We start from the raw sequence: 57,671 nt of genomic DNA, 5'->3' as shown, positions 1-57,671 counted from the left end.
AAAAAAAATGGGCAAAGACATACGTCTTTATATAGATAGCGGTTCATCATTATTAATTTCAGGAAAACCTGATTTTTATTTAGGAGGTAATTTAATTAACCTTGGGAAATTAGAGTCTGATGGTGATATTTATATTTATGGAGATGGAGAAGCCCAAAGTATAGATGGTTTTACCGCGGGAGGAATTGTTATGACTAAAGGTGCCGGTATAGCTACTTTTATGGAAGATATGAATTCTGGACACTTAACAATTAATGGCTTAGGAGGGACACTTAATCTGGGGAGTAATTTAACCCACACATTTGATGATTGGATTAGAACTAAGGGAATATTAGATGGTACTTCATGTCTTGTGAAATTTTCAGGAAATGTGGTTGGTACTGGAGGCACTTTTATATCAGGGACAAGTACTGTTGAATACAATGGTGGAATACAAGATTTAGGAACAGGATCAATTACCTACAATAATATTGTATTATCAGGAACAGGTATTAAAACCTTTGGTGCAAAAACTACAATTAATGAGACAATTTCAATAGTTGATGAAGTAGTCGCCAATCTTACTGCTGGCTTAGTACACTCTGCTAAAAGTATAAAATTAGGAGTCGCACTTGGAAATGGGGGATCTTGGGGAAGCTCACTTTCAAATGCTGTAAATAAAAATAACACTTTTTTTGTTTCCAATAACGGTATTATAAATGTGGGACCAACAATAGTAATAGATACTAATACTTTAGTAGCAATGACTAGCACTTATGGCACACCATCTGAATCAAAAAGTTTTACCATATCTGGTATTGCTATGGTTGAAGCAGTTGTAGTTACTGCACCTTTAGGATTTGAAGTAAGTAAAGATGGTATAACATTTACTGATACAGTTTCTGTTGGAGGAGTTGGTAGCTTTGGAGATACAACACTTTTTGTTCGATTAAAAGGAACGATTATGGCAGCTGTAGATTATTATTATGGAAATATAGTTTTAACTAGCAAAGGTACTACTGATGTAAATATTGCAATTGCAAAAAGTACTGTAAATAAAGCACCGTTAACTATTACCACAGTGAGTGATAAGAGAGAATACGGATCAGAAAATCCTGTTTTAACAGCAAGTTATGATGAGTTTAAAAATGGAGATAATGTAGAAAGTTTAGGTACATTGTTTAAAATTCAAACTACGGCAGTTAAAGAAAGTCCAGTAGTAGGTAGTTATTCAATCACAGCTAGTGGAGCGGCTTCATCAAACTACACGATTACTTATAGTCAAACCGGATTTTTAACAATTGATCCTGCAGAATTAATAATTAAAGCAATTAATACTAGTAAAACGCATGGTGATGAAAATCCAATCTTATTAGTAGAGTACATTGGATTTAAAAATGGAGATACTGCGGCGCAATTAAATCCACAAGTTGTAATTAATACTGATGCAAAGGAAGATAGTCCAATAGGAAAATATTCTATTAAAATTGAAGGAGCATTTTCGTCAAACTATAAAATTAATTTTGTTGATGGTATTTTAGATGTAGTCGCTTCAAATAATGCCGGTTTATCTGATATTATTAATAAAGGTGATTTAGATCCAACTTTCGATCCAGATAAAAAAGGATATACTGTAGTGGTTCCAAATGAAATTAATTCTTATGTAATTAATCCAGTACCAAGCAATCCAAATGCAACAGTTGTAATGACAATTGACGGAGTAATTATTGATCCTACAGTTCCATTCGATTTAAAAGTAGGAGATAATGAAATTAAAATATTTGTTACGGCTGAAGATGGGGTTACAAAAGAAGAATATACAGTAATTGTAACGAGAGAAGAAGCTCCGGTTTCTAATAACGCAGGTTTAATAGATTTAGCCATTAGTGAAGGCATTTTAAGTCCTGCTTTTACAGAAGGAACTACAAATTATACCGCTAGTGTACCAAATGACATTACAAGTATTACAATTACACCATTTAGTGAAGATGCTACGGCAACAATAACAGTAAATGGAGTAGTAGTACCTAGCGGAACAGCTTCAGCAGATTTACCGCTAAAAGTTGGTGAAAATGAAATCATCACTAAAGTAACAGCTCAGGACGGAACTGTTAATACATATACGGTAATTGTGACAAGAAAAGAAGCTAAGGCTCCTGATAATGCAGGTTTATCAGATATTGTTATTAGCGACGGTACTTTAAGTCCGGCTTTTAATACAGATACAAATGATTATAGAATTGATGTACCATATAGTACTGATTCTATTATAATAAATCCTAAACCAATCGATCCGGCTGCAACAGTCGAAATGATAATTAACGGAACAACAATTAGTGACAACACAGCTCCAATTGCATTAAATGTAGGCGATAACGTAATCACAGTAGTTGTTACGGCTCCGGATGGTACACAAGACACATATACTGTTATTGTAAATAGAGCAGACGCTACGCCTCAGGCAATTATACCTTCAAATATTATTACACCAAACGGAGATGGTAAAAATGATTTTTGGATAATTCCCGGTATCGAATTATACCAAAATAATTCCGTTAAAGTTTTTGACAGAGCAGCAAGATTAGTGTATTCTAAAAATAAATACAGCAATGATTGGGATGGTTCTTACAAAGGATCACCACTTAATGAGGATACTTATTACTATCTAATTGATCTTGGATCTGGTCAGCCTAAAGTAAAAGGATTCATTACAATCATTAGAAACTAACATTTAGCAAAAGAAACGAAAAATAGTAAAGTGGTTAGAGCATAACCACACAGAGATAAATAAAATGAAAATAAAATCAATAAAAACAATCTATTTGCCGATAATTATGTTCCTGCTAATATTAGGAACAAATTCCGCAAATGCGCAGTTAACAGAATATGAGTCTATGTATTTTCAAAACCAGTATATTAATAACCCTGCAATGGCGGGGTTAGAGGAAGGGGTAAAATTAAATATAGGTTATCAGCGACAATGGGACGAAGTTCCAGGCAATCCAATATTAATGAATGCTACAGTCGAATACAATTCTGGAAATAGAACTGGACTAGGATTAAATGTTACAAGTGACAGAGCCGGATTAATCAACAGAACAAGAATAATGGGAACCTTTGCTTACCATTTACCATTAGGAGTGGAAGACAAAATTCATTTCGGATTGTCTGCAGGTGCAAAATTTGCCTCAATTGATTACGGTAAAGTGCTAGGAGATAAAGATGATGCTGTTCTACAGAATTTTAATGAAGGAGCAAAATTAGATGCAGATTTAGGTATTGCTTATACAAGCAGATTATTGACTGTTCAGGCATCATTGCCGAAACTTTATAATCTTTTCTATGAAAATGATAATGATGTAAAAAATTACGCAGATCGCTCTACTTTTTATTCAGCTGTGAGTTACAAGATATTATTATCTAATTACGATGAAAACTTAAATGTTGAACCATTAGTTGCGTATAGAGGTATTAAAGGACACAAAGATATTTTAGATATGGGTGCAAGATTTAATTTTCCAGATTATAAAATGAATATATCTGCGTTTTATCATACCAATAGTATTGTTTCTACAGCATTTGGAATTTCGCTTGACGAGTTAGGTGTTTTCCTTGCTTACTCTAAATATTTTGGAAGTTTGGGTGCTTATGCAAACAATACTTTTGAAGTAGGATTGAATTACAAAATGTAAAAACAGTTAATAGAGTTTATTTATAAAGCTAAGGAATGCGTAATGTATTCCTTAGCTTTTTTTATTGGGGTTATTCAAAGTAAGAAGTAAAATAGGACTCAGATAACTTTATAATAAAAAGCATGAATCCTTATGATAGTGTAATAATCAAAATTTTTATAATTGTTTTTGAAGTTCTAACTCTGAAATAATTTGTTTTTTCATTGTAGTATTGATAAAATCTTTAGCTTCGGCATAAGATATATTGTATTTACGTGAAATTATCTGTAAATGAACAGGGAAGTCTGAGAGCAATTTATCATAATAAAGATTTAATTCACCTTCATTCGGCATTTCGAATTGTAAGCGCAATTGAAATCTTCTCAACAAAGCAGTATCAATGGAATGATAATGATTTGTGGCACAAATAAGTAAACTATCTGTTGGGAAATAATCAATCAATTGAATAATTGTATTGACAAGGCGTCTCATTTCACCCACATCTTTATCATCACTATCACGGCTTTTACCAATTTGGTCAAATTCATCTAAAAATAATACAGCCTTTTCCCGAATAGCTTTGTCGAATATGGCTTTTACATTTTTAGAAGTTTCACCAATTCGGGCATTAATTAAAGTACTCAGATTTATAATTACAATATTTTTATTCAACGCAGTAGCGATAGCTTTTGCTGTAGTTGTTTTACCACAGCCCGAATGTCCATGAAGTAATATTTTATTATCTACTTTAAGATTATACTTTTTTAATTCTTCCAGATATTGGTGTTCTTTAATCGTTTGCGTTAAAGCAAATTTATTTTCATCGCTAAAAAGTAAATCGGCTAAAGCAATTTTTTCGGTATCGTCTACGGTAAGTTCGTATAGATTCATTTGAATTTTATTTGATGCAAAATTATAGTTTATTCTGTAATGTTTTCATCCCAAATTTCTTTTCCTAAAAATCTGTTTCCAAAAACAGAAGTGCCTATTCTTACCATGTTTGACCCTTCGGCAATAGCAAGTTTTAAATCCTGGGACATACCCATAGAAAGTTTTAGGTCAGTTATTTGCTCTATTTTTTCAGTATAAATTTCATCTCTGATTTCTCTCAGCAAACGTAATGAAGGCAGCATTTTTTCTTTTTCAACATCTAATAAACCAATCGTCATTAAACCTTTTATTTTTAAGGTTTCATATTGTTTTAATTCGTGAATAAAGGAAATTACTTTATCAGGCGAAAGCCCAAATTTGCTTTCTTCAAATGAAGTATTCACCTGTATAAAAACATCCAGATTTCTACCTTCTTTTTGTAATTGCCTGTCAAGTTCCTGAGCGAGATTTAATCTGTCTAAAGACTGAATACAGGAAACATACTTTAAAACATCTTTTATTTTATTAGTTTGTAAATGACCGATAAAGTGGCGCTGTATGTCTAATCCTTTTAATTCAGGATCTTTATCCCGCAATTCCTGCATTTTATTTTCGCCTGTTAAAGTTTCACCTGCTTCAATCGCAATTCTAATTTTATCAGCAGAAACAGTTTTGGTAGCAAGTAGTAATTGTACATCTTCCGGATTTCTTCCTGAAAGTTTACAGGCATTTTCGATTTGGTTATGAACCTCTTTTAAGTTTGAAATTATTATTTCTTTCATGATGCAAAATTATAAGTTGTCCAGGTGAAAGTTATGATCCAGTTTTTGGTATTTAATATAGTCCAGATTTTGCTGCATTTTAAAATATGAGCAGACCAGTATTATATAAAAAACGATAAAAATTGGATTACGACTTTATAGAGTGATCTGAAATAACTTGATCATTGATAAATAGCAATGTTTTGATCTTAAATAGATTAGCAATTGAATAAAATTAAATACAATTTATGAAAATAAGAGTAAACTGTATTTGATTAGTTTTACAAATATTCTGAAAGTGCGATAATACCTTCTTCAAGTTGTTTTTCTGTCAATGATGCATATCCCAACCTAAATCCTGATACAGAATTGTTATAACTAAAATTTTCAGGGTTCATAATCTTAATTCCTTTATGAAGTAATTGTTGGCAAACAAACGGAATATTTATTTTAGAATTAGGTACAATCCAGAAAGCCAGACCTCCTTCAGGTTTATCAAAAGTAATTTTATCTTTTAAATATTGATTACAGAGACTTTCAAAATAATCTCTTTTCGATTTATAAATAAGATTGGTTTTTTTAAGATGTCTTTTTATAATCCCTTCATTGATAAGGTGTAAAACAGCTTCTTCCATAATATTATCACCTTGCACATCAATAATTTTTCGATGTTTACCCACTTTCAGAATGGTTTCCGGTGTACTTACCAAGTATCCAATACGCAATGCCGGAGCCACAATTTTACTTAATGTGCCTATATAAATAAAGTTTTTTGCATTTTCATAACTCGAAATAGGTAAAATAGGACGTTGACCAAAATGAAATTCATGGTCATAATCGTCTTCTATTATTGTAAATCCGTATTGATTGGATAATTCAATTAGCTTTAATCTTTTTTTAAGGCTCATTGTAACCGTAGTTGGAAATTGATGGTGCGGTGTAACATATATAGCTTTTATTGTATTGTGGTTTTTAAGATATTCTTCGACTTCATCTAAATTTAAACCATCGCCTGCAACATTCACAGGAAGTAAAGCTGCCCCTGCATTTTCAAACGCGCTCCATGCCGGTTTATAACCCGGATTTTCAATCATAACATAATCTCCTTTTGCAAATAAAGAATGTGCAGCAAGATACATTGCCATTTGACTGCCACGCGTTATGCAAATTTCATCAGGTGAAACATTCATGCCTCTTTTAAAATTAAGCATTTGAGCAATTGCTTTTCTGAATTCAGGCATACCTAATTCATTACTGTAACCCATGATTTGCCAACGCGATTTTCTGTTGAAGATTTCCCTGTAAGCACGCGCTAGATCTGTCATAGGAGCAAGCCGGCTATCAGGAAGACCGTCATCAAATACAAGATGAGGTATTAGTTGATCATCGCCAACTATTACTTTTTGTTTTACTGTTTTATTTAGCAGTATTTCAGGTAATAAATCAGCCACGAATGTACCCTTTCTGTCAATTGTAATCAACCAGCCTTCTGCCATTAAAAGATTTAAAGCTTCAATCACAGTATTACGATTTACATGCAGTAAACCTGCTAATTGTCTGCTTCCGGGTAAAGCAATTCCGCTGGCTAACTTTCCTGATTTTATAGCATTTATAATAGCATCAGCAATTTGTAGATAAAGTGCCAAATTTAATTTTTTGTCTAAGTGAATTTCTAGTGGCCAAGGTCGTAGCATCTGGACTGGTTGTTTATATTAAAACTGTGTCACAATTACAGACCAAAGTTAGAGTATTTTTGTGAAGCAATAATGCAGAAACTTAAATTAAATAAATATGGAAACGAAAGAAAAAAAATTCTCATCAAAAGATTTTCACCAAACTTTTGCACGACCAAGCTTTGTAATGCCTGAAAAATTAATTCATAAAAATGTTGAAAATGCAGGTGTACACAATCAGTTTTCTACAGAAAGAAAACATCCGGTTTTTTTTATCGATTTACCCAGTAAAAATGTCAGTATGACAATTGGTGGATTATTACCGTCACAGTTAACAAACAGACACAGGCATACTTATGAAACATTATTATATGTAATTGAAGGGACCGGATATACTGAAGTGGAGGATCAAAAAGTAGAGTGGAAGGCAGGTGACGCTGTTTATATTCCTGCTTGGACATGGCACAGACATCAAAACTTAAGTGATTCAGAAAGTGCTAAATATATCGCTGCTGAAAATGCCCCTCAATTACAAAATTTAGGAGTAGCATTAAGAGAAGAAGAAGGCAGAGATTTATAAAAATAAAGCTAAATAAGAAATGGAAAACACTTTATTTAAAGGCATAATTGCTTATCCGATTACACCTTTTGACGAAAAAGAAAAAGTAAACATTTTACTTTATAAACAATTGCTGGAAAGATTAATTGTTTCGGGATCTCATGGTGTTGCGCCTTTAGGCAGTACAGGTGTAATGCCGTATTTGAATGATGAAGAAAAACAAGCCATTACTGAAGCAACTGTAACACAAGTAAAAGGAAGAGTTCCAATTTTAGTTGGAGTTTCAAACCTGACTACAGAAAGGACAATTTATCATGCAAAGTTTGCTGAAAAGGCTGGTGCTGCGGCGGTAATGATTATACCAATGAGTTACTGGAAACTTAGTGATGATGAAATTGTACGGCATTATGATGCAGTTGCTAAACAAATTTCTATTCCAATAATGGCATATAATAACCCGGCCACGGCTGGCATTGATATGTCGCCTAAATTACTAAAAAGGATTTTAGAAATTCCTAATGTTACCATGATTAAGGAAAGTACAGGCGACATTCAAAGAATGCATTACCTCAAAAAAGAATTAGGAGATTCAGTCGCATTTTATAACGGATCAAATCCGCTGGCACTTTCTGCATTTGCAGCAGGAGCAACTGGCTGGTGTACTGCCGCTCCTAATTTAATTCCGGAACTCAACATTGCTTTGTATAATGCTGTACAAAAAAATGATCTTCAGGAAGCTCAAAAAATATTCTACAAGCAAATTGATTTACTCCGTTTTATTGTAGAAAAAGGACTTCCCAGAGCTGTTAAAGCGGGATTACAAATTCTGGGTGTCGAAGGTGGTTATTTACGCAAGCCATTGCAGCCACTTGAAGAGCACGAGATAAAAGAACTGGATCGTATTTTGCAATTAGTTAATAATTAAACTAAATAATTAAGAGGCATAGTTTAATCGCTATGCCTTTCTTTTGTAGTTTTGATAATCATCAATTGTTTATTCCTCAAAAACTTTTTCAGTATCTATCGGGTTATTTTCCTGATAAAGTTTTTGTCCAATTACGCCTTTATCTCCCAATGCACGACCTTTTATTAGCCATGCAATTCCGAAAGCAAAAAGCGAAAGTGCTTCAAAAACTAAGGTAGAATAATTAAATAAGTTGAAAGTTTCAGCTATTGGAACCATAACTACAAAAACTATAATTGAATAACCACAAACTCTATAAATGTTATTTTCGTTTAGAATACTTTTAGGAGTTCTGGTTTCGTTTTCCTGTCCAATTGTAAAAACGTTAATTGCCAGCAAAGCCAATATTAAAAACAATAGAGCGGCAAAACCATAATGAAGCCATCCCAGCCATTTTTCGCCCGAAGGAATAAGCGTATAAATTTTCGTTTTAATACCATCCGAGTTTGGATTCGTTGGAAAAAAAGCAACTCCTAACGCCATTATTCCCGCAATATTGGTCAATAAATTATCATTTTTCCAAATCGAAATATTTCCATTTCCTTTATACCGAATCAAAAATAAACCAACGGCACACAAAGTTCCTGTAAAAATTTCTCTTAAGTGTGTGTAATAATAATCACTGATAGAAGGCTGAACTGGAGTTTGAAAATAATTAATCAGGGAAAATCCAACTAAAAATAGAGGAAGACTAATTCCTAAATATCCTATTGCACGCCTGATTCGTCTGTAAGTGAAAATGTCATAACCTTCAATCTTAATTTCCTTATCATCAATTTTCATGTTGTTGCTGTATTTAACTAGAAATTATAAAGTTATGATTTTTGTAACGAATATTAGAAGCTCTAAAAGTTAAATAGTTTGCCACGAATTACACGAAATTAATGTTGTAAGCTTATTAAAAAACATAAAAAAATGTAAAATGGAAATTTTTATTTGGCGTTTTCCTATGTCCAAAAGATTGTTTTTCTACAAAATTTTGGTTTACCTCTTAGAAAAAATATTCTCCACAACCCAAGCCGGACCAATCATTAAAAATTGAAGATCTTTTAAGAAAGAAGGTTTTTTGCCCTCAATATTATGTCCGTAAAATTGCCCGATCCATGCAATAACAAAAACACCAATAGAGAAAATCCATAGAGGAAAAACCTGTGAAATATAATAATTAACCACTAAACAAATCGCTGATAATATCGCAATTTTGAATGCCATTGCAATAGATAATCGAATGTAGAAAATGAGTACAAAAATAAGCACAACAAAAGCCCAATTTTCAATAATAGGAGCGTTTAGTTTTAAGGTATTTGCAATAATACCGCTAGGAATACTCATTAATAAACCTACGATAGAAAAGTAAATCGCCGGAACACATATATAATGTATTGCCTTATTTTTTGGGTTTTGATGACTTACAGCATATTCTTCAAACCATTGTTCTAATGTTCTCATTGTTTTGGATTTAGGTATACGTAAATCTAATAAAATTTCTTTTTGCTTAGTCAAAGTTGCTCTCTTTTCTTCAAGATCAAAAAAGCGTTTAAAAAGAAATGCGCAAAGTCCGGAAACATTTGCGCATTTTTATAAAAGCATTTTATAAACAAATTCAGTATTAAAAGATATTATTAGTATCAGTTACCAGAATTAGTTTTTGAAATCGGCTTCTGTCAAAATCAATTCTGCTTGCTTTAACGGCAATTGGAAAATGAATTTCGGCATTTGAAACCATTCTTAATTTATTTTGATTGCCAATAGTAAAATCAAGTTTTCCGCTTGCAACTTCGTTTAAACTGGCAATTAGATTATTATCTAAAGTGAAATCAGTTTCAATATCAACAATAAGATTTTTTGCAAAAACAGTTCCTGTTACAATTAAAATATAATTGCGATTTGCATTTTTTAGCAAAGAGGGATTTGGATGCAGGAAATCAGCCGAGAATAAATAATCTTCGATATTGCCAATTGTATATTCTTTTGTTACCGAATTGTCATAACTGATTGTAACTGTTTTTCCGGATTTGATAGTATTCGCAATTTCGAATGTTCCAAGTCCAAGTGTTTTCAGGATTTCTTGTAATAATGTGATACCAATATTAAATCCGTAATCATCTTTTTGAGTAGAATTTATACTCAAAGCCGGATTCTCAATTTCGGTTAATACAATATTACTGATAAAGGCATGTTCAATACTGGCGTAATAAAGCTGCGCTTCGTCAAAAGGTTTTTTTAGCCATAATTGCAAAGGTTTATGGTTTCTAACAGGTCCTTCGATAATATCATAACCTTGTTCGCTTAAAAAATTTGTAAGTTTCATTTTGTTTGTCTTTTAGATTAACATATTGATTTGGGATACTTTGGTATTCTTTCTTTTACAGCTAATTAAGAAATTAAAATCGTAACTCGATCTAAATATTTGTGCTTATTTATTTACAAATCTAAAAAATATATAGCGAAGTAAGGTTATTATTACGTTAGATTTTATTACCATGAAAAAGAGCATTCAAATGCAGAAAATCCTGCGAGATAAATTTACTACGGCATTATTTCTTTCTATCAATATCTCTACGGGATATTCTAACAGTTAACTAATAACAAAAAAAACTTAGCAATACTCCTTTAGGAGTTACATGTTGGTAGAAAAAAAACGTAAACAAAATATTCCGTAGCAAATATTTGCACGTAAATTCGACGTAGATATTATTTGATTTAAAATTATATTATGGAAAACTAAAGTCATAGCCCTGATAGAAGCGGTATCATTTTATGGCGACACTGAAGCTTCGGGGAGCGATAAAAGATACAAGCGGATAGCAGGAAATAGCTCCTAAATATTCTACTTTTTAAATGTTTAAAAAATTCTGAAATTTTACTCTTTTTAAAACAGTACAAAAGCGCAAAAGTTATTTAGATTTAAAAAAGAAAACTTAGATTATATCCTATTTTGATATTTTAAAAACTTATAGTGGTCCTCTGTTATTTGTTCTAAATGTAATTTTGTTCTGATTTAAAATTACTATCAAATACTAAAATTATGTATCCAAAAAATTTAAAAGAATCAGCGCCAATTATGCTCTCTATTATTTTAGAAAATAAAGAGGATAACAGATCAGAAAAAAAATACGATTATTATAATAATTATAATCGTGAAAATAAAAAACAAAACCTGCAATTGATTTTTGGCTCATTAATTATCTTTACTTTAGTTTCTTCGTTTTTGGCATTATTGGTTATGGTAATTTTGCCTTAGTATTAAAATCTATTTTTGATTGTACTCAAAAACATTATCCCATAATTCATCAATTGTAACAAGTGCGTTTTCTAAAGCTATAACTTGCCATTTGCCATTGGTTTCTATGCCAAGTCCAATATTTTTTAATTTAGATAAAGCATCTTTTACGTTAAAATCAAGATCTGTGTTGAGCTTAATTTTGAACCAGTCTTCAATTTCATCATCCAGTTCCTGAGCTGTTAAAGGTTTGTCACTTCTATATAAAAAGGTGTATGCCAGAATGGTTTCCTTAAGAACTTCTTCTTCGGAGGAATTTAATAAGGAGTAAAAAGCACCGCTATTATTTCCTAAATTCTTAAAATAAAGACTATCCGAAAGTATTTTTGAGTATTTGATTTTCTTGTTTACAAAATTACTGTATTGGCGAAATAAGTACAAAGACAAGATTCCCAAAGCAATTAAACCTTGATTTAACGAAGCTTTACTGTTCAGTAAATCAATGGCTTCGCCGGTTTGATAAGCTGCATACATGCCAATTAATGCCGGAATTACGGTGGTACTTAACAATGAAATTCCGCCGCCAATACCGGGAACCCAAAAGAATAATTTATCTTTTGTGGACATTCTAGGAATCGCATTTGGAAAAATTGTTTCGATATCATTTTTAGGAACGCGCTTAAAAATTTTTAAGGCAATTGTTCCCGGATCAATGGGCATTTTTCCTAATTTGACTTTTTTCTCGTTGAGATAATCTTCCTCATTATAATTAAGATAAATCATGACGCGATCATAATATTCGATCTCAATCTCTTTTTTCCAAAAGATATATTTTTTTACTTTTTCTTTCGCTTGATGATGACCGCGAACATATAATTCGTAATCCTTGAAAGCATTAAAATCTATTGAAAGTCGTAATCCTATTAAATCAGAATCTTCAAAAGCTTTGTCTAAAGTTTCCTTATCGATTCTGCGGTAATTACCTTGTTCTAAAACCGTGCACAGAGTTTCTTTAAAAACCCTGAAATCACTTTTTCCTAAAAATCCCTGACGTTCTTTTAAACTCAAATCCGGATCAAATAAAGCATAATGCTGTTTTAAGTTTCGGTTGAGGTTAAAAGCTTCATAATGAAAGTAATGCTCAATGATATCAAATAGTTTTTTGAAATCTTCGACCTTCTTTTGATCCTCGGCGAAATAATTTATTTGTTGTTCGAGTAAAAATTCCTTGTTAAATGGAATGTAGTGTTCTCGTGTCATACAGATTTTGGGCTTTAATTTGCGGTATTTTTAGAAAACAAAAATAGCATCCGAAATTTGATTTTTGGACCCATTTTGTATTAAAGTTTAGTTATTTTATAAAGCATTAAAATGATGTGTAAAATCACATGGATATTACACAACATTTGTGAATAAACTTTACAAAAGCAGTAGTTCAGAATATTGTAAATTTGATGGATTGTTCTTAAGAATAATCTTAATTTTAAAATTGCAAATCAAAAACCTTAAGCAAATTAATTTCAATATGGAAAATGTACCAACATCTAAAACGCAAAATTTCTTCAGAATATTATTGGGAATTTTTATGATACTGGCGGCAATTGGTCATTTTACATATCAAAGAGATGATTTTCAGGCCCAAGTTCCTAATTGGATTCCGCTTGAAAAAGATCTTGTTGTACTACTTTCCGGAATTGTCGAGATTGCATTGGGTCTTAGTATGGTGTTTTTAACGAATTATAAAGTAATAGCAGGAGTTGCACTGGCGTTATTTTATGTTATGGTTTTTCCTGGAAATATTGCCCAATATTTAAACGGAACAAGTGCCTTTGGACTTGATACAGATCAGGCTCGTTTGATTAGATTGTTTTTTCAGCCAGTTTTAATTTTCATGGCTTTATGGTCAAGTGGTGCAATTGCTTATTTTAAAAGAAATTCGAAAATTTCTTAAAAGAGCTTCAAAGAGGCAAAGGCTCAAAGGTTTTAACCTGAAACTTAAAATCCTGAAACAAAAAAACTTTCACCAATGCTTTTCCCAAATCTCGTCACAATAAAGTCTATTTGTGGCTTAAGCTATTTCTATTAGTCTACCTTACCAAAAAAAGGATGACAATAGAAGATAAAGTTCAAAAGGTTGAAGTATTATTTGACCGACTTGAAATTGAAATTTCTGCTTTTAAATCTGCAACACATATCTCTTGCAATGCTGGTTGTGGCAAATGTTGTTCTACTCCTAATATTGAAGCGTCGCCATTAGAATTTTTGCCTTGGGCGTTTCATTTATTTTTGAATGGCAAAGCCGAGGAAACCTTAGTACTTTTAAACAATACAAGTACAAAGAATTGTTTATTATACCGTCCTATTTCTGTTTTAGAATATCATAAAGGAAATTGCAGCGATTATCGTTACCGCGGATTAATTTGTCGACTTTTTGGTTATGCCGCAAATACCGATAAATTCGGAAAGTTAAGATTAGCGACTTGTAAAATCATAAAAGAAGAACAGCAAGAAAACTTCGATGCAGCCGAAAAACTAATCCTGAAAGGGCAATATGTGCCTATTTTTACGGACTATTATATGCAACTTGCGCAAATTGATTTAAGAATGGGCGTTATTCTACTTCCAATAAATGAAGCTTTGAAAATAGCAATTGAGGAAGTTTTACATTATTATGCTTATAGACCATTTCCTGACGGATTAGGAAATATCGCCTAAAATTTCATCTCGATTACTTCATTTTTATATATCTAATTGTAAAATTAAACGTTAATTTAGTAAACGTTTTTTTGCTTACCAATATTTTTGTTTTAAATATAAAATAATCCTTCATTTTGAAGAATCACCGCAAGCCAGCTCAGGTTCGTAGGAGAACGCTGTGCGTGCTTATTGCGGTGCCTCAACTCCTTTTCAGGATTACGTAGGATAGAAATAAAAACGAGAAAAAATAATGGTAAAAATGAGGGAGTCAGTAGCTCCCTCATTAAATACAGCAATAAAATAAAACAATGAAATTTTTAAAACTGCTGTATTGAATTTTGCTTGTTAAGCCATATTAAAAAAATGAACTTTTGTTTAGTAAGTAAATTTTGTATTTGCGATTTTTTAAACGATTTATATTGAATTGTGATTATGGTTTTTGATCTTTTAATTGTTCTGCTTTAATTTCAATTGCTTTTTTTGACTCATTATTTAGCTTATTATATTCCACCTTTATCATATCTGCAATATGCCCTACACGATCGCCACGAATCGATTTGCGAATGTAGTCGTCAGAATATCCGTACTTATTTTTTATAATCTTTAGGATTTCTTGGTTATAACTCGGTTTAGTTTTTATATTTTTGCCCATCGCTTTGTTTGTATTATCAACGAGACAAATATAGTAGGATATTTCTTAAATAACTAATAAATGTAGGATTTTTTCTAAAAAAAAATGTTTTATGGCAGAAAATACAATACAAAGAATTAAACAATACCTTGATTATAAAGGTATTAGAGTCAGTGTTCTGGAGAGAGAAGTTGGAATGTCTAATGGTTCATTTGCCAGTCAATTGAAAAAAAATAAGACAATCGGGATCGATAAATTAGAAAATATCTTAAGCAGGTATAGAGACATCAATATTGAATGGCTAATGACCGGTGACGGAAACATGATAAAATGGGATGTTTTGCATGAAAAAAATGCCAGACTTTATCAAAAAACAGGAAAAGCAATCGATAATCCTGAAATTCCGCTTTATGATATTCAAACCACTGCGGGAATTATTGATTTGTTTGGCGACAACGAAAATCAAAAACCTGTTGACCTTATCAAAATCCCAAAAATCTCTAATTGTGATGGCGCATTATATGTCACCGGCGATAGTATGCATCCGCTTTTAAAAAGTGGTGATATTGTGGTTTATAAAAAGATATTTAATCTGGAGCAGAATATCATCTGGGGCGAAATGTATCTTATATATGTCAACAATGATGATAATGAATACTTTTTTACCCGTTTTCTAAAACAATCAGAGCGCGAATCACATGTGCTGTTTATTGCCCAAAACCCGGAACATCAAACATTAGAGTTTCCTATAAGCAGTATTAAATCACTTGCGCTGGTTAAAGGTTCTATTAGGATTAATTCGCAGTTTTAGTTTAAAGTTGCTAAAGTTCTTAGACTAAGTTGCTAAGGTTATGAGTTGCTGAGATTCTAAGGAAAAAGTAATTAAATAAAAAGTGAGATCTTTAATCGATGGCATCGATTAGAAATCTCACTTTAATTGTTCCAAAAAAAATGACAGCATTTATAAATTTCCTATTCGGGAAAACTACGTATCTTAAGTAAAAATTATTTACCGCAATTTTACTACTTAATATAATTCTGGCAATGCGTATTTATACCTGTTTTTGGCTATTTTTTGTCACAAAAGTAAAAAGTCACAAAGTTTTTATTTCTTAAGAATAAATACTTTACCATTCGCGCCATTCTTCGGTAATATCTTCAGAGATGTGATTGTAGCCTTTTAAGTGTCCGGCAAAAATGATAATATCAGCAATTTTTTCTCTTTGTTCCGTTTCAACGAGTTCGTATTCACAACTTTCATTGAGATGATTAATCGCCAGAACCGCTTTTTTTACACTTAGAATTCCGGATTCTCTTGAATCTGTTATTGCAATTTCTTCAAGGAAATTATCCAGTAACGACATGCATTTTTTAACGTCGGCTCTGGTGTAATCAGCTTCGCCAAGTTCTATAAAATCAATCATGTTTCGCTCTAAACTTTTGTAGGTTTTATTTATGTGCGTGTTCTCCTTTAAATTCATTTTTAGATTTGGGAATTGCGGTGTAAATGAGGCGATTTAAACTTGAAAATATGATTTTTGTAAATTTTTTCAATCAAATGTAAACTTTTCATCATCACGCTAAGTTAATTATTTAAGTCTAAAAAGTTAATTTATTTGTAAGATATTTTTTTAATAAAGAATTAAAAAGCAAAAACCAGATAGCATCATTTAATTGACTTTATCTGGCTTCTGGTTTATAATATGATTTAAATTCAAATTATCCGTTCGGATTGTCTGTATCTAATGGTTTAGATTTTTATTTTTGATTCGATTCAATTCTTTTTAACTCAATTATTTTTTCAATATATAACCTTAGATTTTCCCTTTCTAACGAAAATAACGCATTTTCATCTTCGGTGCTTAAATATAAATTGGCAATACTTTCAGCATCCATTTTGTTGTTTACATGATGATTTTCGACATATTTTATCAGTTCGTCTAAAAAAAGTTCGTGTATTCGTCCTTTCTCTAATGTTTCCTGATCACCTTCTTTTATCTTATCCATTTCTGATTCCGGCAAATCTATAGTGAGATACGTATAATCAACAGGAACTTTTGAAAGGATTTCTTTAGTGACTTTTCCGGTGCCTAAACAATATGCACAAGGAGCGGGCGTCCATTTTAAGATTTTATCTAATCGACGGATATCTTCCCAGTCAACAAATGCTTTCCCTTGACAACGCGGACATTCTAAATCTGAATTTCTAAATAGGAGATTAAAAAGAGTCATTTTTTCTACAATTATTTTAACGATTAGTGGCGGGGCTAATATAATTATTTATGTAAGAAAAATTGGTTTGGAGGCCATTTTTTTTGATGAAAAAATCTATGGTAAACGAAAATGAATGATTTTATAAAGCTAAAAAAGAGGTGACAAAGATTTTTAGTTTGTAATTTTTAATGAAACTTTATAGATTAATAACAGTTAAAATAAAATAGACTTGTTAGAAGCACCAATTGTTTGTTTTAACAAGTTCCTTGCGTTATAAATATGAAACGTATGAGTTTGGCGATATTTACAATTACGCATCGGCAAGTACATATACCAGAGAAAAAGAAGAATTTCATTATTTTGCAGCAGCTTTGAGCGCCACTTATATGTCGTCACTTTTTCATAAACCGGTTATTTATAATGCAACCGCGACCGTCGACGGAAATCAGGATAATATTCAGCGTGTAAAAGGTTTTGTAACGGCAAATATTGTCCTTAAACGAACCGCAAATACTACGATTACCATTGGAGCTTTGGCAATGCTGGATCCATCTGCCATTATACCAATTACACTACTTTTTACTTACAATCACAAATTTCAGGATTCAAAATGGGATATAGATTTTATACTTCCCCAGCGTTTATTGTTCAGAAGACAATTGCTTGAAAACGGAAGAATTTCGCTGGGAACAGAATTAAATTCTGAAAGTTTTTATTTAAATTTAAATACTTCAAATTTAAAAGGAATTTACGAGTTAAATCAGTTAGAATTAAAGTCCGGTATAACCTATGAATACCGCATAACGCCTCAAATAATTGGTTTTTTGAAAGCCGGTGTTAATAATATTTTGAGTACTCGTGTAACAGAAAGAGGTGAACGAACGTCTAACTATATTTATGATCATAAGGAAGATGCTCAGGGCTATTTTAGATTCGGAATCTCATACAATCCTTTTTAAATCAGAATTTGTGTTTTGCCACAGTTCTATAGTTCATTTATTATTTCATTAAGCATCAAAATAAACAATTATGGTTGTTGAAGTTTTTAAAACAAATGTTAAAAAAGAAGCAGAAACCAATTATATTATTGCCGTAATCCTCAATCAATTTCCTGATTATAAAATTAATTTTGATCTTGAAGATTGTGATAAAATATTGCGCGTTGAAGGTGTAGGTTTAGAGCCAGAAAATATTATAGACCATATAAATTGTCTTGGATATACTTGTGTAAAATTAGAATAATTAAAAATGATAAACTTAATAATTACTTGTGTTTTGTTATTATTAAAACAGCTTTAAATTTCCTTTTTTAGATAGAAAGCTTTCTTTACTTTGTGCACATTATTTTTTAAATTTGTGCTCTTATGAAAAAAGCGCTCCATCTCTTTGACTTTACCCAAAAAGTCAATTACAAAAATGAAATTTTAGCAGGTTTAACAGTCGCTATGACAATGATCCCTGAATCGTTGTCATTTGCTATTTTAGCAGGTTTTCCCCCTTTGGTAGGTTTGTATGCCGCTTTTATAGCCGGATTAGTCACCGCTATTTTTGGCGGAAGACCGGGAATGATTTCAGGCGGAGCAGGAGCGACCGTTATTGTTTTAATCGCTTTAATGAAATCCCATGGTATAGAATATGTTTTTGCTGCTGTTGCACTTGGAGGCGTCGTCCAGATTTGTATCGGACTTTTTAAACTCGGAAAATTTATTCGGTTAGTTCCTCAACCCGTTATGTTTGGTTTTGTAAACGGATTGGCGGTGGTTATTTTCATGTCACAACTCGAACAATTTAAAACCGTTATCAACGGACAAACTTCGTGGTTGCAAGGAACACCTTTGTATATTATGCTGGGTTTAGTCGCATTAACAATTGGGATAGTTTTACTTTTTCCGAAGATTACAAAAGCAGTTCCCGCATCATTAGTGGCAATAATGGTAGTATTTGCCATCGTATTAATTTTCAATATCGAAACCAAAACAGTCGAAGATATTGCTTCGGTTCAAGGCGGATTCCCTCCATTTCACATCCCGAATATTCCCATTTCTTTTGAAACTTTCAAAGTCATATTTCCCTATTCTGTAATTGTTGCAGCCGTAGGTTTGACCGAAGGTTTATTGACGTTAAATCTTGTCGACGAAATTACCGGAACCAGAGGAAACAGCAATCGTGAATGTATAGCACAAGGAAGTTCGAATATTTTAAATGGATTCTTTTTCGGGATGGGCGGTTGTCCCATGATTGCACAAACATTAGTTAATCTTTCGGCAGGATCAAGAGCACGACTTTCCGGAATAATTGCCGCATTGACGATATTATTAATCATACTTTTTGGCGCGCCAGTAATTGGAAAATTGCCAATGGCAGCTTTAGTTGGTGTAATGATGATGGTTGCAATTACAACCTTTGAATGGGCAAGTTTTAAAGTGATAAACAAAATGCCGAAGCATGATATTTTTGTTGGAATTTTGGTTGCCGTTATTACTATTTTATTGCATAATCTGGCATTGGCGGTTTTGATTGGTGTTATTATTTCAGCGCTTGTTTTTGCTTGGGAAAGCGCTAAAAGAATCGGTACCAAACATTATATTGATGAATTAGGCATAAAACATTACGAGATTCAAGGACCTTTATTCTTTGGTTCTATCGCCACATTTATGGAGAAGTTTGATATTGCAAACGATCCCAATCATATAGTTCTTGATTTTAAACAAAGTCGCGTTGCGGATATGTCGGCAATTGAAGCGCTGAATAATTTGACTAAAAAATACAATGAAGTCGATAAAATAATTGAACTGGAACATTTAAGTCCTGATTGCATCAAATTACTTAAAAATGCCGAAGCCGTTATTAAAGTAAATGTAATTGAAGATCCTAAATATAAAGTGGTTTCTTAATAATGATGAATTGTAAATTATTAATTAATTTATAAAGGCCAAATTTACGTATGTTTAGTTTGTCAGGCTGAGCGAAGTCGAAGCCCCACGTGCCAATTGGAACGCCCTTCGACTCCGCTCAGGGTGACACTCTATTCATTATCAAATTATCTAATTGTATTTGTTTGATTTTCGTAACTTTGCAAAATGAAACGCACAGAAACCCTCGAAGATTTTTACACGATAAAAATAAAAGGAATGCCCGAGAATCTCCAAAAAGAAATCGGACATTTTAATGTTTTTAAACTGGATGATTATGTTGGTTCTACTTGTAATCCATTGCCTTATACCCGAAAAGACTATTATAAAATAAGTTTAATCGTGGGCAGGAACAAAGTACATTATGCAGATAAAATTGTCGAAATAGAAGATCAGGCTTTATTTTTTGCCAATCCGCAAATTCCCTACAGTTGGGAACATATTGATGAAAACCAAACAGGGTTTTTCTGCATTTTTACTGATGCATTTTTTAGTCAGTTTGGGAATTTAAAAGAATATCCTTTGTTTCAACCTGGGGGAAATCCTATTGTTCCTGTTTCCAAAGAATTAGCGGAATCTTTAAAATCAGTTTATTTAAGAATGTTTGATGAAATAGATTCTGATTACGCTTTTAAATATGATATGCTTCGGAATCTTGTTTTTGAGATTATCCATTTGGCGCTAAAAACACAAACGTTAACTTCTTCATTATATAGTAAATCAAACGCTACGATTAGGGTTTCTTCCTTGTTTTTAGAATTACTGGAACGCCAATTTCCGATTGAATCGATATCTCAGCAAATTAATTTTCGTTCGCCTTCAGAATTTGCTAATCAGTTAAATGTACATGTCAATCATTTGAATAAAGCTTTAAAAGAAACGACAGGAAAGACAACTTCGCAGATTATATGCGAAAGAATTATTCAGGAAGCGATGATTTTACTCAAACAAACCAATTGGAATATTAATGAAATTGCGTGGTGCCTTGGATTTGAAGAATTATCTCATTTTATCAATTTCTTCAAGAAAAACACTCAGCTTTCCCCAAAAGCATATCGTGTAACCGAAATTGTTTGATTTTTGTAACTTCTTGTTTGATTCCTTTAATTTTGGATAACGATTCCGCCTATACCTTTGTACCATAATTAAATCTAAAAATAAAATCATGGAAAATAACAAAGTTTGGTTTATAACAGGAGCGTCAAAAGGTCTTGGATTAGTATTGGCTAAAAAATTATTGGCAGAAGGTAAAAAAGTAGCGGCAACATCACGAAGTGAAGAAGCTTTAATTAAAGCAATTGGAAGTCCATCTGAAAATTTTCTTCCTTTAGAAATGGATTTGACAAATGAAAAAAGCGTTAAAAATGCCATTGAAATAACCGTTAGTCATTTTAAAACAATTGATGTATTGGTAAACAATGCAGGTTACGGTTTATTAGGAACTTTAGAGGAATTAACTGATGCCGAATCAAGAAAAAATTATGAGATAAATGTTTTCGGATTATTAAATGTAGTCAGAAATACAATACCGTATATGCGTGCAAACAAATCAGGGCATATTTTTAATATATCTTCTATTGGCGGATATAACGGAGGTTTTCCGGGTTGGGGAATCTATTGTTCTACAAAATTTGCAGTTGCCGGTTTAACCGAGTCTTTGGCTGCCGAAGTAAAAGAATTTGGCGTAAATGTAACTTTAGTTTATCCGGGTTATTTCAGAACTGATTTCTTAGCAGATAGTTCTTTACTATTACCATCAAACCCAATTGCAGAATACAAATCGGTTAGAGCATCTGAAAGTGCTCATAAAGATGATATTGACGGAAATCAACCCGGAGATCCTGAAAAATTAGCAGTTGCATTAATCAAAATGAGTCAAGAGAAAAATCCTGCGTTGCATTTATTCTTAGGACAAGATGCTTATAATATGGCAAACCTGAAAATTGAAAACGTTCAAAAAGAATTAGAGAACTGGAAAGAAGTTTCTGTTTCAACAGGATTTTAATGAGGTAATTAGAAAATTAGAAAATGTGTCAATTAGATAATTAGATAATGAATGGCTTTATTTTATAATTGATTTTGAAACTAATTGAATTGCCTCCTGCTTTGGCTGGAGGAAAATAATAAATTGAAAAATGGCTTTAGCCGAATTTAAAATTCAGCTAAAGCCATTTTTGTATATAACTTTTTGCAGAGATTCATATTATGTCTTATGCATGCCGGAGACGCACTGCTGTGCGCCTCTACAATTACGGAATTCGAATATTATCGAATTACTGTACGCCTTTGCAATTAACAAGTAAACCCGACAGGTTTTAAAAACCTGTCGGGTTTGTTGCTTATGATTATTGAGTAATTATCTAATTTTCATATTATCTAATTTTTTAGCATCGATTGTACTTCGCTAAACTTGCCATCAACTTCATCAATTTGCAAACCTAATATATGGGCAATCAAAGGATAAACAGAAACATTTTGAAATGACTTTACCTCTTTGTCAACTTTAAATGCAGGACCTTTTGCATAAAAAATAGCTTGCATGTCTTTGGTTTTATTGTCGTAGCCGTGCGTTCCGCCTTTTATATTCTGGGTTTTTTCACTAACTAAACTATATCCTTTTTTAGCTTCAATTACAAAATCCTGCACACGCGGATTAGTTCCGTAATGCAACCTTTTAGGAACCTCGCTGGATTTCCAGAATTTAATATGTGGTACTTTTTTTAATGCGTTTGCAATTGAATCCTGATAACCCGGTTTTGCCTGTAAACTCATAATTGGGTTAATTACGGCTTTGTATCCTAACCATTCGGGTTTTAAATAATCTAAAATGGCTACTTTTTTATCATTACTAATATTCGTCATTCCGTGATCTGAAACAATAATTAAATTGATTTCTTTTCCAATAGATAATTGATTCAATTTAGAAGATAATTGCCCTATAAGTGAATCCATCCTTTTGATTACTTTCTCGTTCTCCGGAGAAAGCGGACCAAAATCATGTCCGGTATGATCCGGTTCATCAAAATATAAAGTGACTAAATGCGGACGTTGTTTTTCAGGAAGCTGCAACCATTTAATAACCGTATCAATTCTGTTTCCGTATGGGATTTTGTCATTATATTCTTTGTAATAACTTGGTCTTTTTTTATCAGTATCAGATCCCGGCCAGAAAAACGAAGCTGTTTTTATACCTTGTTGTTCCGCCACATTCCAGATTGGATTTCCACCATAAAATCTGGAATCATTTTTTGCATCGGTCGATAATGCAAAAGATTCATTTAAACTGGCATCATAAAATACATTGTTAATAATCCCGTGATGATCCGGATAAAGTCCCGTAACTATCGAATAATGGTTAGGGAAAGTTTTACTAGGGTAGGAAGGTCGCATTGATTTAGCATGAACGCCTTCTTTCGCAATTTGGTTTAAATTTTGAAGTTTAAAATGTTTCGCATAATCCCAACGGAATCCATCCATAGAAACTAAAACTACATAAGCGTCTTTGTTGGATTGAGAATATGTAAAAGTGGTAAGAAGTAAGAATGTAAAGGATAATAATTGAGTAGTAAATTTTCTCATTTTGCAATTTTTAATAAAGGTGTAAAGTTACTGATAAACGATTTTTTTATTAGAAAGAGAATGTTAAACTAAAGAAAAGTTTGCTATCAAATAATGAAAAAAGTTTGCCATGAATTCCCCTAATTTCCACTAATTTTTAAGCAAAACTATTAGAAAAATAACTCGTGCTAATTCGTGAAATTCGTGACGAAAAAAAATCTTTTTAATCTATATCGATAGCAAAAAAAAACGCCGGATCAAATCCGGCGTTTATAAATAAGAAGTATAAAATGATTACATCATTCCTGGCATACCGCCACCCATTGGCATTCCGCCTCCGTTTTCTTCTTTAATATCAATTAATGCACATTCTGTAGTAAGGATCATTCCGGCAACCGACGCAGCATTTTCTAACGCTACACGAGTTACTTTTTTAGGATCGATAATTCCAGCTTTAAGCATATCTACATATTCATCAGTTTTAGCATTGTAGCCAAAATCACCAGAACCTTCAGCAACTTTTGCTACAACTACAGAACCTTCAAGACCTGCATTTTCAACAATAGTTCTTAATGGAGATTCAACAGCACGAGAAACAATCTGAATTCCAGTTGCTTCGTCAGCATTATCAGCTTTAATGTCAGCTAATGCCGCTTTTGCTCTTAATAAAGCAACACCACCACCGGCAACAATTCCTTCTTCAACAGCAGCACGAGTTGCGTGTAAAGCATCATCAACTCTGTCTTTTTTCTCTTTCATTTCAACCTCAGATGCAGCACCAACGTAAAGAACAGCAACACCACCAGCTAATTTAGCTAAACGTTCTTGCAATTTTTCTTTGTCATAATCAGAAGTTGTAGCTTCCATTTGACCTTTAATTTGGTTTACACGATTTTTGATCATGTCAGCTTCACCGGCACCACTTACAATTGTAGTGTTATCTTTATCGATAGAAACTCTTTTTGCAGTTCCTAACATTTCAATAGTTGTATTTTCAAGAGTATAACCTCTTTCTTCAGAAATTACAGTTCCACCAGTTAAGATTGCGATATCTTCTAACATTGCCTTTCTTCTGTCTCCAAAACCTGGAGCTTTTACAGCAGCAATTTTAAGAGCACCTCTTAATTTGTTTACTACAAGAGTTGATAGAGCTTCTCCGTCAACATCTTCAGCAATAATTAATAATGGTTTTCCGGATTGAGCAACTGGCTCTAAAACAGGTAGTAATTCTTTTAAAGAAGAAACTTTTTTGTCATATAATAAAATGTATGGAGAGTCTAATTCAACTTCCATTTTCTCAGGATTTGTAACAAAATAAGGAGAAAGATATCCTCTGTCAAACTGCATACCTTCAACAACATCAACATAAGTTTCAGTTCCTTTAGCTTCTTCAACAGTAATAACACCTTCTTTTCCCACTTTTGCAAAAGCAGTAGCGATTAGTTCACCAATTACTTCGTCATTATTTGCAGAGATAGAAGCAATTTGTTTGATTTTATCAGAATCGCTTCCAACCACTTTAGCTTGTTTAGCAAGGTCAGCAACGATAGCTTCAACAGCTTTGTCGATACCACGTTTCAAGTCCATAGGATTTGCACCTGCAGCAACGTTTTTCAAACCTTCTTTTACGATTGCCTGAGCTAAAACTGTAGCAGTTGTAGTTCCGTCACCCGCTAAATCATTAGTTTTAGATGCTACTTCTTTAACCATTTGCGCGCCCATGTTTTCTAATGGGTCTTTTAATTCGATTTCTTTTGCAACCGAAACTCCATCTTTAGTAACTGTTGGTCCACCAAATGATTTACCAATAATTACATTACGACCTTTTGGTCCAAGAGTTACTTTTACAGCATTTGCTAATGCATCAACACCACGTTTTAATCCGTCACGTGCTTCAATATCAAATTTTATATCTTTTGCCATTTTTTTATGTTTTATTTTGTTTCAAGTTTGAAAGTTTCAAGTTTCAAGTTTTTATTACCCCTTCGGGGGTTAGGGGGATTTTAGATAATTGCAAGGATATCATCCTCACGCATAATCAAATAATCAGTTCCTTCAAGTTTTAATTCTGTTCCTGCATATTTACCATAAAGAACAGTGTCGCCAACTTTTACGGTCATAGTGTGATCTTTAGATCCATTTCCTACTGCAACTACAGTTCCTTTTTGTGGTTTTTCTTTGGCAGTATCTGGAATAAAAATCCCTGACGCAGTTTTAGTTTCAGCTGCAACAGGCTCAATAAGTACGCGGTCTGAAAGCGGTTTAATGTTTAAAGTCATGATTTTATATTATTAATAGTTTATATTTTTTTAATGCTAAAATAACTTTCAGAAATTGTGCCATGCTGTGAAAACTGACATTTTTTCTTAAAAAAAATGCCAGCTTTGACAGGCTGGCATTTTATATTTATTTCAAAAAGTATTATTTAGCTGCAGGAGTTGCCGGAGCAGGTGTTTGTTGAACCGGAGCTGCTGGTGTATTAGCAGGAGCTTCTGTTTTTTCAATAAGTTTAGAATCAGTATCGCTTAAAGATCCTGTAAAGCTTAAACTTGAAAGTAAGATTAAAGCAATCAAAATAGTAGCTAATGTCCAAGTACTTTTATCTAAAAAGTCAGTTGTTTTTTGTACTCCACCTAACATTTGAGTTCCGCTAATTGTAGACGACAATCCGCCTCCTTTAGGGTTTTGAACCATGATTACTACGATCAATAGAAAACAAACTATTGTCATTAAAACTAAAAAAATTGAAAATGTGCTCATTGCTTAATTATTATTGTTATTTTGTTGTAAAATCTTTATATCCGAAATACGGTCTGCAAAGAAACTAATTTTTTCTGGATATTTCAAAATTAATATTTCATATGCTTGTATTGCTTTTGTATATTTCTTTTGTTCTAAATATACTCTGGCCAAAGTCTCTGTCATTAAGTACGAATTATCTTCTTTATTAAGGTCAAATTGTACCGCTGGAACTATTGCAGTTTGTTTAATGGGAGAAATTTTTGGGTTTGTTTCAATGAATTTATTGATTATTTCTGCTTTTTTCTTTTTCTCATCAACAATTATTTCAGCTTCAACTTGTGGATCAGCTTTTTTTTTGGCTTCTTCAGGACCTTCAGTTCTGTCAATTGGTTCTGTTCGTGCTAATTGCAGCCATTCCTGAAAAGAGTGTTTTTCATTAACAGAAAAATCCAATGGTTTTCCAATTTCCAGATTTTCTTCGGCAATTTTTACCGCTTCAGGAACTTCAATTTCTTTAGGTGTTTCTGCTATTATTGATTTTTCAAAAGTTAAGGTAGTCGCTTCTTCTATTTTAAGATTTTCTTCAGCAGTTTTCACAACTTCAGGAAGTTCAATTTCTTTAGGTTCTTCTGGCGTTAGTGGTTCTTCAAAAGTTAGGTTTGTTGATTCTTCAATAGAATTTAATATCGATTTTTCGATAGGATCAATCCTGATTTCCGGAATTTCATCGTCTACTATTTCTTCAAAAAAGGTTGGCATAGTTTCTTTAGGAGTTATAATAGGTTCTTCAACAATTGGCTCTGTTTTTTGCTCTTCGATTTTTGTAGTTTCTACAAAAGTTATATTTGTCGCTTCTATAATAGAATTTAAAATAGATTGCTCAATATTTAGATCAATTGGTTTTTCTTCTGTTTTTGCAGGTTCTTCAACATTAGTTGACGTTACTTCCTTAAAAGTATCTAAAATTTCTTGCTCAGAAACAGGTTCAATTATAGTTTCTTCGATTTTTACAGATTCTTCAAAAGTGTTTGGTATTACTTCTTTAAATGAATCTAAAATTAAATCTTCAGTAATAGGTTCAATTTTAAGTTCTTCGATTTTTAAAGGCTCTTCAAAAGAGGCTGGTGGCGCTTGTTCAAAAGAGTTTAAAATAGATTGCTCGTTAAGTGGTACACCAGGTTTGTCTATTGTTTTTACAGGCTCTTCAAAAGTTACGTTTGTTGCTTCTCTTATAGAATTCAGAATAGATTGTTCAATAGGATCAATTCGGGTTTCAGTTGTTTTTTTAATTTCCGAAAATGAAATAACCTCACTGTCGACCACTTTTATTTCTAAAAGATCCCTCAATTTTTGATCATAATATTCACTCTGAATAGATGTAAAATCTTCTGATGTGATGAAATCAAATAAAACCGCACGATCAGATGTATGTGCAGCTGTAACCTTTAGAGCATAATTATACTTAAAGCTATTTTGACTGTAAAGACCTTTTAATCGTAATGCTCGTGCACTTTGAAAATACGGAAATTCATTCAAAACACTTCCTAATGCATCCGCTTGCTTTTCTGTAATAGCATCGGGTTTGTTCATTAAGTAGGTATAATCAGTTACATTCATTTCTTATTGTTTAATCGTTTTTTGTTTAACTGTTTAGTCGTTTAAATGAATCGATTAAGCAATTTAACCGATTTCAACAAATAAACAATTTTTTACCATTTTGCCAATGATTCATTAAAAATATCCTGCGTAATTCTTTCAAAAATAGTTTGAAGCGCCGTATTTAAAATAGCACCGGTTGGTAAACCAGTTCCTGGGAAATCGTAATAGAATTCGAATGATTTTTCGAAATCATCTGTTTCTTTCTTTTTATTCGTAAATCTAACATTTACCCGAATCGTCAAACGGTTTTGAGCTGCCCCGGCTTCACCCCCTGTTGTAACAGCAGTTGCTGTCATAGGAGTGGTTCTGTAATCTGTAATTTCTCCTTCATAAACTAAATCGCCACTTTCGCTAACTAAGTTTAAATTCGTTTGATTTTGAATTAAATCCTGTAATGCCAACGTAAATGTTCTGTCAATTCCAGGTTCAATCAAATCAGCATTGTTTTGAAAAAAGTTAACCTGAAAAGTTTTGGCGTCAATTTTACCAGTTTGTCCGGTAAAGTTGTAAACTCCGCAACCGCTTAACATAAAAAGGCTCATTAAGGCTAATAAAGAATATATTTTTTTCATAAAATCTATGGTAGTAAATTCCAATTTTTTAAATTCCAAATTCCAATGTTTAGTGGAAATTCCAATTTTTTTCAAATATACTAATTTGGAATTTGGAATTTATTTTTTGAAATTTAAATGGTGAGATTTCTTTTTTATTTATAAATCAAATTGTTTAATTTTTCGATACAAAGTACGTTCCGAAATACCTAATTCATCAGCAGCAGCTTTTCGTTTTCCTTTATTTTTTTCTAATGATTTTTTGATCATTTCGATTTCTTTTTGTTCTAAACGTAAAACTTCTTCTTCCTCAATTGTTTCGGCAAATAAATAATTATCGTCCTGTATCTGATAATTATCTTCGCGGGTTGCAGGCGCCATTACAGCAGTTCTTGGTTCTTCTTCAAAATCTATTTCACTTTCATTTTCCTGCGAACCATATATTTTCTGAATCAAATTTGGGTTGATATCCTGAACTTTTGATGATCCGTTTTTCATTAATTCCAAAGTCAGTTTCTTCAAATCATTCAGATCACTTTTCATATCAAAAAGAACTTTGTACAAAATGTCTCTTTCGGTACTAAAATCACTTTCCTTTTTCTTATCATTAATTACCGATGGTAAATTACTTCCCTCAGTTGGTAAATACGAGCGTAAAGTAGCCAAAGTAATATCGCGATTAGTTTCTAAAACTGAGATTTGTTCCGCTACATTTCGCAACTGACGAATATTTCCGTTCCATCTGAATTTTTGCAAAAGCAGAACCGCATCATCATCTAACTTTAACGGAGGCATTTTATATTTATGCGCAAAATCGGCAACAAATTTTCTAAATAACAAATGTATGTCTTCATTTCTTTCGCGCAATGGCGGCAAAGTAATTTCGACAGTAGTCAAACGATAATACAAATCCTCACGGAATTTTCCTTTTTCAATAGCATTGAATAAGTTCACGTTTGTTGCCGCAACAATTCTAACATTTGTTTTTTGAACCTGAGACGAACCTACTTTTATAAATTCACCATTTTCCAGAACACGAAGCAAACGCACCTGAGTTGTTAAAGGTAATTCTCCAACTTCATCCAGGAAAATTGTTCCACCATCGGCAACTTCAAAATAACCTTCACGTGTGCTTGTAGCACCTGTAAAAGCACCCTTTTCATGCCCAAAAAGCTCACTGTCAATTGTTCCTTCCGGAATTGCTCCACAGTTTACAGCAATATATTTTCCATGCTTTCTATGCGAAAGCGAATGAATTATTCTTGGAATATTCTCTTTACCAACACCACTTTCCCCAGTTACCATTACCGAGATATCAGTAGGGGCAACCTGAATGGCTTTCTCAATGGCGCGATTTAATTTCGGATCATTCCCGATAATTTCAAATCGTTGTTTTATTGCTTGAACTGTTTCCATTTATGTTTGTTTCAAGTTTTGTTTGTTTCAGGTTTCAAGTTACGGAATGTATGTGAGTCTTAAAAACCAGAAATAATATTTTTATTTTTTATGCCACTCCCGATAGCTATCGGGATAAAATGATTAGCACGAATTTTTTAAATCAACCACAAATTACACAAATTTGCGCAAATTCATTTTAAGAATTTATTAATCGTTTATGTACTAATGATTTGTTTTGAAAGTTTGCAATTATCCCTACTGGAGTATCCGCAAGTTTCATGTAATTTAACGTTTGGGCAAGATGATCATTGCTAATTTCTTTTACGGATTTTACTTCTAATATTATATCGTCATAAACGATAAAATCCGCATAAAATTTATGAGGCAAAATAATTCCTTTATATTCTATTGCAAACTCCTTTTCTCGACAATAAGGAATTCTATGATTTTTAAATTCAATTTCTAAAGCGTCTTTATATACAATTTCAAGTAGTCCAGATCCTAATAATCTATGTACTTCCATACATATTCCAACAATCTTGTAGTTTTCGTTTTTCTTATAATAATATTCGTTTGAGTCAGGCATGGAGATTAATTTGTGAAAATTTGTGAAATTTGCGGTTAAAAAACTTTAATTCATTTCACTCAATCCAACAGCTTCTCCTTTTAAAGTCCCACTAGTACAACTGATTATTTTTACATTTACAAAGTCCCCAATATTATAATTCTCTTTTGGGAAAACAACCGTAATACTTTGAGAATTTCTTCCAGAGAATTCTTCGGTTGATTTTTTAGACACTTTTTCGACAAGAACTTCAACAACTTGTCCTACGAATTCTTCGCTTCTAAACCAGGCGTGTTTTTGTTGCAAATCAACGATTTCCTGTAATCTTCTAGCTTTCGTTTCATCGGTAACATCATCTTCCATTTTTCTTCCTGCCAGAGTTCCCGGACGCTCAGAATACGAATACATATAACCGAAATTATATTTCACATATTCCATTAAGCTCATGGTGTCTTTGTGATCTTCTTCAGTTTCTGTTGGAAAACCGGCAATCATATCCTGCGAAATCGAAGCATTCGGAATAATCGATCTGATTTTATCAATCAAAGTCATGTATTCTTCGCGAGTATGCAAACGATTCATTTCTTTTAGAATTCTGTTACTTCCGGACTGAACCGGTAAGTGAATGTGTTTGCAAATATTTGGATGTTTCGCAATAACGTGCAACACACTTTCGTGCATATCCTGCGGATTTGAAGTCGAAAAACGAATACGCATTTTAGGGAATCCAACAGCAACCATTTCAAGCAATTGATCAAAATCAACCGCTGTAGCTTTTTGCATATCCGAAGCACTTACAAAATCTTTTTTCAAACCACCGCCGTACCAAAGATAACTGTCAACATTTTGACCTAAAAGCGTAATTTCCTTAAAGCCTTTGTTCCATAAATCCTGAATTTCGCCCATAATACTTTGAGGTTCACGACTACGTTCACGTCCGCGAGTAAAAGGTACAACGCAAAACGTACACATATTATCGCAACCACGAGTGATCGAAACCAACGCTGTAATTCCGTTACTCATCAAGCGAACCGGCGAAATATCTCCGTACGTTTCCTCTTTAGATAAAATTACGTTAATAGCGTCGCGGCCTTCTTCAACTTCTGCCAATAAGTTAGGCAAATCTTTGTAAGCATCGGGACCAACTACAAGGTCAACGATTTTTTCTTCTTCTAAAAACTGACTTTTCAAACGCTCTGCCATACAACCCAAAACGCCTACTTTCATTTTCGGATTAATACGTTTTACTGCATTATATTTTTCCAAACGTTTACGAATAGTTTGTTCGGCCTTATCTCTGATCGAGCAAGTATTTACTAAAACTAAATCTGCTTCTTCAAGAATTTGTGTAGTATTGTATCCGTTTATTGATAAAATGGAAGCTACGATTTCACTATCCGAAAAATTCATCGCACAACCGTAACTTTCTATAAAAAGTTTTTTAGTATTTTCAGGTTTATTTTCTAAAACAAGACTTTCGCCCTGTTTGCTTTCTTCAATAATCTTTTCCATTGTATAATTTCAAAGTGCAAAGATAACGTAAATGCGATCAAAGTGACAAGATGGCAGAAAAGAAATTTTAGATTTTAGTCCCGACGCTTCGGGATTGATTTTAGATTGTTGATTAACGATTGTTGATAGATTAAAATATTTTCGAAACTTTGTGAACTTACCCTGAAATATTTCACCTCAAACTAACTTTGCGTAAATCTTTGTGAACTCTGCGGTTAATTTTTTGCCATAGATTAAAAATTAAAAAGATTCTCAAAGCTTTGTGAACTTATCCTGAAATATTTCAGCTTAAACTAGCTTAGCGAACTTTGCGTAAAAACTTTGTGAATCTTTGCGGTTAAATTTTTGCCACAGATTAAAAAGATTAAAAATATTCTCAAAGCTTTGTGAACTTATCCTGAAATATTTTAGCTCAAACTAACTTCGCGAACTCTACGGTATTTTTTTTTGCCACAGTTAAAAAGTTTTTTGCCACAAATTTCAAGTTTCACAAATTAATTCGTGCTAATGAAATTCGTGGCGGATATTTTTTTGTTCTAAGAAGCAATTTCCAGCTTTCCGTTTCAAGTCCTCATAAAAAACGCAAAGTTTCTAATGTTTTAAAAAGAGCTTCCGTTGGTCGCTTTTTTAAAACAAGAAACTTTTGCATTTTTTACTCCGGGCTTTTCACTACAATCCGGGCTAGAAAATGAGCTTTAAAAAGTATATTTCATTGGCATAATCCCTTAAAAGTTATACCTATATATATAATACGTATGAATACAGATAAATCTGTAATTTTAAGATTCATAATATTAAAATACCTCAAAAATGAAATAGCAAGGTTGATATTTAAAAAAAATAGATACTTTTGTTGCAGAAAAATAGAGCAATGGCAAAGAATTTAGTAATAGTGGAATCACCTGCAAAGGCGAAAACGATAGAGAAATTTTTAGGAAGTGATTTTCAGGTAGAGTCAAGTTACGGACATATAGCAGATTTACCATCAAAGGAAATAGGAGTAGATGTAGAGAATGGTTTCAAACCTAAATACGAAGTTTCTCCAGATAAAAAAGCCTTGGTAAGCAAACTGAAAACATTATCTAAGAATGCCGAAATGGTTTGGCTAGCGAGCGATGAGGACCGTGAGGGTGAAGCTATTTCATGGCATCTTGCGGAAGAACTAAAACTAGATATTAAAAAAACAAAGCGAATTGTTTTTCACGAAATTACAAAGTCTGCGATTCTTAAAGCAATCGAAAACCCAAGAGAAATTGATTATAATTTAGTAAACGCACAACAAGCACGTCGTGTTTTAGACCGTTTAGTAGGTTACGAATTATCTCCGGTTTTGTGGAGAAAAATTAAAGGAGGACTTTCTGCCGGACGTGTACAATCAGTTTCAGTTCGTTTGATTGTAGAGAGAGAACGCGAAATCCAAAACTTTAATGCAGTTGCAAGCTATTCTATCGTAGCCGAATTTGTAAATGAAGCAGGAAAAGCTTTCAAAGCCAAATTGCCAAAAAATTTCAATACTAAAAAAGAAGCCGAAGATTTTTTAAATAAAAACATCGGATCACAATATAAGGTAGCCGATTTAGAAACTAAACCTACCAAAAAATCTCCAACATCACCTTTTACAACTTCTACACTGCAACAAGAAGCAGCAAGAAAATTGTATTTGCCAGTTGGAATCACCATGCAGCTTGCACAGCGTTTATACGAAGCGGGACTTATTACGTATATGAGAACCGATAGTGTGAACCTTTCTAAAGATGCAATGGATGCCGCTGAAGCTGAAATCATAAAATCATACGGAAAAGAGTTCTCAAGACCCAGAACTTTCACTAACAAAAGTAAAGGAGCACAAGAAGCGCACGAAGCAATTCGTCCTACAGATATGTCTCGCCATACAGTAAATATCGATCGTGATCAGGCTCGTTTGTATGATTTGATCTGGAAAAGAACATTGGCGTCTCAAATGAGCGATGCACAATTAGAAAGAACAAACGTAAAAATTGAAGCGAATAATCACAGTGAAATTTTTACAGCTTCAGGAGAAGTTTTACTTTTTGAAGGTTTCCTAAAAGTTTATTTAGAAGGACACGATGATGATGAGGAAGAACAAGAAGGAATGTTGCCTGCATTAAAAGTAAACGAAAAACTGGTTAACAATTATATTACAGCTACAGAAAGATACTCAAGACCTCCGGCAAGATATACAGAAGCTTCTTTGGTAAAAAAATTAGAAGAATTAGGAATTGGACGTCCGTCGACGTATGCGCCAACTATTTCGACTATTATCAACAGAAATTATGTTGAAAAAGGGACACTTGAAGGTCAGGAACGTAATTATACACAACTTACTTTGCAAGCCAGTAAAGTAGGTGAGAAGTTGCTGAAAGAAAATACAGGTTCGGATAAAGGTAAATTAGTTCCAACAGATATCGGAACTATTGTTACAGATTTCCTGGTTAAGAACTTCGGAAATATATTAGATTATAACTTTACTGCAAAAGTAGAACAGGATTTTGATGAAATTGCCGAAGGAAATATTGACTGGGCAGTTATGATGAAAGAATTCTATGATAAGTTTCACCCAAATGTAAAAGAGGTTGAAGCAAATGCAGAACGTGAAAGCGGAGAAAGAATTTTAGGAAAAGATGCTGACGGAAGACAAGTTTCTGTTCGTTTAGGAAAATTTGGACCAATGGCTCAAATTGGAGAAGCAGATGATGAAGATAAAAAATTCGCAAGCTTAATGTCTGATCAAAATATTGGAAACATTACCCTTGAAGAAGCTTTGAATTTGTTTTTATTACCTAAAAACTTAGGAGAATATAAAGGAGAAGAAGTAGAAGTAAGTAATGGTCGTTATGGTCCCTATGTTCGTCACGGAAGTGTATTTATTTCATTGCCAAAAGGAGAAGATCCGTTAAGCCTTTCAAAAGAAAGAGCGCAGGAATTAATTGACGAAAAAGCAATTGCCGATGCTCCAATCGCAGTTTACAAAGGCGAAGGCGTTCAGAAAGGTGTGGGACGTTTTGGTCCGTTCATCAAATGGAACGGTATTTTTATTAATGTAAGTAAAAAATACAATTTTGATAATTTGTCACAACAAGAAGTTGAAGAACTAATTGAAGATAAATTACAGAAAAACATAGATAAAGTGCTCCATAATTGGGAAGACGAAGGAATTTTGGTTGAAAAAGCACGTTGGGGGCGCTCTGTTATTACAAAAGGCAAAATCAAAATTGAATTAAGTAAAGATGTTGATGCAACAAAATTAACATTGGCTCAGGTTCAGGAAATGATTGCGGCTAAAACACCGGCAAAAAAGACTCCAGCAAAAAAAGCAACAACCGCTAAAAAAGCTCCAGCTAAAAAAACAGCTGCTAAAAAGAAATAATAAATGGAATTTGATTTTCTAGAACCAGTTAATGACGGAATTTTAAAATTCATTAGTTCATTGTCTTCACAAGAATTGGGTAGTAAAATAGTTTTGCATACCCAAGATCAGTTTCCTGATATAAATAAAATTACCTTTGCGATAATTGGTGTGCTAGAAGACCGCCGCAATAGCAACGGAATTAATGATGTTAATTTAAATGTCGTTCGCAAAAAATTATACGGCATGTTTCCGGGTAATTGGGATGCATCAATTGCTGATTTAGGAAATATTCTTGCGGGTGACTCTGTAGAGGATACCTACTTTGCTCTAAAAAAAGTAACATCTACTTTAATTAAGAATAAAGTGATTCCTATAGTTATAGGAGGTTCGCAGGATTTGACCTATGCATTGTATCGCGCATATGATGATTTAGAGCAAATGGTAAATATGGTTGCTGTAGATAATAAGTTTGATTTTGGTAAGGAAAATGAAACGGTTTCGGCTAATTCTTATCTAACTAAAATTATTATTGATGAGCCTAATAACCTTTTTAATTACTGTAATATAGGATATCAGACCTATTATAATTCGCAGGAAGAAATTGATTTGATCGAGAAATTATTCTTTGATGCTTATCGTTTGGGAGAAATTTCGAATAAAATTGCACTTGCTGAACCGGTTTTTAGAGATGCTGATTTGGTAAGTATAGATTTAAATTCGGTAAAATCATCAGTGTCAGGTAATATGATTACTTTTGAACCAAATGGTTTCAATGGAAAAGAAATATGTTCATTAGCAAGATATGCTGGAATTAGTGATAAAGTTTCCTGTTTTGGAATCTTTAATCATAATAGTACAGCGCCGGAAGCAGTTATTATTGCGCAGATAATTTGGTATTTTATTGAAGGATATCATTATCGATCAAAAGAATATCCGTTTGGTAGTCGGGCAACGTATTTAAAGTATATTGTTCCTCTTGAAGATGAAGAATTAATTTTCTATAAAAGTGACAAAACAGATCGTTGGTGGATCGAAATTCCATCTGAGTCAAATGGTCACAATAAATTGAAAAGAAATACGTTATTACCGTGTTCATATGACGAATATTTGAGCGCTTGTAACCAAGAACTGCCGGAAAGATGGTGGAAAGCACAACGAAAAAATGCTCTGTAGAGCAAAATTTTAGATAAAATTATAATTTCAAAAAAATAATTAAGAAAAATTAGTAAGAAAATAATTCTAAACAACGAAGTTTAACGTTTTACGTCGATTTTTTCTGTTAGTTTATCGATGAAATATTTTTTTTTTATTTTTTTTAACATTATTTTTGAGCGGTAAAATAAATTTCGCAACTAGTATTGTTTTTTAGATAAATAATAAATACGTTTACGGACTTATAATAATGAATAGATAATCCCAAATTTATATGAAGAAGTTTATTGCATTTGCAGCAATGTTAACACTGGTAATTGGCTGTGGTAAGTCAGGAGACAAAGGTGAGTTAGTTGGTGTTACAGGAGGCAAATGGCATCCTGAAAAGCCTTATGGAATGACATTAGTTCCAGGTGGATCTTTTATTATGGGTAAATCAGATGCTGATTTAGCTAATGTTGAAGATGCTCCAACTAAAACTGTAACGGTTCGTTCATTTTATATGGACGAAACAGAGATTACAAATAGTGAGTACCGTCAATTTGTAGAATGGGTAAAAGATTCTACAATGAGAGTACGTTTGGCTATTTTAGCTGACGAAACAGGGCAAAAACCTGCTGGTGATGCTAAAGGTAAAAAAGGTGGAAGCATCTCAGATTATGCATTTAATGATTCAGAGCCGGATAAAATGACGGCATATGATAAATACATGTATGATAACTACTATAGTGTAGGAACAAAAGATGATCCGTATGCTGGTAGAAAACTAAACAAAAAAGTTAAGTTAATTAAAGATACTAAAGCATACCCGGATGAGTATTATGCTGAAGTAATGGACTCTATGTATTTACCAATAGAAGAATCATATAATGGTTTGAGAACAATTGACGTAAATAAATTGAAATTCCGTTATTCTTGGATGGACATTCAGGCTGCTGCAAAAGCTAAAGTTGGAAAAAGAAAAGATTTCGTTAAAACTGAACAAGTTAGTGTGTATCCTGATACAACAGTTTGGATTAAAGATTTCGCTTACTCATATAATGAGCCAATGCATAATGATTATTTCTGGCACAAAGCTTACGGTGATTATCCTGTAGTTGGTGTGACTTGGAAACAAGCTAAAGCATTTTGTGCTTGGAGAACATTAAATAAAAACAGCTATATCAAATCTAAGAAAAAAGGACGTGATTTAGTAAATGCCTTCAGATTGCCAACAGAGGCAGAATGGGAGTATGCTGCAAGAGGTGGTCTGGAATCAGCTACATATCCTTGGGGTGGTCCTTATACTAAAAGTGACAGAGGTTGTTTCTTAGCAAACTTTAAACCAAGCAGAGGAGATTATGCTGCTGATGAAGCTTTGTATACTGTTGAAGCTAAATCATATGAAGTAAACGGTTACGGATTATACAACATGGCAGGAAACGTTTCAGAGTGGACAGATTCAGCTTATAATCCAAATGCTTACGAATATGTTTCAACAATGAATCCAAACGTAATCGACGGAAACAATCAAAGAAAAGTTGTTCGTGGAGGTTCTTGGAAAGATGTTGCTTACTTCCTACAAGTAAGTACTCGTGACCACGAATATGCAGATTCAGCAAGAAGTTATATTGGTTTCAGAACTGTACAAGATTACATGGGAACTCAAACAACAGGAAGCGGAAAAAAGAAAAGTAAATTATAATTAAATTCAAATAACCAAATCAAATCTATTTTAAATTAAAACCTAAACAAAAAGTATTATGGCATTATTAAGTAAAAAAGCAATGAATTTCGCTTATGGTATGGGAGCGGCAGTAGTAATCGTTGGAGCTCTATTCAAAATTACTCACTTTGAAATTGGACCATTAACAGGAACTGTGATGTTGTCAGTTGGTTTATTAACTGAGGCGTTAATCTTTGCTCTTTCTGCTTTCGAACCAGTTGAGGATGAATTAGACTGGACTCTTGTTTACCCGGAATTAGCTAACGGTCAGGCTAGAAAAAAAGCGGATAAAGTTGAAGCGCCATCTGATGCTCAAGGATTATTATCTCAAAAATTAGATGTAATGTTGAAAGAAGCTAAAATTGACGGAGAGTTAATGTCAAGCTTAGGAAACAGCATCAAAAATTTCGAAGGAGCTGCAAAAGCAATTTCTCCAACAGTAGATTCTATTGCAGGACAAAAGAAATATGCTGAAGAAATGTCATTAGCTGCTGCACAAATGGAATCATTAAACAGCTTATACAAAGTACAATTAGAAAGTGCTTCAAGAAACGCACAGGCAAATAGCGAAATCGCTGAAAATGCTTCTAAATTAAAAGAGCAAATGCAATCAATGACTGCAAACATTGCTTCTTTAAACAGTGTTTATGGTGGTATGCTTTCTGCAATGAGTAACAAAGGATAATTAGTTTTTGACTATTATATTAAATTTATTAATAAAGAACTAATTAGAAAAAATGGCAGGAGGAAAATTAACCCCTAGACAGAAGATGATTAACCTGATGTATCTGGTTTTCATCGCAATGTTAGCAATGAATGTATCAAAAGAAGTTATATCTGCTTTTGGTTTGATGAATGAAAAATTTGAAAGTGCAAATACTAGCTCATCAGAAACAAATACAAGTTTATTAACATCGTTAGATCAAAAAGCTGCTGAAGCAAAAGGAGAATTCGCAATTGCTGCAGTTACAGCTCATAAGATCGAAACAATTTCAAAAGAATTTTACGACTATATTGGGACTTTAAAAACTCAATCTATCAAAGGATTTGAAGTTGAAAAAGAAACTGGAAAACTTCCTTACGAGTCTATGGACAGAGGTGATAATATCGATGACTGGTTTACAGGAGACGGTTACACTAAAAAAGGAAAAGAAATTATTTCAAGAATTGAGAAATACAAATCAGATATTAAAGCTGCTTTAGGTACAGATAAAAAATATGCTGTTATTATTTCTGAGGTTGAGAAAAAATTTGATGTTTCTGACGTAAAAAACAAAGAAGGTATAAAAGAAAAATACTTAGAATATCACTTTAAAGGTTTTCCTGCAATTGCATCAGCTGCTAAACTTTCAGCTTGGCAAAATGACGTTAAGAAAACTGAAACAGATGTTTATAATAGTGCTTTAGGAAAAGCGGCTGTTGCTGCTGCTTCTTACAGTAATTATCAGGCAATTGTTGTTTTAGATAAAAATGCTTACTTCCAAGGAGAAAAAGTAACTGGTAAAGTAGTTTTAGGTCGTTATGACGAAAACACAAAACCAACTTCATTCCAAGGTCCTGGGCAAATCGTTAACGGACAAGCTGTTATCTCTTTAACTGCTGGAGGAGTAGGTGAACAAAATATTAATGGTCAATTTACATTCTTAGAAGACGGTAAAAACATTCCATTAAAATTTAAAGGAACTTACGTTGTAGTACCAAGACCAAACTCAGCTACTATTTCTGCTGATAAAATGAATGTTGTTTATAGAGGAGTTGTTAACCCAATCTCTGTATCATTCGCTGGTGTTGATGCAAACAAAATTAATGCAAGTGCTCCTGGATTATCTTCTGCTGGGAAACCAGGGAAATATAACATGAGCCCGGGTTCAGGTACAGAAGCTACAATTGCTGTTACAGGAACTTTACCAAACGGAGATAAAGTTACAGATAAGAAAACCTTCAGAATTAAAGGTATTCCTGGACCAACAGGTACAATTAGAGGAGAAATGGGTGTTGTTAAAGGACCTAAATCTAACTTAGAAATTGCTACTATTGGTGCTAAATTACTTGATTTTGATTTTGAAGTTGGTTTAGATGTTGTTGGATTTAATATGAAAATTGCCGGACAACCTACAGTTGTAGTTTCTGGTAACAGATTAAATGCACAATGTAAAACAGTTCTTGCAAGAGCTGGAAAAGGAGACCAGGTTACTATTTCTGAAATTAAAACTAAACTTGTTGGAGCTGGTAGTTATTTATTACCAAGAACTGCTCCGGTAATTTACGAAATACAATAATAAAGTAGGTAAAACTACAATTCAATATCTTATAATGATATCATGATGAAAGTAAGAAATTTTTTAATAGCTATTGTTTCTATCGCTGGAGGTCTTTCTTCTTATGCGCAATCTAATTTGCTAAATGCGAAAACACCTGCTCAGATAGGACTTAAAACTCCTGCGCAACTTATCTCAGATAATGATAAGCCTTTAGCTTATGGTTATGTGGATGATAGAGATATCTTGATGGGAAAAACTACTTGGGAGATCATTGATTTAAATGAAAAAATCAACTTTCCATTATACTTTCCTGTAGATACGGCTAATATTGGTTCTGACAGACGTTCATTATACGACGTTTTGACGAAAGCTGTTAAAAACGGCAAAATAACTGAAGTTTATAGCGACAGTTATTTCAATACTAAAAAATCTTTGAAAGATATTCAAGGTGCATTATCTCGTATTGATACTACTGACGCAGGTAGAGAATTGATCAACCAATACCCGGATGACTATAAAACACGTGTTGTGAAGAAAAAAGTTGTTACCGGTACTGGAAAAAAGAAAGTTGTTACTTATGTTGATGAAACAATTGGAGCAACAAGAACAGTTCCTGCAGAATATATCTTAAAACAAGATTTAACAGCTGCTGATGTTACACAATATAAAATAAAAGGATACTGGTATTTTGACAAACGTCAAAGTGAACTGAAATATCGTTTACTTGGAATTTGTCCTGTAACTCCGGATGTTTACACAATGAACAGTGACGAAAAAGATTATATTGAGTTATTCTGGGTTTTCTTCCCTAATTCTAGAGAGGCTTTGCATGACGCAAAAGCTTTTAACGATAGTAACTCAGCACTTCCTATCTCATTTGATCAGATATTAAATTCAAGACGTTTTAATGCGGTAGTCTATAAAGAAGAAAACTTGTACGGAGATCGTGAGATCAAAGATTACATGAAAGATAATGCACAAAACCAATTGTTAGAGTCTGAAAGAGTAAAAGAGAAGATTCGTAACTTCGAACAAGATATGTGGAACTACTAAGTATCTAAATTATATCAATATAGAAAACTCTTACTACATTTGTAGTAAGAGTTTTTTTATTTTTACACTATCTATTGTTAGAAATTCTGTATCTTAGATGATTCATTATGAGTATGATAGTGAATTATATTATAAGCCTAAAAAAATTTGTTAGCCACTATCTTTTAAAACAGGTTTGACAAATATTGTATCACTAGCTGTTTAATAAATGATAAATTAAACATTTAGAAATTCTTCACCACTATAGTAATTATTAATTAATTTAAATGAGAAGCTAGAAAATTAGTATAGACCTCATTTAGCATCTAGATTAAAATAACTTATTTTATGTAAGAAAAATAATAATAAACTAAATAAAGCTGCGTTATCTTTATTATAAAAACTATTTAAGATGAAAGGGAATTTTTTTTTAATGGTCATTGCACTTATTATTGTTGGAGGTTTTACTTCTAAAGCACAATCTAATTTGCTAAATGCAAAAACGGCAGATCAAATTGGTTTAAAGAGTGAAGCGCAGAAAATTTCTGATAATGATAAACCTCTAGCGTATGGTTATATTGATGATCGCGATGTTTTGATGGGGAAAACGGTATGGGAAATTATTGATTTAAATGAAAAAATTAATTTTCCATTATATTTTCCGGTAGATACGGCTAATATAGGTTCTGACAGACGTTCACTTTATGATGTTTTAACAAAGGGTATCAGAACAGGCAGAATAACTGAAGTATACAGTGATAGTTATTTTAATACAAAGAAATCATTGAAAGATATTCAGGGGGCATTATCTCGTGTTGATACAACAGATGCTGGTAGAGAATTGATCAACCAATATCCTGACGATTACAAAACCCGTGTAGTAAAGAAAAAAGTAATCACTGGTACCGGTAAAAAGAAAGTAGTTACTTATGTAGATGAAACCGTTGGGCCAACAAGAACGGTTCCAGCAGAATATATCCTGAAACAAGATTTAACTGCGGCAGATGTTACACAATACAAAATTAAAGGATACTGGTATTTTGACAAACGACAGAGCGATCTGAGATATCGTTTATTGGGAATTTGCCCTGTAACTCCGGATGTTTACACAATGAATAGCGACGAAAAAGATTATATTGAGTTGTTCTGGGTTTTTTTTCCAAATGCCCGAGAGGTATTACATGAAGGAAAAGCTTTTAACGATAAAAATTCGGCAACTCCAATTTCATTTGATCAAATCTTCAATTCAAGATATTTTAATTCAGTTATCTATAAAGAAGAAAATATGTATGGAGATCGTGAAATAAAAGATTACATAAAAGATAATGCGCAAAACCAGTTGTTAGAATCTGAAAGAGTAAAAGAGAAGATTCGGAATTTCGAGGAAGATATGTGGAACTACTAAGCGTCTAAATTACATTATAATAAAAAACTCTCACTACCTTTGTAGTAAGAGTTTTTTTTACTTTATTTTTTACACATGTTAGATTATTTAATTGTTGGATCTGGATTAGCCGGAATTTCTTTTGCAGAAGTTGCCCTTAAAAACAATAAAACTATTTTGGTTATTGATAATAAATCTCAAAATTCGTCCAGAGTTGCCGGAGGTTTATACAATCCTGTTATTTTAAAGCGTTTTAGCGAAGTTTGGAAAGCGCAGGAACAATTGCTTTTAATGAATGATTTCTACAATGAGATTGAAAATAAATTACAGACAAAGTTCAATTTTCAACTTCCTATTCTAAGAAAGTTCTTTTCAATTGAAGAACAGAATAATTGGTTCGCTGCTTCGGATAAAAAAAACTTGGCTCCATTTTTGTCGACTAAATTAATCACAAAAAAATATAATAGTATAGATTCTCCACACGATTATGGAGAAGTTTTGCATACAGGATATGTTGATACAGCTTTATTACTTGACAGTTATAAAGAATATCTACAGGATAATAACTTATTATTAGAAGAGTTTTTTGATAGCATTTATATTGAATTTTTCGATTTCGGAATTCAGTATAAAAATATCAAGGCGCGTCATATTATTTTTGCCGAAGGCTTTGGATTACATAAAAACCCTTTTTTCAATTATTTGCCATTAGATGGAACAAAAGGCGAATTGTTTATAATAAAGGCCCCTGATTTAAACTTAGATGTAATTGTCAATACAAGCGTTTTTATATTACCATTGGGCAATGATTTATTCAAAGTTGGCGCTACATATAACTGGCAGGACAAAACTGATTTACCTACTGAAGAAGGAAAACAGGAATTAATTGACAGAATTAAAGAAATTATTACGTGCGATTTTGAAATCGTGAAACATTTTGGCGGAGTTCGACCAACGGTTAAAGACAGAAGACCTTTGATTGGTACACATCATGAACGCAAATCAATTCATATCCTTAACGGATTAGGAACCCGTGGTGTTATGTTAGGTCCCGCAATGGCAAAAGCATTGTTTGATACTATTGAAAATGAGATTCCGCTCGATCGTGAAATTGACATTCAAAGATTTCATAAGAAATATCTAAAAACCCTTACTTTTGACCGGCCTTAGGATCATAAGAAACGAACATATTAATGTATAGATTTCTTGATAGTCGTAAAACAAATGGAAACAATAGGATTAATGAGATAACTATTGCCAAAAATGATTGTTCGATTGAAGCTTTAAAAAATACAAATGACACAATAAAAGCCGCAATTCCTACAGCTACATTTAATCCATAACTTACATACATTGCGCCATAAAAAAACGAAGGTTCGATTTGATATTTAAATCCGCAATGGCTGCAATGATCGTTCATTTTTAGAACTTTAGTCAAATGAAGAGGATTTTTGTCCGAATACATGCTTTCATTTTGACATTTTGGACAACTTCCTGTTAAAATACTATTTAGTTTCGATCCTTTTTTTAACATTTGCAAAAAATTAAATTACCCATTGATTTGGAAGTGTAAATTTACACAATCAATTAGTTATAAAATAACAATACATGCTTAATATACATAATTTATCGGTTTCTTTTGGAGGTTCATATTTATTCGAAGAAGTAACTTTTCGTTTAGGTGCAGGAGATCGGGTTGGACTTGTCGGGAAAAATGGTGCTGGAAAATCAACTATGCTTAAAATTCTGGCTGGAGATTTTAAACCGGACTCAGGACAAATTGCCACTGAGAAAGAAGTTCGAATGGGATTCTTGCGTCAGGATATCGATTTTGAGCAAGGAAGGACCGTTCTTGAAGAAGCTTATGAAGCGTTTACGGATATTAAGATTGTTGAGAAAAAATTAGCGCAAATTAATCATCAATTGGTTACCAGAACCGATTATGAGAGTGAAGAATACAGCCAAATCATCGAGGATTTATCTGATTATACACATCGTTTTGAACTTTTAGGAGGTTATAATTATGTAGGTGATACAGAGAAAATTCTTTTAGGATTAGGTTTTAAAAGAGAAGTTTTTGATAATCAGACTGAAACATTTTCAGGAGGTTGGAGAATGCGTATCGAATTAGCTAAATTATTATTGCAGGCAAATGATATTTTGCTTCTGGATGAGCCTACAAATCACCTTGATATCGAAAGTATTATTTGGTTAGAAAATTTCCTTCGTAATTATCCTGGCGTTGTGGTCATTGTATCGCACGATAAAATGTTTCTTGATAATGTTACCAATCGTACAATTGAAATTTCATTAGGAAAAGCCTACGATTTTAATAAGCCGTATTCTCAATATTTAGAATTGCGTCATGAAATTCGTGAGAAGCAATTGGCAACGCAAAAAAATCAGGCGAAGAAAATTGAAGAAACAGAAAAATTAATCGAAAAGTTCCGTGCAAAAGCTTCTAAAGCTTCAATGGCACAATCATTAATTAAAAAATTAGATAAAGTAGAACGAATTGAAGTTGATGAAGATGACAATTCGGTAATGAATATTTCTTTTCCAGTTTCAAAAGAACCGGGAAGAGTAGTTGTTGAAGCTGATCATGTTACTAAATCATACGGCGATAAAACGATTCTAAAAGACATTAACTTACTGGTAGAACGTGGAAGCAAGATTGCTTTTGTGGGGCAGAATGGGCAAGGAAAATCGACTTTTATAAAAGCGATTGTTGACGAATTTGAATATGAAGGAAGCATCAAACTTGGACACAATGTACAATTAGGATATTTTGCTCAAAATCAGGCCGAATATCTTGATGGTGAAATTACTTTGTTGCAAACGATGGAAGATGCCGCAATGGACACCAACCGCTCAAAAGTTCGTGACATGTTAGGTTCATTTTTATTTCGTGGCGATGATGTTGAGAAAAAAGTAAAAGTTCTTTCTGGAGGAGAGCGTAATCGTTTAGCGCTTTGTAAATTGCTTTTACAGCCCATAAATGTATTATTGATGGATGAGCCTACAAATCACTTAGATATTAAATCTAAGAACGTTTTAAAGGCCGCTCTTCAAAAATTTGGAGGAACTTTATTATTGGTATCTCACGATAGAGATTTTCTTCAGGGAATGTCGAATATTGTTTACGAATTTAAAGATCAAAAAATAAAAGAATATTTAGGAGATATCAACTATTTCCTAGAACAACGCAATCTTGAAAACATGCGTGAAGTCGAGAAAAAAGACGTTGCAAAAGCCGCTGCTCCTAAAGAAAGCAATAAAACTTCTTACGAAGATCAGAAAAAAGGAAAAGCATTACAAAATAAATTGAGCAAAGTTGAAAGTCAAATCAAACAATTAGAAAGAGACATTCAGCACGATGACAAATTGTTGGCTTCAAGTTATGACAAACATATTGAAGACGCTTCTTTTTTTACTGCATACAAAAAAAAGAAAAAAGATTTAGACCAATTGCTTCTGGACTGGGAAATTGTTCAGGAAGAGATTGATAATTTTACAGTTTAATATTTGAATTAGGAGCTATTCCAGCTTTCCGTTTCAAGTCCTCACAAAAAAAATGCATTTCTAATGTTGCAAAAAGTGCTTCTTTCAGTCGCTTTTTTTCAACAGGAAATGCATTTTTCGTTTCTCCGAAACTCTTAAAAATTCCGAAGGAATAATTTATTTTGTAGCGAGGGATTTTAATCCCTTGAACACAGAGTAACCCCAATATTTGTAATCCCCAATTAGAACTTTACGAAGTAACTCCGTAAAGTTCGACGGCAAACAAAAGACCACTTTGCCAATTTTGATTGCGTAAGATGGATTAAAATCCATCCCTACAATATCTTCGTTTCTCCGAAACTCTTAAAAATTCCGAAGGAATAATTTATTTTGTAGCGAGGGATTTTAATCCCTTGAACACAAAGTCATCCCCAATATTATTAATCCCGAACGAGTTTTTCCGCAAGTAAAGTTGGACGGCAAAGAAAAGACCGCTTTGCCAATTTTGATTGCGTAAGATGGATTAAAATCCATCCCTACAATATCTTTCGTTTCTCTGAAACTCTTAAAAATTCCGAAGGAATAATTTATTTTGTAGCGAGGGATTTTAATCCCTTGACACAGAGTCATCCCGAACGAGGATTTGGACGGCAAAGAAAAGACCGCTTTGCCAATTGTGATTGCGTAAGATGGATTAAAATCCATCCCTACAATATCTTCGTTTCTCCGAAACTTTAAAAAAATTCCGTAGGAATAATTTATTTTGTAGCGAGGGATTTTAATCCCTTGAACACAAAGTAACCCCAATATTTATCATCCCGGTTTCTCCCTTCGGTCGAAATGAACAAAAACAAGCACAAACAAATACAAACAGAAACAAAGCAAAAACAAAACCAGCGTAAATCCGTTAAACCCGTATAATCCGTGCGCCATTTAAACCCATTCCAAAAAAAACTACATAATAATCCCAATAGATTTTGAATGCATAATAGCTTCGCTGCTATTTTTATAATAGCAAACCGAAACATCTAGATTTTCCAGGTTTTTCATGATAGTTTTGGTAGCTTCTTTTTGGTGTTTTCCAGTTTGCCTGATATAAACCGCTATTACCGTCACTGGAAATATTTTGCAGATTCGTTCATATAAAATAGGATCGTGTTGTGAATCATCGCCTAATAAAACATACTTAAGATTTGGATAAAATTCTAAAACGTGCTTTATTTTATCAAATTTATGATCGTGATTTCCGCGTCCGCTCATGAAAAAATCAGTGATTCCTCTTTTGATATCCTTCAGTAAAATTACCGCTCTTGGGAGATTATGGATTTTAGTAAATTTTACAATAAATCGGTATAAATTCCATTCGCTGCTGGAAACATAAAAAAATGCATTTTCCTCTTCCTTATTGTTTCGTCCTGCTGAACTCAAAGCCTGATAATGAGGAACAACATCTGTAAATACCTTACGATCATTTACATTTTTAAACAAAAGAATATATATTTTTTTAAAGAAATTTTGAGTGTGGGAAATCAAAAAAGTATCATCGATATCAGATATAATTCCCAGTTTTCCTTTGTGAGGTCTAATAAAACTACCTTTTTCGGTAATGGTTTCTGTGCCATCTTTAAGACTGACTTCATACGGCATCCATCCAAAAGAAGTTTCTTCGTCAAGCGGAATACAAAATTTAAAATATCCATCATCCAGAGTTTTAGTTCGGATTTCCTGATTGCCGCATTTTAGGTAAATCTCATAATTTTTAATAGTTTTTATCCTGTACTGATTAATAATCGAAGTAGCATTTTTAAAGTTTTTCTTCTGAAAATCATAATCATACGTTCTTTTAAAAACATGTCCCATCACAATTAATTCTTCTTGATTGGCGTAACCTCGATATAATTGTAAAATTGGTTTCATTAATTGCGTATATTTATATATAGATGCTGTAAATTAATTATTTTAATTGACTTTAAAAATAAAATCGTGAAAAAGAATATCATATTTGTTGTAAACCCTATTTCCGGAGACCTTGATAAATCAGATTTGATTGAGGCAGTGGAAGAGTTTGCAACTACAAATCATTTTGATCTGAAAGTTTTTGAAACTACGGGAAAAAGTGATCAAAAAGAAATACAATCACTTTACAATCAATATTTACCGGAACGTATTGTTGTTGCGGGTGGTGACGGAACCATTAAAATGGTTGCCGAAGCCGTTGAACAATTTGATGTGATAATTGGCATTTTGCCCGCTGGATCAGCAAATGGTTTATCCGTCGATTTGAACTTGCCCAATACAATTGAAGAAAATTTAAAAATTGCTTTTTTACATCATTATATCGATATGGATATGATTTGTATCAACGGTAAAAAAAGTATTCATTTAAGCGATATTGGCATTAATGCAGACTTGGTTAAAAATTATGAAGAAAGTAATCTAAGAGGTTTTTGGGGTTATGCTTTACAGGCATATACAACTTTAGTTGATGCTACAGAACCATTTGTGGCGACAATTAAAACAAAAAAAGAAACCGTTGAACATACTGCAAGAATGATTGTTATTGCTAATTCTCAAAAATACGGAACCGGCGTTACCATCAATCCGCATGGAGCGATGAATGACGGAAGATTTGAGTTGGTGATTCTAAAAAGCCTCGATATATTATTGCTTGGAAAAATTATTACCGGAAATATGCCAATTGATTCTGATGATATCGTGATTATTTCGACAGATAAAGCCGAGATTACAACCAATTATCCAGTGAATTTTCAAATTGACGGAGAATATTGCGGCGCTCAAAGTTCGTTAGAAATTCATATTCTGCACAAACAAATGAAGATTGCGATTCCTTAAATAGGAAGTTTGACAAAAAATTACGTTCAAAGTTGGTTCGCATTTTTGTCATCCCGAGGAACGAGGGATCTGGGTAAGTAGCTCAACAATTTATAAAAATTACTTTGTGTTAGTTTCTTGCGGAGATCCCTCGTTCCTCGGGATGACAATATTGGGTTACGATTGCGAATGATGGATTAAAATCCATCCCTACAATATATCTTGTTCCTATGGAACTTCTTGAAAAAAATTTCAGAGGAAGATTTATATTTCAACGGATTTTAATCCGTTGAAACGAATAAAAATTAGTGTTTTTTATAGAAATCGGGATGACAATGATTGTGGTATTTGTGTGGTATAATTTTTAAATAATTATGGGGGTGCTATTTAATTATTTAAAAGGATTTCGTTCCTGCCAATCGGTTTTGGGTTCGAGATAATTGAATAGTTTGGCAATATTATGATTAATTAAAGCATTGCTGTGCGTAATTAATCCGTACATTTTTACTGGTTTTGCACCAACGGAACTTTTGATTTCGAGTGCAGTTCTGGCAAAAACAATTTCTGTAAAACCTTGATTGATAGAATACGCAATCATGTCGTACAACATATTTAAGTATAGCATTTTTTCACGCTGAATGGTTTCGTCATAACCTAAAAAGTACGTATCCATTACAGTTCCGTTTTTGATTAAAGTGTTGAAACCTATTAGTTTTTCTTCTAAAAAATAACCGTAGAATAAAAAATCATCTTTCATGATTTCCTTAAAAAAACTAAAATGATTTCGGGCTAAGAAAAAAGTATTGAAGGGCGCATTTTTAGCCACATGAAAATACAAATCATAAATAACATCTTCGTATTTTTTTATGTCAGATAAAGACATTTTTTTCTTCTCGATTCCGTCTGCTTTTTTACGGGCGCGTTTGTATTGATCCCGATATTTTTTTGATAAAGCATCAATATAATCCTGCTCGGTTTTCCAATTTGTATTGATTTCAAAAATCATATTGGGCTGCGTCGAAAACGTATAATTATTTTTGAATTCAGCTTTTAATGGTTCAATTTCGCTTTCGGTAAAATCTTTTATACTAGTTATATGAACTTTTCTACCGCTGTCTTTCAAATCCTTTTTAAGCTGTTTTATTGCTTTATGAAGTGTTTTGATTGCTTTGGATTCTTTTGCATCTTCATGAAAAATAAAAGCATTTTGTCCCGTAAGCATATTATTGCCAACGAATAATACATGCGAAGCAAAATTTTTGAAAGCAAAATTACGTACCGAAGTTTTTAAACACTGATCGCGATCTCCAAAAGATTCCAGTTTTTCGGCAAATAAAAATTGCGTTAAAACAATCCCGATAAGCTTTTCTTCATTGAAAATTGCAATAAAATTACAAATCATATTTACCGGACAAGAGTTTTCCAGCACTTCGAGATATTCTTTCGTCAAAAAAATATTATTTACAGCCAGCGAATTCCATTCCTGAGGTAATAATGACGCGCTATTGTAAATTTGAAAAGAGTAAGTTGTATTCAAAAGAGTCAGCTAATTTTTTCAAAATTAGGTAATATTTATAATAACTCAGTTTGTTTAAGTTATTATTAAGAAAAACCCATTTAAATTTTGAATTCAAATGGGTTTCTGTTTTTGTGTTTATACATATGCGCAGATGATTCCGCCCATTAAAGTAAGCGTCACAATCCAATATCCGGCATGAATAAAGATGTATCTCCATGATTTTCTTTCGAATAAACCATTCACTCCAATAATAGGAAAAGCAAAGAATAATCCGGACATAAAACCATGTAATGCGCCGTGTTTAAAGGTTCTGTAAGCTTGTCCATAATCTGTCATAAATGCTTTAAATGACGGTTTTGCGCTATCTATTAACGGCGGTCCGCCAACCATGCCAATTGCACCAGATTGATGTACGGTTAACGACATCAGCGTAAGCGTGATCATTAAGGAGAAAATATACGTAAGCCCAAATATTTTAAGCATACTTCCGGTTTTAAACTGTTCTTGTGTGAGATTGCTTTCCCGCATCCAGATTGTTCCAAACACTTTTGGGTTGTACCAAAACCAACAAATAGTGTAACAAATGCTGATAAAACTAAAGCAAGAGGGTTCATGTTCATAATATTAGGTTTTTATGATTAGTTGATCAAATTTAAGTAAAAAATTACAAGTTTGATAGTTTGAGAAATGGGAATGTAAAACATAAATTCTTTCGGTTTTTAAGCTTTGAAATTATTGATATTTTGTTAGATAAAAATTATATATAATTTTTGATAGTATTTTTTAGCAATTTGCTTTTTTTTCATAACTTTAATTCTTCAATTTGCATTCGAAATAAAATAAAATATATTCTAACCTTTTTAATTATAAAATTATGGTAGTACAATATCAAGGTGAACAACACGGAAAATCTAAAACATTTACAATTCGAGTAATAGGTAATAATTTGTCTAAAAGCAGTTCAAATTACCAAATTGATTTATTAGAAGATGATAAGCAATTGCCATTATTTACAACGGCAATTCATCAGAGTTTATCAAATTGCCTGAAAGAAATTTATTTGTTCAGAAAACATAACGGAATACAATTCAACGCATCTTCAGAGAAAATTGCGCCGCTTTTAGTACCTTATGATTTGGTTTTATTCAATTATAATAAAGGAGCTTTATTTTTGGCTTAAGCCAAAATTTACTATCACGATATATAAGACTGTTCCTTTTGGAGTGGTCTTTTTTGTTTTTATTAATGTGGATTTTCTGCATTTTAAATTTATGACAAAGGATTTTAAATACATTAGATATGAATATAGAGATAAAAAATATCACGACCAGAAGCGCCACAAATAATGATTTGCCACAACTTACTCAATTTTTAGAGGAATTAGTTGAAGCAGAACGACCTTTTGATCCCACATTAATTGATGGAAAAATAGTGTATTATGACATTCAGGAACTTATTTTAGATAAGAAAACAGAAGTTCTGGTTGCCGAATATGATAATAAAGTTATTGGTTGTGGATATGGGCAAATCCGGGCGGGAAAGGTTTACGAAAAGCATAAATTCTTTGGATATCTGGGTTTTATTTTTGTGAAACCGGAATTTAGAGGAAACGGAATTAGCCATTTGTTAATTAAAGATCTAAAAAACTGGGTTTTATCTAAAGGAATTACCGAAGTTAGGCTTGAAGTTTACCACGAACACGAAGCGGCAATAAAAGCATATGAAAAGGAGGGTTTCAAAAAATTGCTTACCACACTGCGTTGCGATATTGGTTAAATTCTTTCTTCTGATTAATCTATTTTTTCTATAATATCAGAATTATATTTTTCTAAATAATTCTGATATTTCTACATTCAAAGCCTTACTGATTCGGATAAGCTTGTCGATTCCCATAATTTGTTTGCCAGACATATATCGTCAACGCTTCAACATCTAAATCTGAATCGTGAGCTATATATCTTACTTTTAGATTTTTTTCTTTTATAATTTCCTTTTTATAATTTCCAATTATCTTAACAGATTCCGATATTTCAGTTTTTCTCATTCTTACTTATTACAGAGTTGAAAATTATAATTAAGTAATCAAGAAAACAGGAACGTATATGTCCAGTCATATATGTTCCTGTTTTGTGGTAAAAATTTTCTGAACTATGCAGAAAAAAATAAATCTTACATTATGGAAACGAATGAAACTAAAAAATTAGAGAATCTTAAAAAAATAATAGAAAAGTATTTCAACACTTTAAACTCGGATAATAATACATCAGAATTTTATACGGCTCAAATTAAAATCAATTATTATGAGCTTGGTTGTGTGATTACAAATATGCTAAAAATGTGCATTTTAACATTAGAGAATGAAGGTCATATAAAGTCAAGCACAAACAAAAATCCTGTAAATGTTTCGCTAATTTTAGAAATGGTCCTTGAAATGTTTCCTTTAAATGAATTTGAATTTTTAGGTGAAATTAATGAAATGGTTGTTGGGGATTTTGAAGGTTGTTTTAGAAAAAGATTTTTTGTAAAAAACTCTGGATTTCTTTAAAGCTTGTCTTAGTAGAGGAAAACATTCAAATATCTAATTAGTTTTTGAAGATTTAATATTTATAGGAAAGATGCTTTTGACTTTTTTAAATATAACCTTCAAACTTTTTTCCTAAATTTTTTCAATCTTATGGATTCGTTTAATTTTGATTTCCAGAAAACTTCCTGCTTGAATTCAAATTTTTTATAATCTTAACATTCTTCATAAAAACAAGGACCTGTTATTCCAAGTTCGTGATAAATGGAAAAAATTATCTCTATTATACCTCCAAATTAAACAATATTTTCTTTGAAGATGTTACATATGATTCCGACTGTCTTTATGTATTAAAGTTATATTAGTTTTTTAGTAGAACTTCTTGCTAATTTATCATATTTTAATGATTATCAAAATAACAAAACGTAATATGAATTTTAAAAGATATGCCTTAGATGTTAGTTTTCTATAAATCATAATCACAGTTCAAAAAAACAATCTAAATTTTTGTCAGAAAGATAAGTGGTAAATATTTGTTAATTAAATATTATTGTTATAATCTTGTGTGATGTTTCCTCATCGATATATAAAATTTCATTACATAGTTATGTCAGTAAAAGATTATCTGCAATTTTATTCTTTCTATATTTTATTAGTTTTTCTAAAATATCTTTTAAAGTTCTCAAACTTTTGAATACACCGTTATATGATCAAATTCCTATTGGTCATTATTGGAATACCAAATATTTCAATAGTACTATATACTTTGAAATCTATTAAGAGATACACTAACTTCACGATTTACTGTAATGCTATAAGATTATTTGAAGCAATCTGTGAGAAAAAATAAAAAACAAAAAATAAAAATGAAGCAAAATAGTTCTTTTGATGCATATTTATGCAAGTATTAAAAATTAGCTTTTAGTTTATGGGAGATTAGATATAAACGGGAGTACATGATTTCCGAGAATATTAGTTATGCATAATTTAGGCATTAGCCTATAGAAGATTTGCATTATCGAAAGTAATTTTAAAAAAAAGGTTAAACAAAATGAAAAAAATAAAAATATTAATATCTTTTGTATTATTTAGTACTATTGTACATGGCCAAAACAGTAATGCATATTTACCAAAAATAAATCCTTCTTCTCCAGAAACATATAAATTTAATCAATTTGTAGATACTCCTGTAGGATATAATACTGGAATGCCTAATATTGACATTAATTTAGGAGAAATCAATATTGATGGTGTTTCTGTCCCTATTTCATTAAGTTATCATTCAGATGGTATAAAAGTTGATGAAAAAGCAACATGGGTAGGACTAGGTTGGAGTTTAAATGCAGGATACAAAGTATCTCGAAAAGAAAATGGTATTCCTGATGAGAGCCGTTTGTTTTTTCAACTTGATTCAAACTCACTAACTTCAATACAAGGAATTAAAAATTTTTCTGACAATAATGCTGGAAAGCCATCAAGTTTAGAAACCTTATCTTATGAATTAAAAAAAGAGGACACTAACTCTGATTACCGTCCTGATGAATTTAATTATTCAACGGCTAATTCAAGTGCTAAATTTTTGTTTTCGCAAGTAAAACAAAAATTTATTAGTTTTCCTTCAAATATGGATAAAATTCAAGTGGACTATCAATCAAATAAAATTAATAATATTAAAATTACAGATGATAGTGGCATTAAATATTTTTATGGAATGGATTCAAATGCAAAAGAAAGAACAAATCCACTAATTCATAATTTTTATAATTCTTGGAATATAAGCAAAATTGAAAACATTAAAAACCAATTAATTTCTTTTTCATATAACTTATATAGCTTAAAGAACTACGAAAGACCAGTAGTTTACATGGAAAACTTTTCAACGACAACAAGCAATGATCAATTAATCAATTTAGAATCAAGTTATATTTCTGAGATAACGTATTCAGAAGGTAAAATAGAATTTATTGCTGAGACAAATAGACAGGATTTAAAACAATTTCCTAAATTGCATTCTATTATTTTTAGAAATAGCGCTAACCAAGTTCTTAAAACGATAATCTTTAATTATTCTTATTTTGTAAATAATTTGGCAAATATTTCAAGTGATAATTTTACTGAAAACAGTGGGAAAAGGTTAAAATTGGATAGTATTGATATATTTAACAATATAAATACAGAAAAGCAGTCATATTCTTTTTCTTATTATGATGCTAATATTCCAGATCGATTAAATGGCGGTAGTGATTTTTGGGGTTACTACAATGGGACTATTCAAAGTGGTGGTGTCCCTTCTCGTGTAAAATATTCTACCAATATCACGACTGGTCAAGAAAACCCTAATATTATGGACGGCTATTATTTGGGAGCTAATAAAAATACTAATACTCAAACTTTTAATACTTTTTTATTAAAAAGCATTACCTATCCAACTGGTGGAAAACAAGAATATGTATATGAAAACAATTTTGGAAAACTTTCTAACAATACCGATCAAACATTTTTTTGTTTAGCAAACAAATATTTACCTGTAAATCAAACGTTGCAAAATTATAATAGTAATATTTATGGACTTTTTAGTCAAAGTTATACTGATGGCATTTACTTTGGATACCCTCAGCCTTCAGAAATAGTTACTCTAAATCAATACGAGAAAAAGTATATTTTTAGAACTAGCTTTCCAATTAATAGCACAAATGTAAAGAGTATAGGTTTGTTATATACAAATAGTCAGTCTCATAATTTTGATAAAACAGCACTTGGAATAACAAATGCTAGCCAATTAAACATGGGTGTTGAACAAAAAAAATATTTAATTAAAAATGGGGTAAAAACTCTCTTGCCTGGCTCTGGGGCTATGAGTACAAGTATACTTAATAATGAAAAATATATTTCGTATTATGCTTCAAACTTATTGAATGATAATTATGATACTTTTGAAATTGAAATTTCATTTACTTATAATAAATTATTGACTCCGCAGCTTAATAATAGACCTTTTAATTTTAACTATAATGTAGATGATGTTAAAAGAGACTTTAATCAGTTATATAATAATAATGTTTATTTAATAGGTGGAGCAAGAATTAAAGAAATAGATATAAGTGACAAAAATTCTATAGTCAAAAAAAGAGTTTATAAATATTCAGATGATTTTTCAGAAAGTGGTTTAGCGTATTTTGTACCATCTTTTTCACAAAGAAGAGTGAAATTTGATCGTTATGTTGATAATCAATGTGGGATACCATGTGGAATGAATAATAGAATCTACTGGTCCTATAGTTCAGATGGCGTCTATAATACATCCAATGGGAGTAATGTTGCTTATCAATATATAGAGGAGCAGATTTATGGTAATACTAATTCTTATTTGGGGAAAACGGTTTATGAATATTATTCCTCCATACTATCAAGTGATAGTAATTACACTTCATTTAATGCAAATCCTTATTCGTTTATAAATACTTTCGACTGGGTTAATAAATCATTAAAGTTAAAGAAAATTTATAATTCATCAGATTCCATAAATCCTTTAATCAAAGAGGAATATGAATACTTTTTTAATAGGCCCAATATAACAGAAAGCGTAGATGAAGTAAGAAATGATTTGGCAATTAATGATATTTATATTTCCCTTGGCGATGATTGCCTATATTCTATATTTTATACTTATAATTATGGTCTTAAAAAATTGCCATTTTTTAGGCACTTTTTAGGATTTAGTTTACCTAAAACAAAAAAAATAACAGAATTCTTTAATGGGTCTGCAATAATAAATACTACTACTTTTAATTATAATTTTAATGGAGATTTATTATTATTATTAAATGAATCGACATCTAATTCTAAAAATGAAAATATAGAAAAAAAGTATTATTATTCAGTTGACTCTACAGATCCTGTAAATTCCAATTTAGTTACTGCTAATAGGATTTCAAAACCAATAGATATTGAAACTTATAGAAATGGATCAAAGTTAACTGAGAGTAAGACAATTTATGTTAATGATGCCACAACGGGAGGGCTAGTATTGCCTAAGTATGAGTATATAGCTAAATTTCCTAATAATTTACCGAATATTGCTAATATTGGAACTTTAGAAAATAAAATAACATACAATCAATATGACACCTCTGGTAATATTTTGCAATATACGCCTGAAAACGGTACACCTGTAACGATTATCTGGGGATATAATAAAGCCTTACCGATAGCCAAGATAGAAAATGCAACAAATGGGCAGGTAGCAGTTGCCTTA

At 32.2% G+C, this 57,671-nt stretch carries 50 protein-coding genes (1 of these 50 running past the window's edge); 27 read left to right on the top strand and 23 right to left on the bottom strand.

What is annotated here, in order from left to right:
- Together ACHZDT_RS00260 and ACHZDT_RS00255 are read left to right on the top strand one after the other, a co-directional pair.
- Positions 1 to 2,707, top strand: partial view of a cadherin-like beta sandwich domain-containing protein gene (locus ACHZDT_RS00260; protein WP_394772654.1) — the 3' portion only. It extends 776 nt beyond the left edge of the window; only the last 2,707 of its 3,483 coding nucleotides appear in the window; its start codon lies beyond the left edge, outside the window; the stop codon is at positions 2,705 to 2,707.
- A gap of 64 nt (positions 2,708 to 2,771) precedes the next feature.
- Positions 2,772 to 3,671: a PorP/SprF family type IX secretion system membrane protein gene (locus ACHZDT_RS00255; RefSeq protein ID WP_394772653.1), complete on the top strand. Its 900-nt coding sequence runs from the start codon at positions 2,772 to 2,774 to the stop codon at positions 3,669 to 3,671.
- Positions 3,672 to 3,827: 156 nt separating this feature from the next.
- Here ACHZDT_RS00255 and ACHZDT_RS00250 read toward each other — a convergent pair whose 3' ends face one another.
- From ACHZDT_RS00250 to ACHZDT_RS00240, 3 genes are all read right to left on the bottom strand, one after another.
- Positions 3,828 to 4,541, bottom strand: coding sequence for an AAA family ATPase (locus ACHZDT_RS00250; RefSeq protein WP_394772652.1), 714 nt, complete (start codon positions 4,539 to 4,541; stop codon positions 3,828 to 3,830).
- Positions 4,542 to 4,570: 29 nt separating this feature from the next.
- Positions 4,571 to 5,302 carry a YggS family pyridoxal phosphate-dependent enzyme gene (locus ACHZDT_RS00245; RefSeq protein WP_394772651.1) on the bottom strand — a complete coding sequence of 244 codons (732 nt, stop codon included), beginning with the start codon at positions 5,300 to 5,302 and terminating at the stop codon, positions 4,571 to 4,573.
- Positions 5,303 to 5,562: 260 nt separating this feature from the next.
- Entirely contained in the window at positions 5,563 to 6,975 is a 1,413-nt protein-coding gene (locus ACHZDT_RS00240) for a PLP-dependent aminotransferase family protein (RefSeq protein ID WP_394772650.1), read from the bottom strand.
- A gap of 97 nt (positions 6,976 to 7,072) precedes the next feature.
- Between ACHZDT_RS00240 and ACHZDT_RS00235 the strand changes: the two genes are divergently transcribed.
- On the top strand, positions 7,073 to 7,534 hold the full coding sequence (locus ACHZDT_RS00235; RefSeq protein ID WP_394772649.1) for a cupin domain-containing protein: 462 nt from the start codon (positions 7,073 to 7,075) through the stop codon (positions 7,532 to 7,534).
- A 19-nt stretch (positions 7,535 to 7,553) separates the two neighbouring features.
- Positions 7,554 to 8,438: a dihydrodipicolinate synthase family protein gene (locus tag ACHZDT_RS00230; RefSeq protein ID WP_394772648.1), complete on the top strand. Its 885-nt coding sequence runs from the start codon at positions 7,554 to 7,556 to the stop codon at positions 8,436 to 8,438.
- Between the two features lie 69 nt (positions 8,439 to 8,507).
- On the opposite strand, the gene ACHZDT_RS00225 is transcribed toward ACHZDT_RS00230, so the two are convergent.
- The 3 genes from ACHZDT_RS00225 to ACHZDT_RS00215 form a co-directional block, all read right to left on the bottom strand.
- Positions 8,508 to 9,260: a hypothetical protein gene (locus ACHZDT_RS00225; RefSeq protein ID WP_394772647.1), complete on the bottom strand. Its 753-nt coding sequence runs from the start codon at positions 9,258 to 9,260 to the stop codon at positions 8,508 to 8,510.
- A 201-nt stretch (positions 9,261 to 9,461) separates the two neighbouring features.
- Complete coding sequence (locus ACHZDT_RS00220) at positions 9,462 to 9,926, bottom strand: DUF962 domain-containing protein (protein WP_394772646.1); 465 nt, start codon at positions 9,924 to 9,926, stop codon at positions 9,462 to 9,464.
- Between the two features lie 160 nt (positions 9,927 to 10,086).
- Positions 10,087 to 10,788 (bottom strand): hypothetical protein, encoded by a 702-nt coding sequence (locus tag ACHZDT_RS00215; protein ID WP_394772645.1) that lies wholly within the window; start codon positions 10,786 to 10,788, stop codon positions 10,087 to 10,089.
- Positions 10,789 to 11,505: 717 nt separating this feature from the next.
- On the opposite strand from ACHZDT_RS00215, the gene ACHZDT_RS00210 reads away from it, so the two are divergent.
- On the top strand, positions 11,506 to 11,721 hold the full coding sequence (locus ACHZDT_RS00210; RefSeq protein ID WP_394772644.1) for a hypothetical protein: 216 nt from the start codon (positions 11,506 to 11,508) through the stop codon (positions 11,719 to 11,721).
- Positions 11,722 to 11,730: 9 nt separating this feature from the next.
- On the opposite strand, the gene ACHZDT_RS00205 is transcribed toward ACHZDT_RS00210, so the two are convergent.
- Positions 11,731 to 12,960 carry a TMEM143 family protein gene (locus ACHZDT_RS00205; protein WP_394772643.1) on the bottom strand — a complete coding sequence of 410 codons (1,230 nt, stop codon included), beginning with the start codon at positions 12,958 to 12,960 and terminating at the stop codon, positions 11,731 to 11,733.
- 265 nt (positions 12,961 to 13,225) lie between these two features.
- On the opposite strand from ACHZDT_RS00205, the gene ACHZDT_RS00200 reads away from it, so the two are divergent.
- Both ACHZDT_RS00200 and ACHZDT_RS00195 read left to right on the top strand, forming a co-directional pair.
- Positions 13,226 to 13,651, top strand: coding sequence for a hypothetical protein (locus ACHZDT_RS00200; protein ID WP_394772642.1), 426 nt, complete (start codon positions 13,226 to 13,228; stop codon positions 13,649 to 13,651).
- Positions 13,652 to 13,806: 155 nt separating this feature from the next.
- Positions 13,807 to 14,415 (top strand): YkgJ family cysteine cluster protein, encoded by a 609-nt coding sequence (locus ACHZDT_RS00195; protein WP_394772641.1) that lies wholly within the window; start codon positions 13,807 to 13,809, stop codon positions 14,413 to 14,415.
- A gap of 412 nt (positions 14,416 to 14,827) precedes the next feature.
- Here the strand turns inward: ACHZDT_RS00195 and ACHZDT_RS00190 are convergent, their stop codons facing one another.
- Positions 14,828 to 15,049, bottom strand: a complete 222-nt coding sequence (locus ACHZDT_RS00190; RefSeq protein ID WP_394772640.1) for a hypothetical protein — start codon at positions 15,047 to 15,049, stop codon at positions 14,828 to 14,830.
- Positions 15,050 to 15,140: 91 nt separating this feature from the next.
- Here ACHZDT_RS00190 and ACHZDT_RS00185 point away from each other — a divergent pair, with 91 nt between their 5' ends.
- Positions 15,141 to 15,839, top strand: a complete 699-nt coding sequence (locus ACHZDT_RS00185; RefSeq protein ID WP_394772639.1) for a helix-turn-helix transcriptional regulator — start codon at positions 15,141 to 15,143, stop codon at positions 15,837 to 15,839.
- Positions 15,840 to 16,155: 316 nt separating this feature from the next.
- Here ACHZDT_RS00185 and ACHZDT_RS00180 read toward each other — a convergent pair whose 3' ends face one another.
- Both ACHZDT_RS00180 and ACHZDT_RS00175 read right to left on the bottom strand, forming a co-directional pair.
- Positions 16,156 to 16,509 (bottom strand): hypothetical protein, encoded by a 354-nt coding sequence (locus ACHZDT_RS00180; protein ID WP_394772638.1) that lies wholly within the window; start codon positions 16,507 to 16,509, stop codon positions 16,156 to 16,158.
- A gap of 277 nt (positions 16,510 to 16,786) precedes the next feature.
- The gene (locus ACHZDT_RS00175; protein WP_394772637.1) at positions 16,787 to 17,260 is read right to left on the bottom strand and encodes a hypothetical protein; all 474 of its coding nucleotides are present in this window, start codon (positions 17,258 to 17,260) and stop codon (positions 16,787 to 16,789) included.
- Positions 17,261 to 17,508: 248 nt separating this feature from the next.
- Between ACHZDT_RS00175 and ACHZDT_RS00170 the strand changes: the two genes are divergently transcribed.
- The 5 genes from ACHZDT_RS00170 (at position 17,509) to ACHZDT_RS00150 (ending at position 22,159) form a co-directional block, all read left to right on the top strand.
- Positions 17,509 to 18,201: a hypothetical protein gene (locus ACHZDT_RS00170; protein WP_394772636.1), complete on the top strand. Its 693-nt coding sequence runs from the start codon at positions 17,509 to 17,511 to the stop codon at positions 18,199 to 18,201.
- A 70-nt stretch (positions 18,202 to 18,271) separates the two neighbouring features.
- Entirely contained in the window at positions 18,272 to 18,484 is a 213-nt protein-coding gene (locus ACHZDT_RS00165; protein WP_394772635.1) for a hypothetical protein, read from the top strand.
- 122 nt (positions 18,485 to 18,606) lie between these two features.
- On the top strand, positions 18,607 to 20,136 hold the full coding sequence (locus ACHZDT_RS00160; RefSeq protein ID WP_394772634.1) for a SulP family inorganic anion transporter: 1,530 nt from the start codon (positions 18,607 to 18,609) through the stop codon (positions 20,134 to 20,136).
- A 186-nt stretch (positions 20,137 to 20,322) separates the two neighbouring features.
- The gene (locus ACHZDT_RS00155; RefSeq protein ID WP_394772633.1) at positions 20,323 to 21,231 is read left to right on the top strand and encodes a helix-turn-helix domain-containing protein; all 909 of its coding nucleotides are present in this window, start codon (positions 20,323 to 20,325) and stop codon (positions 21,229 to 21,231) included.
- 88 nt (positions 21,232 to 21,319) lie between these two features.
- Positions 21,320 to 22,159: an SDR family NAD(P)-dependent oxidoreductase gene (locus ACHZDT_RS00150; RefSeq protein ID WP_394772632.1), complete on the top strand. Its 840-nt coding sequence runs from the start codon at positions 21,320 to 21,322 to the stop codon at positions 22,157 to 22,159.
- A gap of 371 nt (positions 22,160 to 22,530) precedes the next feature.
- Here the strand turns inward: ACHZDT_RS00150 and ACHZDT_RS00145 are convergent, their stop codons facing one another.
- From ACHZDT_RS00145 to miaB, 9 genes are all read right to left on the bottom strand, one after another.
- On the bottom strand, positions 22,531 to 23,733 hold the full coding sequence (locus ACHZDT_RS00145; protein ID WP_394772631.1) for an ectonucleotide pyrophosphatase/phosphodiesterase: 1,203 nt from the start codon (positions 23,731 to 23,733) through the stop codon (positions 22,531 to 22,533).
- 273 nt (positions 23,734 to 24,006) lie between these two features.
- Positions 24,007 to 25,635 carry a chaperonin GroEL gene (gene groL / locus ACHZDT_RS00140; protein WP_394772630.1) on the bottom strand — a complete coding sequence of 543 codons (1,629 nt, stop codon included), beginning with the start codon at positions 25,633 to 25,635 and terminating at the stop codon, positions 24,007 to 24,009.
- Between the two features lie 80 nt (positions 25,636 to 25,715).
- Complete coding sequence (groES, locus tag ACHZDT_RS00135) at positions 25,716 to 25,991, bottom strand: co-chaperone GroES (RefSeq protein WP_007806577.1); 276 nt, start codon at positions 25,989 to 25,991, stop codon at positions 25,716 to 25,718.
- 142 nt (positions 25,992 to 26,133) lie between these two features.
- On the bottom strand, positions 26,134 to 26,472 hold the full coding sequence (secG, locus tag ACHZDT_RS00130) for a preprotein translocase subunit SecG (RefSeq protein WP_394772629.1): 339 nt from the start codon (positions 26,470 to 26,472) through the stop codon (positions 26,134 to 26,136).
- Between the two features lie 3 nt (positions 26,473 to 26,475).
- Entirely contained in the window at positions 26,476 to 28,071 is a 1,596-nt protein-coding gene (locus ACHZDT_RS00125; protein ID WP_394772628.1) for a hypothetical protein, read from the bottom strand.
- A gap of 92 nt (positions 28,072 to 28,163) precedes the next feature.
- Entirely contained in the window at positions 28,164 to 28,685 is a 522-nt protein-coding gene (gene lptE / locus ACHZDT_RS00120) for an LPS assembly lipoprotein LptE (protein ID WP_394772627.1), read from the bottom strand.
- A 138-nt stretch (positions 28,686 to 28,823) separates the two neighbouring features.
- On the bottom strand, positions 28,824 to 30,080 hold the full coding sequence (locus tag ACHZDT_RS00115) for a sigma-54 interaction domain-containing protein (RefSeq protein ID WP_394772626.1): 1,257 nt from the start codon (positions 30,078 to 30,080) through the stop codon (positions 28,824 to 28,826).
- A 178-nt stretch (positions 30,081 to 30,258) separates the two neighbouring features.
- A complete protein-coding gene (locus ACHZDT_RS00110) occupies positions 30,259 to 30,648 on the bottom strand; it encodes a GxxExxY protein (RefSeq protein WP_394772625.1) in 390 nt (129 codons plus the stop codon).
- 45 nt (positions 30,649 to 30,693) lie between these two features.
- Positions 30,694 to 32,139: a tRNA (N6-isopentenyl adenosine(37)-C2)-methylthiotransferase MiaB gene (miaB, locus tag ACHZDT_RS00105; RefSeq protein WP_394772624.1), complete on the bottom strand. Its 1,446-nt coding sequence runs from the start codon at positions 32,137 to 32,139 to the stop codon at positions 30,694 to 30,696.
- A gap of 871 nt (positions 32,140 to 33,010) precedes the next feature.
- Between miaB and topA the strand changes: the two genes are divergently transcribed.
- The 8 genes from topA to ACHZDT_RS00065 all read left to right on the top strand — a co-directional run bounded on the left by topA (position 33,011) and on the right by ACHZDT_RS00065 (position 44,213).
- Entirely contained in the window at positions 33,011 to 35,527 is a 2,517-nt protein-coding gene (gene topA, locus ACHZDT_RS00100; protein ID WP_394772623.1) for a type I DNA topoisomerase, read from the top strand.
- 3 nt (positions 35,528 to 35,530) lie between these two features.
- The gene (locus tag ACHZDT_RS00095; protein WP_394772622.1) at positions 35,531 to 36,682 is read left to right on the top strand and encodes a formimidoylglutamase; all 1,152 of its coding nucleotides are present in this window, start codon (positions 35,531 to 35,533) and stop codon (positions 36,680 to 36,682) included.
- Between the two features lie 253 nt (positions 36,683 to 36,935).
- Positions 36,936 to 38,345: a gliding motility lipoprotein GldK gene (gldK, locus tag ACHZDT_RS00090; protein WP_055094854.1), complete on the top strand. Its 1,410-nt coding sequence runs from the start codon at positions 36,936 to 36,938 to the stop codon at positions 38,343 to 38,345.
- 58 nt (positions 38,346 to 38,403) lie between these two features.
- The gene (gldL, locus tag ACHZDT_RS00085; protein ID WP_089481140.1) at positions 38,404 to 39,051 is read left to right on the top strand and encodes a gliding motility protein GldL; all 648 of its coding nucleotides are present in this window, start codon (positions 38,404 to 38,406) and stop codon (positions 39,049 to 39,051) included.
- 52 nt (positions 39,052 to 39,103) lie between these two features.
- Positions 39,104 to 40,645 carry a gliding motility protein GldM gene (gene gldM, locus ACHZDT_RS00080; RefSeq protein WP_394772621.1) on the top strand — a complete coding sequence of 514 codons (1,542 nt, stop codon included), beginning with the start codon at positions 39,104 to 39,106 and terminating at the stop codon, positions 40,643 to 40,645.
- A 45-nt stretch (positions 40,646 to 40,690) separates the two neighbouring features.
- The gene (gldN, locus tag ACHZDT_RS00075) at positions 40,691 to 41,680 is read left to right on the top strand and encodes a gliding motility protein GldN (protein ID WP_394772657.1); all 990 of its coding nucleotides are present in this window, start codon (positions 40,691 to 40,693) and stop codon (positions 41,678 to 41,680) included.
- 391 nt (positions 41,681 to 42,071) lie between these two features.
- Entirely contained in the window at positions 42,072 to 43,064 is a 993-nt protein-coding gene (gene gldN / locus ACHZDT_RS00070; RefSeq protein WP_394772620.1) for a gliding motility protein GldN, read from the top strand.
- A 75-nt stretch (positions 43,065 to 43,139) separates the two neighbouring features.
- Positions 43,140 to 44,213 (top strand): NAD(P)/FAD-dependent oxidoreductase, encoded by a 1,074-nt coding sequence (locus ACHZDT_RS00065; protein WP_394772619.1) that lies wholly within the window; start codon positions 43,140 to 43,142, stop codon positions 44,211 to 44,213.
- Here the strand turns inward: ACHZDT_RS00065 and ACHZDT_RS00060 are convergent.
- Positions 44,194 to 44,577: a DUF983 domain-containing protein gene (locus tag ACHZDT_RS00060; protein ID WP_394772618.1), complete on the bottom strand. Its 384-nt coding sequence runs from the start codon at positions 44,575 to 44,577 to the stop codon at positions 44,194 to 44,196. The genes ACHZDT_RS00065 and ACHZDT_RS00060 overlap by 20 nt on opposite strands.
- Positions 44,578 to 44,651: 74 nt before the next feature.
- On the opposite strand from ACHZDT_RS00060, the gene ACHZDT_RS00055 reads away from it, so the two are divergent.
- Entirely contained in the window at positions 44,652 to 46,565 is a 1,914-nt protein-coding gene (locus ACHZDT_RS00055; RefSeq protein ID WP_394772617.1) for an ABC-F family ATP-binding cassette domain-containing protein, read from the top strand.
- Between the two features lie 933 nt (positions 46,566 to 47,498).
- Here ACHZDT_RS00055 and ACHZDT_RS00050 read toward each other — a convergent pair.
- Positions 47,499 to 48,461: an App1 family protein gene (locus ACHZDT_RS00050; protein ID WP_394772616.1), complete on the bottom strand. Its 963-nt coding sequence runs from the start codon at positions 48,459 to 48,461 to the stop codon at positions 47,499 to 47,501.
- Positions 48,462 to 48,527: 66 nt separating this feature from the next.
- On the opposite strand from ACHZDT_RS00050, the gene ACHZDT_RS00045 reads away from it, so the two are divergent.
- Positions 48,528 to 49,397: a diacylglycerol/lipid kinase family protein gene (locus ACHZDT_RS00045; protein WP_394772615.1), complete on the top strand. Its 870-nt coding sequence runs from the start codon at positions 48,528 to 48,530 to the stop codon at positions 49,395 to 49,397.
- A 370-nt stretch (positions 49,398 to 49,767) separates the two neighbouring features.
- Here ACHZDT_RS00045 and ACHZDT_RS00040 read toward each other — a convergent pair whose 3' ends face one another.
- Together ACHZDT_RS00040 and ACHZDT_RS00035 are read right to left on the bottom strand one after the other, a co-directional pair.
- On the bottom strand, positions 49,768 to 50,913 hold the full coding sequence (locus ACHZDT_RS00040) for a peptidogalycan biosysnthesis protein (RefSeq protein ID WP_394772614.1): 1,146 nt from the start codon (positions 50,911 to 50,913) through the stop codon (positions 49,768 to 49,770).
- Positions 50,914 to 51,030: 117 nt separating this feature from the next.
- Entirely contained in the window at positions 51,031 to 51,423 is a 393-nt protein-coding gene (locus ACHZDT_RS00035; RefSeq protein ID WP_394772656.1) for a DUF1761 domain-containing protein, read from the bottom strand.
- 346 nt (positions 51,424 to 51,769) lie between these two features.
- Here ACHZDT_RS00035 and ACHZDT_RS00030 point away from each other — a divergent pair, with 346 nt between their 5' ends.
- From ACHZDT_RS00030 to ACHZDT_RS00015, 4 genes are all read left to right on the top strand, one after another.
- A complete protein-coding gene (locus tag ACHZDT_RS00030; protein ID WP_394772613.1) occupies positions 51,770 to 52,075 on the top strand; it encodes a hypothetical protein in 306 nt (101 codons plus the stop codon).
- A gap of 119 nt (positions 52,076 to 52,194) precedes the next feature.
- Positions 52,195 to 52,671, top strand: coding sequence for a GNAT family N-acetyltransferase (locus ACHZDT_RS00025; RefSeq protein WP_394772612.1), 477 nt, complete (start codon positions 52,195 to 52,197; stop codon positions 52,669 to 52,671).
- A 400-nt stretch (positions 52,672 to 53,071) separates the two neighbouring features.
- Positions 53,072 to 53,440 (top strand): hypothetical protein, encoded by a 369-nt coding sequence (locus ACHZDT_RS00020; RefSeq protein ID WP_394772611.1) that lies wholly within the window; start codon positions 53,072 to 53,074, stop codon positions 53,438 to 53,440.
- A gap of 1,027 nt (positions 53,441 to 54,467) precedes the next feature.
- A partial coding sequence (locus tag ACHZDT_RS00015; protein WP_394772610.1) for a hypothetical protein occupies positions 54,468 to 57,671 on the top strand: 3,204 nt, incomplete at its 3' end.

The sequence above is a fragment of the Flavobacterium sp. genome (assembly GCF_043722275.1).
Classification (GTDB): Bacteria; Bacteroidota; Bacteroidia; order Flavobacteriales; family Flavobacteriaceae; genus Flavobacterium.
The sequence above is the reverse complement of the archived record's forward strand: the minus strand, read 5'-3'. Positions and strand labels throughout refer to the sequence as shown.

Coding starts and splice junctions, on each gene's coding strand:
- groL (WP_394772630.1), bottom strand. CDS start 25,635: ATGGCAAAAGATATAAAATTTGATATTGAAGCACGTGACGGATTAAAA.
- ACHZDT_RS00250 (WP_394772652.1), bottom strand. CDS start 4,541: ATGAATCTATACGAACTTACCGTAGACGATACCGAAAAAATTGCTTTA.
- ACHZDT_RS00050 (WP_394772616.1), bottom strand. CDS start 48,461: ATGAAACCAATTTTACAATTATATCGAGGTTACGCCAATCAAGAAGAA.
- ACHZDT_RS00205 (WP_394772643.1), bottom strand. CDS start 12,960: ATGACACGAGAACACTACATTCCATTTAACAAGGAATTTTTACTCGAA.
- ACHZDT_RS00200 (WP_394772642.1), top strand. CDS start 13,226: ATGGAAAATGTACCAACATCTAAAACGCAAAATTTCTTCAGAATATTA.
- ACHZDT_RS00225 (WP_394772647.1), bottom strand. CDS start 9,260: ATGAAAATTGATGATAAGGAAATTAAGATTGAAGGTTATGACATTTTC.
- ACHZDT_RS00245 (WP_394772651.1), bottom strand. CDS start 5,302: ATGAAAGAAATAATAATTTCAAACTTAAAAGAGGTTCATAACCAAATC.
- lptE (WP_394772627.1), bottom strand. CDS start 28,685: ATGAAAAAAATATATTCTTTATTAGCCTTAATGAGCCTTTTTATGTTA.
- ACHZDT_RS00145 (WP_394772631.1), bottom strand. CDS start 23,733: ATGAGAAAATTTACTACTCAATTATTATCCTTTACATTCTTACTTCTT.
- ACHZDT_RS00020 (WP_394772611.1), top strand. CDS start 53,072: ATGGAAACGAATGAAACTAAAAAATTAGAGAATCTTAAAAAAATAATA.
- ACHZDT_RS00110 (WP_394772625.1), bottom strand. CDS start 30,648: ATGCCTGACTCAAACGAATATTATTATAAGAAAAACGAAAACTACAAG.
- ACHZDT_RS00095 (WP_394772622.1), top strand. CDS start 35,531: ATGGAATTTGATTTTCTAGAACCAGTTAATGACGGAATTTTAAAATTC.
- ACHZDT_RS00150 (WP_394772632.1), top strand. CDS start 21,320: ATGGAAAATAACAAAGTTTGGTTTATAACAGGAGCGTCAAAAGGTCTT.
- ACHZDT_RS00025 (WP_394772612.1), top strand. CDS start 52,195: ATGAATATAGAGATAAAAAATATCACGACCAGAAGCGCCACAAATAAT.
- ACHZDT_RS00240 (WP_394772650.1), bottom strand. CDS start 6,975: ATGCTACGACCTTGGCCACTAGAAATTCACTTAGACAAAAAATTAAAT.
- gldL (WP_089481140.1), top strand. CDS start 38,404: ATGGCATTATTAAGTAAAAAAGCAATGAATTTCGCTTATGGTATGGGA.
- ACHZDT_RS00055 (WP_394772617.1), top strand. CDS start 44,652: ATGCTTAATATACATAATTTATCGGTTTCTTTTGGAGGTTCATATTTA.
- miaB (WP_394772624.1), bottom strand. CDS start 32,139: ATGGAAAAGATTATTGAAGAAAGCAAACAGGGCGAAAGTCTTGTTTTA.
- ACHZDT_RS00220 (WP_394772646.1), bottom strand. CDS start 9,926: ATGAGAACATTAGAACAATGGTTTGAAGAATATGCTGTAAGTCATCAA.
- ACHZDT_RS00030 (WP_394772613.1), top strand. CDS start 51,770: ATGGTAGTACAATATCAAGGTGAACAACACGGAAAATCTAAAACATTT.
- ACHZDT_RS00035 (WP_394772656.1), bottom strand. CDS start 51,423: ATGCGGGAAAGCAATCTCACACAAGAACAGTTTAAAACCGGAAGTATG.
- ACHZDT_RS00230 (WP_394772648.1), top strand. CDS start 7,554: ATGGAAAACACTTTATTTAAAGGCATAATTGCTTATCCGATTACACCT.
- ACHZDT_RS00185 (WP_394772639.1), top strand. CDS start 15,141: ATGGCAGAAAATACAATACAAAGAATTAAACAATACCTTGATTATAAA.
- gldN (WP_394772620.1), top strand. CDS start 42,072: ATGAAAGGGAATTTTTTTTTAATGGTCATTGCACTTATTATTGTTGGA.
- ACHZDT_RS00160 (WP_394772634.1), top strand. CDS start 18,607: ATGAAAAAAGCGCTCCATCTCTTTGACTTTACCCAAAAAGTCAATTAC.
- gldK (WP_055094854.1), top strand. CDS start 36,936: ATGAAGAAGTTTATTGCATTTGCAGCAATGTTAACACTGGTAATTGGC.
- ACHZDT_RS00115 (WP_394772626.1), bottom strand. CDS start 30,080: ATGGAAACAGTTCAAGCAATAAAACAACGATTTGAAATTATCGGGAAT.
- ACHZDT_RS00195 (WP_394772641.1), top strand. CDS start 13,807: ATGACAATAGAAGATAAAGTTCAAAAGGTTGAAGTATTATTTGACCGA.
- secG (WP_394772629.1), bottom strand. CDS start 26,472: ATGAGCACATTTTCAATTTTTTTAGTTTTAATGACAATAGTTTGTTTT.
- ACHZDT_RS00165 (WP_394772635.1), top strand. CDS start 18,272: ATGGTTGTTGAAGTTTTTAAAACAAATGTTAAAAAAGAAGCAGAAACC.
- ACHZDT_RS00175 (WP_394772637.1), bottom strand. CDS start 17,260: ATGACTCTTTTTAATCTCCTATTTAGAAATTCAGATTTAGAATGTCCG.
- ACHZDT_RS00060 (WP_394772618.1), bottom strand. CDS start 44,577: ATGTTAAAAAAAGGATCGAAACTAAATAGTATTTTAACAGGAAGTTGT.
- ACHZDT_RS00235 (WP_394772649.1), top strand. CDS start 7,073: ATGGAAACGAAAGAAAAAAAATTCTCATCAAAAGATTTTCACCAAACT.
- gldN (WP_394772657.1), top strand. CDS start 40,691: ATGAAAGTAAGAAATTTTTTAATAGCTATTGTTTCTATCGCTGGAGGT.
- ACHZDT_RS00215 (WP_394772645.1), bottom strand. CDS start 10,788: ATGAAACTTACAAATTTTTTAAGCGAACAAGGTTATGATATTATCGAA.
- topA (WP_394772623.1), top strand. CDS start 33,011: ATGGCAAAGAATTTAGTAATAGTGGAATCACCTGCAAAGGCGAAAACG.
- ACHZDT_RS00210 (WP_394772644.1), top strand. CDS start 11,506: ATGTATCCAAAAAATTTAAAAGAATCAGCGCCAATTATGCTCTCTATT.
- ACHZDT_RS00125 (WP_394772628.1), bottom strand. CDS start 28,071: ATGAATGTAACTGATTATACCTACTTAATGAACAAACCCGATGCTATT.
- ACHZDT_RS00190 (WP_394772640.1), bottom strand. CDS start 15,049: ATGGGCAAAAATATAAAAACTAAACCGAGTTATAACCAAGAAATCCTA.
- groES (WP_007806577.1), bottom strand. CDS start 25,991: ATGACTTTAAACATTAAACCGCTTTCAGACCGCGTACTTATTGAGCCT.
- ACHZDT_RS00065 (WP_394772619.1), top strand. CDS start 43,140: ATGTTAGATTATTTAATTGTTGGATCTGGATTAGCCGGAATTTCTTTT.
- ACHZDT_RS00180 (WP_394772638.1), bottom strand. CDS start 16,509: ATGAATTTAAAGGAGAACACGCACATAAATAAAACCTACAAAAGTTTA.
- gldM (WP_394772621.1), top strand. CDS start 39,104: ATGGCAGGAGGAAAATTAACCCCTAGACAGAAGATGATTAACCTGATG.
- ACHZDT_RS00155 (WP_394772633.1), top strand. CDS start 20,323: ATGAAACGCACAGAAACCCTCGAAGATTTTTACACGATAAAAATAAAA.
- ACHZDT_RS00255 (WP_394772653.1), top strand. CDS start 2,772: ATGAAAATAAAATCAATAAAAACAATCTATTTGCCGATAATTATGTTC.